39 protein-coding genes, 1 tRNA gene and 1 pseudogene (2 of these 41 cut by a window edge) are annotated in these 57671 nt (G+C 32.6%); 24 read left to right on the forward strand and 17 right to left on the reverse strand.

Annotated elements, in window-relative coordinates; genetic code table 11:
• From OIU80_RS09690 to OIU80_RS09720, 7 genes and pseudogenes are all read left to right on the forward strand, one after another.
• A protein-coding gene (locus OIU80_RS09690) for a polyribonucleotide nucleotidyltransferase (RefSeq protein ID WP_264286816.1) crosses the window boundary here: on the forward strand, positions 1–595 show its final stretch. The gene continues 1541 nt to the left of window position 1, outside the view; the window shows 595 of its 2136 coding nt (coding positions 1542–2136); the start codon falls outside the window, past its left edge; its stop codon occupies positions 593–595.
• A 693-nt stretch (positions 596–1288) separates the two neighbouring features.
• Positions 1289–1473, forward strand: a pseudogene (locus OIU80_RS09695) (NAD(P)/FAD-dependent oxidoreductase); the annotation flags it as partial.
• A 195-nt stretch (positions 1474–1668) separates the two neighbouring features.
• Complete coding sequence (locus OIU80_RS09700; RefSeq protein ID WP_264286818.1) at positions 1669–2532, forward strand: sigma-70 family RNA polymerase sigma factor; 864 nt, start codon at positions 1669–1671, stop codon at positions 2530–2532.
• Positions 2533–2831: 299 nt separating this feature from the next.
• Entirely contained in the window at positions 2832–3695 is an 864-nt protein-coding gene (locus OIU80_RS09705; RefSeq protein WP_026707723.1) for a sigma-70 family RNA polymerase sigma factor, read from the forward strand.
• 438 nt (positions 3696–4133) lie between these two features.
• Entirely contained in the window at positions 4134–4796 is a 663-nt protein-coding gene (rpe, locus tag OIU80_RS09710; protein WP_195736782.1) for a ribulose-phosphate 3-epimerase, read from the forward strand.
• A gap of 283 nt (positions 4797–5079) precedes the next feature.
• Positions 5080–5481: a helix-turn-helix domain-containing protein gene (locus tag OIU80_RS09715; RefSeq protein WP_264286819.1), complete on the forward strand. Its 402-nt coding sequence runs from the start codon at positions 5080–5082 to the stop codon at positions 5479–5481.
• Between the two features lie 465 nt (positions 5482–5946).
• Positions 5947–7272 (forward strand): serine hydrolase domain-containing protein, encoded by a 1326-nt coding sequence (locus tag OIU80_RS09720; protein ID WP_264286820.1) that lies wholly within the window; start codon positions 5947–5949, stop codon positions 7270–7272.
• A gap of 217 nt (positions 7273–7489) precedes the next feature.
• On the opposite strand, the gene OIU80_RS09725 is transcribed toward OIU80_RS09720, so the two are convergent.
• The gene (locus tag OIU80_RS09725) at positions 7490–8434 is read right to left on the reverse strand and encodes a DUF4421 domain-containing protein (protein ID WP_264286821.1); all 945 of its coding nucleotides are present in this window, start codon (positions 8432–8434) and stop codon (positions 7490–7492) included.
• Between the two features lie 235 nt (positions 8435–8669).
• On the opposite strand from OIU80_RS09725, the gene OIU80_RS09730 reads away from it, so the two are divergent.
• From OIU80_RS09730 to OIU80_RS09745, 4 genes are all read left to right on the forward strand, one after another.
• The gene (locus OIU80_RS09730; RefSeq protein ID WP_264286822.1) at positions 8670–9341 is read left to right on the forward strand and encodes a response regulator transcription factor; all 672 of its coding nucleotides are present in this window, start codon (positions 8670–8672) and stop codon (positions 9339–9341) included.
• On the forward strand, positions 9341–10612 hold the full coding sequence (locus OIU80_RS09735; protein WP_264286823.1) for a sensor histidine kinase: 1272 nt from the start codon (positions 9341–9343) through the stop codon (positions 10610–10612). The genes OIU80_RS09730 and OIU80_RS09735 overlap by 1 nt, the downstream gene beginning before the upstream one ends.
• 72 nt (positions 10613–10684) lie before the next feature.
• Complete coding sequence (locus OIU80_RS09740) at positions 10685–11128, forward strand: PepSY-like domain-containing protein (protein WP_264286824.1); 444 nt, start codon at positions 10685–10687, stop codon at positions 11126–11128.
• Between the two features lie 26 nt (positions 11129–11154).
• Positions 11155–11622: a PepSY-like domain-containing protein gene (locus OIU80_RS09745; RefSeq protein ID WP_264286825.1), complete on the forward strand. Its 468-nt coding sequence runs from the start codon at positions 11155–11157 to the stop codon at positions 11620–11622.
• A 60-nt stretch (positions 11623–11682) separates the two neighbouring features.
• Here the strand turns inward: OIU80_RS09745 and OIU80_RS09750 are convergent, their stop codons facing one another.
• The 9 genes from OIU80_RS09750 to OIU80_RS09790 form a co-directional block, all read right to left on the reverse strand.
• Positions 11683–12825, reverse strand: coding sequence for an exo-beta-N-acetylmuramidase NamZ family protein (locus tag OIU80_RS09750; RefSeq protein ID WP_264286826.1), 1143 nt, complete (start codon positions 12823–12825; stop codon positions 11683–11685).
• Positions 12826–13006: 181 nt separating this feature from the next.
• Positions 13007–14311 carry a serine hydrolase domain-containing protein gene (locus OIU80_RS09755; RefSeq protein ID WP_264286827.1) on the reverse strand — a complete coding sequence of 435 codons (1305 nt, stop codon included), beginning with the start codon at positions 14309–14311 and terminating at the stop codon, positions 13007–13009.
• 4 nt (positions 14312–14315) lie between these two features.
• Positions 14316–16820: a beta-N-acetylhexosaminidase gene (locus tag OIU80_RS09760; protein WP_264286828.1), complete on the reverse strand. Its 2505-nt coding sequence runs from the start codon at positions 16818–16820 to the stop codon at positions 14316–14318.
• Positions 16821–16841: 21 nt separating this feature from the next.
• Positions 16842–18314: a glycoside hydrolase family 10 protein gene (locus tag OIU80_RS09765; RefSeq protein WP_264286829.1), complete on the reverse strand. Its 1473-nt coding sequence runs from the start codon at positions 18312–18314 to the stop codon at positions 16842–16844.
• Positions 18315–18604: 290 nt separating this feature from the next.
• Positions 18605–20443 (reverse strand): outer membrane protein assembly factor BamB family protein, encoded by a 1839-nt coding sequence (locus OIU80_RS09770; protein ID WP_264286830.1) that lies wholly within the window; start codon positions 20441–20443, stop codon positions 18605–18607.
• A 261-nt stretch (positions 20444–20704) separates the two neighbouring features.
• A complete protein-coding gene (locus OIU80_RS09775; RefSeq protein ID WP_264286831.1) occupies positions 20705–21526 on the reverse strand; it encodes an alpha/beta hydrolase in 822 nt (273 codons plus the stop codon).
• A 113-nt stretch (positions 21527–21639) separates the two neighbouring features.
• Positions 21640–24555: an FAD-binding and (Fe-S)-binding domain-containing protein gene (locus OIU80_RS09780; RefSeq protein WP_264286832.1), complete on the reverse strand. Its 2916-nt coding sequence runs from the start codon at positions 24553–24555 to the stop codon at positions 21640–21642.
• Positions 24556–24751: 196 nt separating this feature from the next.
• Positions 24752–26677 carry a glucosamine-6-phosphate deaminase gene (gene nagB, locus OIU80_RS09785; protein WP_264286833.1) on the reverse strand — a complete coding sequence of 642 codons (1926 nt, stop codon included), beginning with the start codon at positions 26675–26677 and terminating at the stop codon, positions 24752–24754.
• Between the two features lie 135 nt (positions 26678–26812).
• Positions 26813–27562 carry a DeoR/GlpR family DNA-binding transcription regulator gene (locus OIU80_RS09790; protein ID WP_264286834.1) on the reverse strand — a complete coding sequence of 250 codons (750 nt, stop codon included), beginning with the start codon at positions 27560–27562 and terminating at the stop codon, positions 26813–26815.
• Between the two features lie 244 nt (positions 27563–27806).
• Here OIU80_RS09790 and OIU80_RS09795 point away from each other — a divergent pair, with 244 nt between their 5' ends.
• The 10 genes from OIU80_RS09795 (at position 27807) to OIU80_RS09840 (ending at position 45604) form a co-directional block, all read left to right on the forward strand.
• Positions 27807–31070, forward strand: a complete 3264-nt coding sequence (locus OIU80_RS09795; protein WP_264286835.1) for a SusC/RagA family TonB-linked outer membrane protein — start codon at positions 27807–27809, stop codon at positions 31068–31070.
• Between the two features lie 23 nt (positions 31071–31093).
• On the forward strand, positions 31094–32827 hold the full coding sequence (locus OIU80_RS09800; RefSeq protein ID WP_264286836.1) for a RagB/SusD family nutrient uptake outer membrane protein: 1734 nt from the start codon (positions 31094–31096) through the stop codon (positions 32825–32827).
• Between the two features lie 274 nt (positions 32828–33101).
• The gene (locus tag OIU80_RS09805; RefSeq protein WP_264286837.1) at positions 33102–34301 is read left to right on the forward strand and encodes an exo-beta-N-acetylmuramidase NamZ family protein; all 1200 of its coding nucleotides are present in this window, start codon (positions 33102–33104) and stop codon (positions 34299–34301) included.
• A 117-nt stretch (positions 34302–34418) separates the two neighbouring features.
• Positions 34419–35246 (forward strand): N-acetylmuramic acid 6-phosphate etherase, encoded by an 828-nt coding sequence (murQ, locus tag OIU80_RS09810; protein ID WP_264286838.1) that lies wholly within the window; start codon positions 34419–34421, stop codon positions 35244–35246.
• A gap of 259 nt (positions 35247–35505) precedes the next feature.
• Positions 35506–37014 (forward strand): sodium:solute symporter, encoded by a 1509-nt coding sequence (locus OIU80_RS09815; RefSeq protein ID WP_264286839.1) that lies wholly within the window; start codon positions 35506–35508, stop codon positions 37012–37014.
• Between the two features lie 83 nt (positions 37015–37097).
• Entirely contained in the window at positions 37098–40094 is a 2997-nt protein-coding gene (locus OIU80_RS09820) for a glycoside hydrolase family 3 N-terminal domain-containing protein (RefSeq protein WP_264286840.1), read from the forward strand.
• Between the two features lie 227 nt (positions 40095–40321).
• Positions 40322–41530: an anhydro-N-acetylmuramic acid kinase gene (locus OIU80_RS09825; RefSeq protein ID WP_264286841.1), complete on the forward strand. Its 1209-nt coding sequence runs from the start codon at positions 40322–40324 to the stop codon at positions 41528–41530.
• Between the two features lie 58 nt (positions 41531–41588).
• On the forward strand, positions 41589–42860 hold the full coding sequence (locus OIU80_RS09830) for an acyltransferase family protein (protein WP_264286842.1): 1272 nt from the start codon (positions 41589–41591) through the stop codon (positions 42858–42860).
• A 435-nt stretch (positions 42861–43295) separates the two neighbouring features.
• Positions 43296–44168, forward strand: a complete 873-nt coding sequence (locus tag OIU80_RS09835; RefSeq protein WP_264286843.1) for a penicillin-binding transpeptidase domain-containing protein — start codon at positions 43296–43298, stop codon at positions 44166–44168.
• A 575-nt stretch (positions 44169–44743) separates the two neighbouring features.
• Positions 44744–45604 carry a WG repeat-containing protein gene (locus OIU80_RS09840; RefSeq protein ID WP_264286844.1) on the forward strand — a complete coding sequence of 287 codons (861 nt, stop codon included), beginning with the start codon at positions 44744–44746 and terminating at the stop codon, positions 45602–45604.
• A 140-nt stretch (positions 45605–45744) separates the two neighbouring features.
• On the opposite strand, the gene OIU80_RS09845 is transcribed toward OIU80_RS09840, so the two are convergent.
• From OIU80_RS09845 to OIU80_RS09860, 4 genes are all read right to left on the reverse strand, one after another.
• Positions 45745–46272 (reverse strand): hypothetical protein, encoded by a 528-nt coding sequence (locus OIU80_RS09845; protein ID WP_264286845.1) that lies wholly within the window; start codon positions 46270–46272, stop codon positions 45745–45747.
• A 339-nt stretch (positions 46273–46611) separates the two neighbouring features.
• Positions 46612–48123: a glycoside hydrolase family protein gene (locus OIU80_RS09850; RefSeq protein WP_264286846.1), complete on the reverse strand. Its 1512-nt coding sequence runs from the start codon at positions 48121–48123 to the stop codon at positions 46612–46614.
• 1 nt (position 48124) lies between these two features.
• Positions 48125–50302, reverse strand: coding sequence for an HAD-IIB family hydrolase (locus OIU80_RS09855; RefSeq protein ID WP_264286847.1), 2178 nt, complete (start codon positions 50300–50302; stop codon positions 48125–48127).
• Positions 50303–50784: 482 nt separating this feature from the next.
• The gene (locus OIU80_RS09860) at positions 50785–52203 is read right to left on the reverse strand and encodes an aminotransferase-like domain-containing protein (RefSeq protein ID WP_264286848.1); all 1419 of its coding nucleotides are present in this window, start codon (positions 52201–52203) and stop codon (positions 50785–50787) included.
• Between the two features lie 123 nt (positions 52204–52326).
• Here OIU80_RS09860 and OIU80_RS09865 point away from each other — a divergent pair, with 123 nt between their 5' ends.
• From OIU80_RS09865 to OIU80_RS09875, 3 genes are all read left to right on the forward strand, one after another.
• Positions 52327–53358 (forward strand): zinc-dependent alcohol dehydrogenase family protein, encoded by a 1032-nt coding sequence (locus tag OIU80_RS09865; protein ID WP_264286849.1) that lies wholly within the window; start codon positions 52327–52329, stop codon positions 53356–53358.
• 524 nt (positions 53359–53882) lie between these two features.
• Entirely contained in the window at positions 53883–54812 is a 930-nt protein-coding gene (locus OIU80_RS09870; protein WP_264286850.1) for a hypothetical protein, read from the forward strand.
• A 229-nt stretch (positions 54813–55041) separates the two neighbouring features.
• Positions 55042–55551, forward strand: coding sequence for a hypothetical protein (locus tag OIU80_RS09875; protein WP_264286851.1), 510 nt, complete (start codon positions 55042–55044; stop codon positions 55549–55551).
• A 235-nt stretch (positions 55552–55786) separates the two neighbouring features.
• On the opposite strand, the gene OIU80_RS09880 is transcribed toward OIU80_RS09875, so the two are convergent.
• From OIU80_RS09880 to ftsZ, 3 genes are all read right to left on the reverse strand, one after another.
• Positions 55787–55860, reverse strand: a tRNA-Arg gene (locus OIU80_RS09880).
• A 70-nt stretch (positions 55861–55930) separates the two neighbouring features.
• On the reverse strand, positions 55931–56380 hold the full coding sequence (locus OIU80_RS09885; protein ID WP_195736754.1) for a GatB/YqeY domain-containing protein: 450 nt from the start codon (positions 56378–56380) through the stop codon (positions 55931–55933).
• A 177-nt stretch (positions 56381–56557) separates the two neighbouring features.
• On the reverse strand, positions 56558–57671 hold the 3' portion of the coding sequence (gene ftsZ, locus OIU80_RS09890; RefSeq protein WP_264286852.1) for a cell division protein FtsZ. Its footprint extends 845 nt past the window's final position; 1114 of the gene's 1959 nt are visible here — the last part of the coding sequence; the start codon falls outside the window, past its right edge; its stop codon occupies positions 56558–56560.

Raw genomic sequence — 57671 nt, forward strand, 5'->3', positions numbered from 1 at the left:
TGGTTTACGTTACGATATCATGGAGCAAGCTTTAGGGCAAGCACGTGAAGGACGTTTACACATTTTAGGAAAATTAACTGAGACTATTGCTGCTCCAAGAGCAGACGTTAAAGCGCATTCTCCAAAAATCATCACTAGAACTATTCCTGGAAACTTTATTGGAGCATTAATTGGACCTGGAGGAAAAGTAATTCAAGAATTACAAAAAGCTACTGGAACAACTATTGTAATCAACGAAGTTGATGAACAAGGTGTTATCGAAATCTTAGGTACAGATCCTGCAGGAATTGAAGCTGTTTTAGCTAAAATTCAATCTATTACTTTCAAACCTCAAATGGGCGAAGCTTATGAAGTTAAAGTAATTAAAATGCTTGATTTTGGAGCTGTAGTAGAATATACTGCTGCACCAGGAAATGAAGTTTTACTTCACGTATCTGAGCTAGCTTGGGAACGTACTGAAAACGTTACTGACGTAGTAAACATGGGAGATGTTTTCCAAGTTAAATATCTTGGACTTGATCCTAAAACTAGAAAAGAAAAAGTGTCAAGAAAAGCACTTCTTCCAAGACCTCCACGTGAGGAGAAAAAAGAGTAATCAGATCTTAGTTTACTAAAGGTTTATTTATAGAAAAAACCCCAATTCATTTATTTGAATTGGGGTTTTTCGCATTATATCTAGCCCTGAAATAGCAATACATAAAAGCATCGTTATAGAAACACTTCAAGAAACACGCTATATAAAGTGTACAGAAAAAACTATTCTATATCTTTTAAATTATATATTACCCTAAAACAAAAGACACAACAACTAGAAATAAATAATCAAACATGACATTCTCATGATCTTTTACATTATAGAGTCTTTTATCAAAAACACAATTATAAATGTAATTTCTAAGCTTTCTGAATTATTTAGGCAGCTATCTTGTGTTTTCCTAAATGACTCTTGCACTTCATTGTATTAACCGTTTTTCACATATCTGATTTTCACGTATTTACAATGTTTGTTTCCGGAATTTATTAGGAATAAGCCTCTTTTATTCGTATATTTGAATTTATACGACATATAGAAAATGTTTCTATAACGGATATTTTTTTATTAAAAATTCTTTGGTCTTTTTTATCGGAATTAATTTTAATTCCACAACAATTGTTTTTGTCACTTTAGAGGAAATCCCCACCTGCTTATTAGACAAAAAACCGCAAGACATAAGACTTTTATCCTATCGTTTAACGATACAATTATATTTAATTACTGTGATTTTCATCTCGGTAGAAACTTTTTTGCATTATGAATTTTAAAGTAGGAATTATTAGAGCTGGTCCTAGTGGTCTTGCTATGTTACGCGCATTTAAACCGGAACAGAAAAAAGGTAATAAAACACCAGAAATCAAGTGTTATGAAAACAAGATAACTGGTATGGAATGTGGAACTACACCAGAAGGACTGGAGTAGGAAAACACCATACCCCATGAATAAAAGAATTAGACGACAGTATTGAACGTTATCTTGAAGAAGAAGCGCCAGATGAAAAGCAATTGGAACGCACAAATTATTACTAAGTATTCTAAAAAAACTGCTGGCTAAAAACACAATCTGAATTGTTGTGATTTTACAAATTCATACACATAACTCTATGTACACTTAAAAATTGAGGAGATAAAAACATGAGACAACTTAAAATTACCAAGCAGGTAACTAATCGTGAGACTGCTTCATTAGATAAATATTTACAAGAAATCGGAAAAGTTAACCTAATTACCGCTGAGGAAGAAGTAGAGTTAGCACAAAAGATTAGAGTGGGTGACCATCTTGCATTAGAAAAATTAACAACAGCCAACTTACGTTTTGTAGTATCAGTAGCAAAACAGTATCAAAATCAAGGGTTAACACTTCCTGACTTAATAAACGAAGGAAATTTAGGCTTGATTAAAGCTGGACAACGTTTTGATGAAACACGTGGTTTCAAATTTATATCATACGCCGTTTGGTGGATTCGTCAAGCGATTCTTCAAGCACTGGCAGAGCAATCTCGTATCGTTCGTTTGCCTTTAAACAAAATTGGCTCAATCAATAAAATCAATAAAGCATATGCTATATTAGAGCAAAGTAATGAGCGCCCACCATCTGCTGAAGAAATTGCAAAAGAATTAGATATGACAATAAACGACGTAAAAGAGTCTATGAAAAACTCTGGTCGTCATTTATCGATGGATGCTCCTCTTGTAGATGGAGAAGATTCAAACCTTTACGATGTATTGCGTTCTGATGAATCTCCAAATCCAGACAAAAAATTAATTCATGAATCATTGAGTACAGAAATACAACGCTCTCTAGAAACATTAACTCCAAGAGAAGCAGATGTGATTCGGTTGTATTTTGGTCTTGGAAGCCAACATCCAATGACATTAGAAGAAATTGGTGGAACTTTTGACTTAACTCGTGAGCGTGTGCGTCAGATCAGAGAAAAAGCAATCCGTAGATTAAAACATACTTCAAGAAGTAAAATTCTTAAAACTTATTTAGGATAATACTATTGGATTTCAAGTTTCAGGTTTCAGGTTACTCAAAATAACTTGAAACTTGAAATGTTTTTAACGCAAACAACAGTTTGATTGACTGTTCGTTTTTTGGTTGATGATTGAAACTCCGGCTGATTACCGGAGTTTTGTTTTACAATCATACAATTCAAAAAATAAATTACTACATTAAAAGTCAAATACTCAATTAGATGAATTATTATTTTAAAATATTTTTAATTTAATTGTAACTTTTTTGTAACTCCATACGTATAACCATATGTACACTTAAAAATTGAGGAGACAAAAACATGAGACAACTTAAAATCACCAAGCAGGTAACCAATCGTGAGACTGCTTCATTAGACAAATATTTACAAGAAATTGGAAAAGTTGACCTAATTACCGCTGACGAAGAAGTAGAGTTAGCACAGAAGATTAAAGCCGGTGATCAAAGAGCATTAGAAAAATTAACAAAAGCCAACTTACGTTTTGTGGTATCGGTGGCAAAACAATATCAAAATCAAGGGTTAACACTTCCCGATTTAATAAACGAAGGAAATTTAGGTTTGATCAAAGCTGCACAGCGTTTTGATGAAACACGTGGTTTCAAATTTATATCATACGCAGTTTGGTGGATTCGTCAATCGATCCTTCAAGCATTAGCTGAACAATCACGTATCGTTCGTTTACCTTTAAATAAAATTGGTTCTATCAATAAAATCAACAAGATGTATGCATTATTAGAGCAATCTAATGAGCGCCCACCATCTGCTGAAGAAATTGCTAAGGAACTAGACATGACAGTAAATGACGTAAAAGAGTCTATGAAAAACTCTGGTCGTCACCTATCAATGGATGCTCCTCTTGTAGAGGGAGAAGATTCAAACCTTTACGATGTATTACGTTCAGGCGAATCTCCAAACCCAGACAGAGAATTAATTCACGAATCATTACGTACAGAAATAGAACGTTCACTAGAAACATTAACTCCAAGAGAGGCAGATGTAGTTCGTTTATATTTTGGACTTGGAGACCAACACCCAATGACACTAGAAGAAATTGGAGAAACTTTCGATTTAACTCGTGAGCGTGTACGTCAGATTAAAGAAAAAGCAATCCGTAGATTAAAACATACTTCAAGAAGTAAAATTCTTAAAACCTATTTAGGATAATAATATTTGGTTTCAAGTTTCAGGTTTCAGGTTACTCAAAATAACTTGAAACTTGAAACATGAAATGTTTTTAACGCAAACAACAGTTTGATTGACTGTTCGTTTTTTGATTGATGATTGAAACTCCGGCTGATTACCGGAGTTTTATTTTTTTAGTACCTGAATGATTTTCATAACTTATATTGAGATTTAACCTATTGCTATTTAACCGCAAGGGCGCGAAGATCTCATAAATAAGATGTAACAAAACACAACGTTCGAAAAGCTTTGCGATTAAATATTTCATGACTAATATTGAAGTTTTACCACATCCAGAGAAAACCTTTGAACCTTCCTTTTAGCCACAGAATAAAGGATTAAATAGATTAAAAGCTTTTGTGAACTTTGCAGTTAAAAAAATTATCTTTGCAAAAAAATAATACAACACACAACTACACAATGAAAAATACACTAATTGCACCCTCAGTTCTTGCAGCCGATTTTGCTAACCTACAACGTGATATCGAGATGATTAACAACAGTCAAGCCGACTGGTTTCATATCGATATAATGGATGGCGTTTTTGTTCCGAACATTTCTTTTGGAATGCCAGTTTTGGAAGCGATAAACAAACATGCTAAAAAAACCATCGATGTTCACTTGATGATTATTGATCCTGATCGATATATTAAAACTTTTGCTGACTTAGGTGCCAATATATTAAGTGTACATTATGAAGCTTGTACACATCTTCATAGAACTTTACAAGCTATAAAAGCAGAAGGCATGAAAGCAGGAGTAGCAATAAATCCACATACAAACATTGATTTGTTAGAAGATGTTATTAATGACATTGATTTAGTTTGTATCATGAGTGTAAATCCTGGTTTTGGTGGACAATCATTTATTGAAAATACCTATGCCAAAGTAAAAAAGCTAAAAGATTTAATTACTAGAAAAAATGCATCAACTATTATAGAAATTGATGGTGGTGTAACCAATAAAAATGCAAAACAATTAGTAGAAGCCGGAGCAGATGTTCTAGTAGCTGGAAGTTATGTTTTTAAAGCAGAAAACCCAACAGCAACTATTGCCGATTTAAAAGCGCTGACTTCTTTTTAATTTTTCAGAAGCAAATAAAAATACAATAGCCGAAGATAAATCTTCGGCTTTTTTTATGTCCATTCTAAAACTTGAAACGTTTTACAATTTAGATTAACGTGTTGGGCAAATTCATAAATTTTTATTTAAATATTAAACAATCATTTATGACACTTTTTTATTTAATACACACAAGGAATGGTTTTTAGTATCACATCGAACTATTAAGTATTTTATCTTACCACGTAATATTTGTTTTTTACCAAAACTTATTTTTTAAAAGAATTTTAAATATCTTTGAACTATGGACACAGCAACAAAACCAAAACATATAGGCAGAAACATTAGCCGAATTAGAGAACTACGTGGCATGAAACAAGAAGCATTGGCTATAGCAATTGGAGTAAGCCAACAATCTGTATCTAATATTGAAGCAAGTGAAACTATTGATGAAGAAAAACTACAAGCTATTGCAGTAGTTTTAGGGGTTTCTACAGAAGCAATTAGAAATTATAGTGATGAAGCTGTATTTAATATAATTTCTAATACTTATCATAATACAAGTAGTGATAACTCTACATTGATTGCAAGTTCTGTGAATTATCAGCCAACTTTTAATACAGTAGATAAAATAATTGAATTGTACGAACGTTTAGTTCAGGCTGAAAAAGATAAAGTTGAGTATTTGGAAAAATTATTAAAATAAAAATAACCTATAACTGGCACAGAAAGAATTTCCGCGCTATCATTCGCTAAAATTCGTATAATTACTTCGTCAGTTAGCTAAGGCTCCGAGGTACTAAGACACAAAGGTTTTCTCTGGATGCGCTAAAAACTCCTTTTATCCCGACAGCTATCTAGAATGGCTAAAATTTTTCTCTCGCAGATTTTAAAAAAATTTGAGCTGACGAGTACAGATTTATTTATGACTACTTTTTAAATTCAATCTGCGTAAAAAAAAGACTTTTAATCTATTATACCAAAAGATCTTTCGAATAATAACTACAATTTTGTTTCATGTTGTATGAATTATATTCTGACAAAATTTAACATTTTAAAATTAAGTTCTTAACTTAGCGTAAATTCCTATTTTTTTTTCAGAAATTATTAGATAATAATTTCCTCTGAATTCAATTTTCGATTCCTCATTAGCTAAATAAATTAAGACAACATGAAACAAACTTATTTTAATTCGAGTATTTTATTTACCTGTTTAGCATTTATAGTAGGCGACATTGCTAACGCTCAAGAAAAAACTAAATATCTAAATGCCGAACAAAGTGACCCAATCAAGATGGGCTGGATGGTTGGCTCTCCACCACCCGCAGACCGTATTCCTCGTTTTGATGATGGAAGTTTCTTTCAATTCCCTGCATTAAGATGGAGTGTAGCCCATATGCGTCAATTCATGCCAACAATAAATGTTTCTCGTGGTCTAGGTTCTTCAAGCCCATTAGAAACAAATATCAAGAGTGATATTGATAAAATTAAATTCACCCCTTTAGGCGAAAAAAAATCAATTACTTGGGAAGAATCACTGCAAAAAGTTTACGCCGATGGGGTAATCATTATGCATCACGGGAAAATTGTATATGAAAAATATTTAGGCGCATTAACCGTTGATGGTCAACATGCAGCTATGTCGGTTACAAAATCTTTTACTGGTACTCTTGGGATTTCATTAGTACAGGAAGGACTTATAGACCCTACCAAGCTTGTTTCTGAATACATACCTGAGCTTCAAAACTCAGCATTTGGAGACGCAACAGTTAGACAAGTTATGGATATGACCACTGCTTTACAGTTCAGCGAGGACTATGCCGACCCTAATGCCGAAATATGGAAATTTTCAGCAGCTGGTAATCCGCTACCAAAACCTAAGAATTATGATGGACCGAAAACGTATTATGAATACCTTCCGACGGTAAAGAAAAAAGGAACTCATGGAGAGGCCTTCGGTTACAAGACAGTCAACTCTGATGTTTTAGGTTGGATTATTGCCAGAGTTACAGGAAAAACTATAGCCGAAGTCTTATCTGAAAAAATATGGAAAAAACTAGGTACTGATCAAGATGCTTATTATTCAGTAGATGCCATTGGAACTCCTTTTGCTGGTGGTGGTTATAATTTAGGATTAAGAGATATGGCACGTTTTGGTCAGTTAATTTTAAATAACGGAAAAGCGGGTGATGAACAAATTATTCCAAAATCAGCAATTGATGATATAAAAAAGGGGGGGGATAAAAAAGCATTTGCTAAAGCAAATTACACTCTTTTAAAAGGATGGAGCTATCGAAATATGTGGTGGATTACCAATAATGCCAATGGTGCTTTTTGCGCTCGTGGAGTACATGGACAGGTTATTTACATAGATCCAAAAGCAGATATGGTTATTGTACGTTTTGCATCAAATCCAGTAGCAAGTAATGCTGCAAATGATCCCTATTCGCTACCTGCCTATGAAGCTGTAGCAAAATATCTTATTAAAGCCAAATAAGTACTAAAGCCTATTGCTTAAACGAAAACATTTAATACTTGATTTGCTGAAAATTTAACACATAGAAACATAGATTTAAAAACATAATTCAAGCTGTTTCTGGAAAACTATAATTTTTTCGCATAGCTTATGCGATTTATTTTAAGTGAAACGTCTTTTTTAGACTTTGTAGACTATGCCTCTATGTGTTAAAAATCATACTCAATAAAGTTAATATTTACTTTGTTTCTCTCTTACCCCAAAAAGGATTAGAATTAAGCCGCCATATATAAGCAATCTGGAAATTTCCAGAGGACAATCCTATGCTACTATTGTTATTATCTGAAAATGAAGAAAAAATAAGATTATTAACATAGGATAACCCAAGTGACCATTTTTCTTTATTATATCCTATTGCCACTCTTGGAAAGAATGTGGGGTATATTTCGATCTTTTTCTTACCAAAATAATTTATTCTTTCAGTACCAAAGTTGGCTCCCATTGTTGCTGAACCACTGGCAAACCATTTTTCATTAATCGCCCAAGTATAAGCATAACCTCCGCTTACTCCAAACTGAAAATTGTGTAAAGAATTCTTAGTCTTGTGTACAAAAGAACTATCTGAATCTATTTTTGTGAAATAAACACCTCCTCCAAGTAAAAAACTTCCCGCGGATTTTAATTGTCTTTCATTTTGATTAAAAGCTGCCTTATAAGAGAATTTTTTATTATTAAAAACATACTGTCCAAATGCCCCATATTGCTGAATTTTTAAATCTGGGTACAACTGTATATTTTTATCATTATCATCAGCAGTATAAAATCCGCGATACTTTTGGACAAAAAGGTCAATTATAAACTTTCGTCCATAATTATGGATTTGAAAATCCAATGCTTTAGTCTTTCCCTTTTCTTTATCTTTCATAAAATTCAAACCATATCCATAACTCAAATTAATTATAGTGTTATTTATAGACACTCCAAAACCTAAATTCATAGGTGTATTTGGCATGAATTTTTTAATATCTCCGTCTATTTCCTGTTCCATCGAAATAAACTTCATAGATAGATATGTTCTTAGCGAAAGCTTATTCTCAAAAGGTTTAACATAAGTAGTATCAATTTGCGCATTGCAAAGATATGGAAGAGTAAAAATGAGTAAAAAATAAAAATATGCTTTCATTATGCTATAAAACGGAAATTATTGGTCCTTATTATTCAAAAAAAAACAATAACAAGATTTCATCAAGTATCTAAAAAACCTAATACTTCTACAAAAGTATAAATCAATATTATTTAGGACTTACATTATCTCAAAAAAGAAAGTTAACAAATCTATTTATTCCTAAATGTTTCCAGAAATCGAGTTTTATTTTGATTGGTATTCATACTTTTGAATTACATAAAACTGACAGGACATGAAAATTTTAATAATAGAAGATGAGGCCGGTTTACGTGAAGTGGTCCAACAATCACTTGAAAAAGAAAAATATATTGTAGAAACTGCACATGATTACATTTCTGGGCTAGACAAACTAGGCGCATATGATTATGATTGCATATTAATAGATATTATGCTTCCTAATGGAAATGGCTTAGACTTACTGAGAGAAATAAAAAATCAGAAAAAGCAAAGTGCCGTTATCATTATTTCGGCAAAAGACGCTGTAGATGATAAAGTAAAAGGATTGGATTTAGGCGCTGATGATTATTTAAGCAAGCCTTTTCATTTATCAGAACTACATGCCCGAATTAAATCGGCACTACGTAGAAACAATCATAATGGAGACAATTTAATTGTTTGGAAAAACGTAACTCTTTGCCCTGAACAACGTACCGTAGTTATAGATAATAAAGAACTAATCTTAAACAGAAAAGAGTTTGATTTACTTTACTATTTTATAATAAACCCAAATCGATTGATTAATAAAACTGCAATAGCCGAATATGTTTGGGGCGACCATACGGATCAGGCAGACAATTTAGACTTTGTGTATTCTCAAATTAAAAATTTACGAAAGAAACTAAAAGATAGTGATGCCGAAATTGATATTCAGGCAGTTTACGGAATTGGATATAAAATGAATTAATGAAATTACAAAACTACACCATTCGCTATCTCGCACTTACGCTTCTTATTGTAATCCCTATTTGGGCTGGGATTTTTTATATGCTAATTTTAGATGAGGTACATGATAATATCGATGATGATTTAAAGAATTCTAAAATCATTATTATCCGTCATGCTTTTGCCGACAAAAAACTATTAAATTCTCCAGAATTTGGAATCAATAAGTTTACGATAAAACCACTTCCAAAAGGTAATTATTCTCGAAAAGATAAATTTTCTACTTCTAAGGAATTCATGGAATATGATAATGATAACGAACCTATCAGAACATTAAAAACTATTTTTAATGATGATAAGGGTAATCCTCATGAACTAATTATAAAAGCATCGATTGTTGAAGAAGATGAATTATTAGAAGATTTACTGCTTGCTTTAATTGGTTTATATGTTATGCTCGTAATTAGTATATTGGCAGTTAATCATTTACTCTTAAAAAAAATATGGAAATCGTTTCATATCATTTTAGAGAATCTTAAAGAAATTAAATTAGGAACTGGCAGCCGGTTAAAACCTGTAAATTCTTCTATTACGGAATTCAATATTCTAGCCAAAGAAGTGGAGAAAATGATTAATCGTAACGAAACAATTTATTCTAGTCAGAAACAATTTATAGAGAATGCTTCTCATGAACTACAAACACCACTTGCAATTAGTATAAACAAACTCGAATTGTTTGCAGAGAATAGTACTCTTTCTGATGAACAAATGATGGAAATAGGAAAGATAACTGATACATTAAATCGATTGACAAGATTAAATAAATCTTTATTGATGTTATCCAAAATAGAGAATCAACAATTCTCGGAAGGAGAAAATGTTAACTTTAATGAGCTCATTTTATTACTAATAGACGACTACACTGATTTAGCTGATTTCAAAAAAGTAAAAATAACAGTAGTCGAAAATGATTCATTGTATTTTATGATGAACAAAGGTTTGGCAATTGCGTTAATTAGCAATTTATTAAAAAATGCATTAATTCATAATCATCCAGATGGTTTTGTTAATTTCATAATAAACAAGAATGACATCATAATTTCAAACAGCGGAAACAATTCTCCTTTAAATTCTGAATTAATTTTCGGAAGATTCTATCGTCATACAACAACAAATGAATCTACTGGTTTAGGTTTATCTATTGTAAAATCGATTATAAATAATTACTCGATTACTATCGAATATTTATTCACTGGAAATCATCAATTCAAAATTAATTTTCCAAAAAAGTAGTCTTTTATCTATTTTCCTAATTGTTTCCAAATTCTGGTTATACACTTGTATTAGAATTAAAAATAAATAATTATGAAAACTAAATTAAACTTGGCTATGTGCCTAATAGCAGGATTAGCGTTTGGACTTTCTGCAAATGCTCAAAAAACTGTAATTACTAAAGCCGCATTACCTGTAAATGCTCAAACTTTTTTAAAAACCCATTTTGCAGGACAAGAACCTACTTATATAGTTGAGGATAAAGAAATGTTCTCTAAAGATTACAAAGTTCAGTTTGCTACTAATCTAGAAGTTGAATTTGATGGAAAAGGAAATTGGGAAGAAGTAGATGGTAATCATCAGGCTATTCCTATAACTATAATTCCAAAAAAAATCGTATCTTACATAAATACCCATTTTGCTAATACAGCAATAACCAAAATTGACAAAGGTGCTTGGGGTTACGAAGTAAACTTAAGCAACGGTTTAGAGTTAGAATTTAACTCTAAAGGCAATTTTATAAGAATCGATAATTAAGAATCAATAATTTAATACTTTTAATCATGAAAAAAATAATCTTATCCGGCTTTATTGCCTTAACGCTTTTATTTTCGGCAACATCTTGTAGTAGTGATGATGATAATAATGATTATGAATCTATAATTAGCGCTAAGGATTTACCTCAACCGGCAACAACATTTGTTACCTCATATTTCCCTACTGCTACATATAAACTAATAAAAAAACAAAACATTCCCGATTCTGATGGTTCTGTATATGATGTTTCACTGAGTAATAATTTCGAAATTGATTTTGATGTAAATGGAAATTGGGTTGACATCGATGGAAATAACCAAGCAATTCCTGTTGAATTAATTCCTGAAAAAATCAATACTTATGTAAAGGAAAATTATCCTAGTCAATCAGTAACATCGATAGATAATGAAAAAACGCATATCGAAATAGAACTTTCTAATAATCTGGAACTTGTATTTGATCTTGAAGGAAATTTTATTCGAATAGATAAATAAGAATTTGATTAAAAGTAAAATACCGTCTCTAATTATGAGGCGGTATTTTTTTTATTGTTTCTATTTATAAATCAAGTATTGCTTTCTCATTTTTTTGAAGGCTTGTAAACCTTCTTTCCAGCTATTTCTTATCTCTTTTTCTGAGATTCCTGCTTCAATTTGTTGCTGTAATTTTTCATTTCCTGCTCGTATTGAAAACTTTCTTTTGTCAAAAAACTTAGATTTATCCGATGTTGTTTGGTATGCCTTAATCAACCATTTGATTTCTAGTTTATCTATTTTAGGAATTGCCGATAAATCCTCTCCATTACACTCTACTCCATTATATAGAGGGTCTTTATCCCCAAAATTAGGCTTGGGAGTAAATGCAAAATCGCTTTTTGGTAAATAGGGAGATCCATAAATCTGAAATTGTTTTTCGGTTCCACGTCCCATGCTCACGTTAGTTCCTTCAAAAAGACATAAGCTAACATATAAATTAATAGATTGGTCATTAGGCAAGTTTGGAGAAGGTCGTACAGGCAAACTATAACTCATACTTCTGTCATAATTCAAACACGGGATAACAGTCAACTCACATTGAATTCCATCTTTTAGCCATTTTTCTCCATTAATCATCTTGGCTTCTTCACCTAGAGTCATTCCGTGAAGCAAAGGAGTTCTGTGCATTCCTATTCCGCTTTGAAAAGCAATATCCAAAACAGGTCCATCTACAATACCTATATTTGGATTTGGGCGATCCATAACTATCAACGGAACATTATTCTCTGCACATGCTTCCATTATTCTGTGCATTGTAGAAACATATGTATATAACCTTGTCCCTACATCTTGTAAATCAAATATCATGACATCAATTCCTTTCAATTGTTCAGAACTAGGTTTGTTATTTTTTCCATAAAGAGAAACAATAGAGAGGCCTGTTTTTGTATCTACTTCATCTGACACATGCTCACCTGCATCGGCAGTACCTCTAAAACCATGTTCTGGTGCAAAAATGGTTTTTATCTTTACCTTCTTTTCAACCAAAAAATCAACAAGATGGGTTTTCTTGTCAATAATACCTGTTTGATTGGTTACAATACCAACGGTCTTCCCTTTCAATAAAGGTAAATATTCCGTATAATTTTCTGCGCCTGTTTTTATTTTTTGCGCAAAAGAAACTGTTGTAATTAAAATACAAATCAATATTAGTTTTTTCATAATTTTTATTTTTTCGCCATGGATTAAAAGTTTTTTTTCACGCAGATTCTGCAAATGTTGTCTGTTTTTTTCTCGCAGATTCTGCAGATTCTGCAGATAATCACAGATTATAAAATTTAAATTAAATCTGTGTGAAACAAAAATCTTTTTTAATCCTTTAATCTGTGGTAACTCTACTTACTTACTCATTTATTTGTTTCCAGATTTTCGGGCAAAAATCATCTTTATACATTAATCTATTGGTTCTGGTTGGGTTTACACGATTAGTAAGAATAATCAAAAACCTATTATTATTGGGATTTAAAAAGAAAAACGTTCCTGTAAATCCTGTATGTCCAAAATCATTTTTCTTATAAAATTCATCTGGTTTTCGTTTATCAAAACCAAGCCCGCGATAAATTCCTTTTTTGGTAAGAGGTGAATTTGTAAACTCTCTAACCACCTTTGCTTTTAGAATTTGTTTTCCATGATACTTTCCTTTATTAAGTAACATTTGGCATATTACCGAGATAGATTGTGCATTTGCAAATAGCCCTGCGTTTCCCGAAACTCCTCCTAAAATGGCTGCTGCTTCATCATGTACATATCCTTTAATAGTATCCTTTCTAAAAAAGTTATCAATTTCAGTTGGTATCACTTTTTGCTCTGAAGTCCATTTCAGCGGATTATATCCGATTTTTGAAATAACTAATTCACTATAAATTTCATTCGCTAGTTGATCCAACTTTTTTCCTGTTTTTGTCTCCATCATTTGTTGCACAAGAATCAAGTTTAAATCGCTATACAAATACTTACCACGAGGATTGGTATTGGCTACAGCTATTTTCTCATATCCCGTTTTATAAAATTCAGGATTCAACCACATATTTTTATAAACTTGCACATAATTGTCTTTTGGTTCGAAAGAAAGGTAGTTGGAATCATAAACTATATTCTTGTTTACATACATATTATCAAATAAATCAGGATAATTTTCTGATTTTTGGCTGCTTAACAACGGTAATCCATCTGATGTAGAAAGTAGGCTTTGATAAAAAACAATGCCTGATTTTAGTCCCGTAGTATGTGTTAATAATTCAAAAAGAGTTAAATCGGCAATGGCTGTATTTTTGTAAATGCTAACTACATCTCCCAGTTTATCTTCTAAGTTTATTTTATCTTCTCCAACCAAATGCATTGCCACTAGAGTTGCTCCCAAAACTTTAGACATAGAAGCCAGATCGTACACATCGTCTGTTTTAACTAATTCTTTTTTTGAGTAATCATGGTAACCATAATTTTTCAAAATAAAAACAGAGTCTTTACTCCCCACAACAATTTGTGCTCCCGGAAAAAATTCTTTTTCGAGTGCATTATTTACCATCGAATCGATATAAATTTCATTTTGCTTTGTATCAAAAGACTTTTTTGAGTTCTTTAGGGAATGGCAACTAATCCCTAAAAGGATCAAAAAAACAAGTACGATTCTGACTCCTATTTTTTTCATTCTTTTAAGGGTTAATTCTTAAATCCTGCCCAGCCATAATTGGCTCGTTATTTGTTCCTGTAATCATAATTTTAACTGCTTTTACAGGTTGTTTCGGATAGATTGAGGCATTTCCATAATCAAAAATATCTCCTTTTTCAAAATCAACTCCGTTATACGAGTATTCAACATAACCATCATTTACAATAAATCTTGGGTGATGCGGAATTCCTGTTAACACATCGATTTTTGAAGAAACAACAGGATTAGTGAAAGTGTATAAAATCCAGTCTCCACTTACACACGGAACATCTGTACGCAAATAGGTTTCTATATTATAATCTTCTAATCTTGATAATGGAAATTTCGGATTCTCGACCATTGATGAGGTTACTTTTACCTCTGGTTCCATATAAGGTGAACAATTGAAGTTTACTTTCGCTGCAGATTCTTTTGCTTCTTTATTTTCAACAGTAAAATCCAAACGATAATTATTTTTATCGTTGTAATTTTCAATCACAAATCGCAAACGAGGTTTTGACTTCAGTGTTTTTTCTTCTGAATAGGTTTGTATTAATTTATCATTTTCAAAAAGTGAAACTGATTTTACTATTCCACTTGCTGTTCCGTCGGCTGTTGGATTAAAAGTTAGGTACCAAATCCCACTTTTATCGACATGCTCCGAAATATTCTCCGAAACAATTAAAGTTTCAACTTTTGATGTATTCCAACTTGCTACTGGCAGCTTCTCTACTTTTACTGCTGGGCTTGCTGCATCTTCATTAAAAAATGTACGGAATTGATATTGCTCATACTCTTTTGTCTGAATTGGATTTGTATATAAAGGCGATTGTCTTGTTGGTTCATTTCCTTGCGCATCATAACGTACAACAGCTCCTTCATAAGGTGGTGTTACTGTAATGATTCCACTTTTATAAATTGCTGTTGGAGGAAAATCTCTAAAAGCGATTCCCATATTAGCCAAACGCTGTAAATGACTATTGGTTAATCTTCCGTAAAAATTATCCCAATTTTTATCTTCTTTTTTAGACCATCCAATTTCTGACAAAGCACTAATTCTTGGATAACTTTGGTATTCTACAAATCGTGTTGGGCGATCCAAATATTCGCTCCACAAAGCGCCTTGAACTCCTCTTATCAGTTTTTGTTGCTCGGGTGTTAAATCATTATCTGGAATTGGCTCAAACGAATAAGCTCTTTTTGTATCTGTAATTGCTGCCCAGCGATGACCGCGCTCATTTTCGGACTGTGCCATATCAAAATATAAATATTGACCCGGAATCATTATTGTTGAATATCCTTTTTTAGCCGATTCTATTCCGTAGTTTATTCCCTGCCAAGCTAAGATTTCTGTGTTTGGACTCATTTCTCCTCCTTTCAATATTTCATTCCAACCTGCCGCTTTTTTATGGTATTTTTCTACGATTTTCTCCACACGTTTAAAGAAATAATTCTGAAGCTGGAACGTATCTGTATAGCCTTCTTTTTCCATCAACGCTTTACATTTTGGGCAATGTTCCCAATTGGCTCTGTTTACCTCATCGCCTGCTACATGTATATAATCAAAAGGAAACATTTCTGAAACTTCTCTAATTATAGAATCTAAAATTTGATAGTTTTCTTCACGCCCCACACACCATACATTTTTTACTTCTCCCTGTACACTTTTTGTTTCTTGTGTCGTAACACAACCTATTTCTGGGTACGCTGCTGTTACTGCGCGAGAATGTCCCGGAATTTCGATTTCTGGCATGATTGAAATTCCACGTGCTGCTGCATACGCTACAACTTCTTTCATATCAGCTTGGGTATAATACCCTCCGTAGCGTTTGTTTCCTGAACCGTATGATGGCAACAATACTTCTCCTGGACCTCTCCAAGCTCCTTTTAAGGTTAAGTCTGGCATCGATTTGATTTCGGCTCTCCAACCGTTATCATCGGTAAGATGCCAATGAAAAATATTCATCTTATGTGCTGCTAACCAGTCGATATAATTCTTAACTGTTTGCTTGTCAAAAAACTGTCTTGATACATCAAGCATCATTCCGCGCCATTCAAAACGAGGATAATCTTCTATTTTTACAAATGGTATTGTTCCTTTTTTTACCTCTTTGGCAGTACAAATCTGCAATAAGGTTTGAAGTCCATTTAAGACTCCATTTGAAGATTTTCCTTTTATTACAACTCCTTTTTTAGTTACGCTCAATTCATAACCATCATTTGGAAGATTTATTTTTTCATCTACTAAAAATGATATTCCCTCTTTTTTATGCCCTTTCCCAATAGTAACAATCGGTTTAATTCCTGTATTTCTAAAAAAATCACTTCCTATATAATCTGCACTATTTTGTATTTTTTTGTCTACAAAAATTTGTACTGATGAAGGAATTACAAATGTTCCTTCTTTCTGTTCTATCTTTACTGGCTGCGGAATTATATCGAGTTTCTGAGCTTGTAATATATTCAGGGAACTCAGGAAAACTGCGATTAGTAGCATACTTTTTTTCATCTTTTCTGGTTTTTTGTTTTGTTAAAATTGTATTGGAATACTTTCCGTTTGTGTGGTACTCAAAGCGGTAATAGCATATATATAGTTTTCAAAATTAGCATTTGGTACTTCTAATTTTGTTGCTGTGGTTACGTAGTAAATATTCTCTGGATTAGAGAAATCGGTTATTTTTCCTTTAGGAAATCTATAGATCACATATTTTTTATTGTTTAATCCTGCCTTCCAAGTAAGTACCCCTTTATCTCCTTTTTGAGTAATGGACGTACTTATTGGTGGTTCTGGTTTTATCCTTGTAATTCTATTTGCTTCTGGTGTTAATGCAATATATTTATATTGTTTTTCGATAATAGGTTTTCTAAGTGTATCTCCCATTCTTTTAAAAACATTTGCCGTAAAATGCATAGAACCGTCTATCAATGGTAAGTTTCTAATCATTTCTATTTGCTTCACAATTTGATCTGGACTTCTCCATTCTATGTCTTTAGATGTTTTCGAAATCTTATACTCCCCATGACCGATATAAACATTTGCTCCATATTTATGTTCTGCCCACCATTTTGCCAAAACTTCAAAATTTGCTCTATCAAAACCAATATGCCAATACAGTTGAGGTGCTACATAGTCTATCCAGTTTTCTTTCTGCCATTTTAAAATATTAGCATACAAATCATCATAATTTGTAGCTCCTGCCACAGTATTTGATCCTTCTGAATCTCTAGCTATATTTCGCCATACTCCAAAAGGTGAAATTCCGAATTCGACCTCTGGTTTATTTGCAATTATAGTATCTCTTATTTGCTTGATTATTAAATCAACATTGTCTCTTCTCCAATCGTCTTTGTCTTTAAATTGTCGAGGTTCTTTGGCAAATGCAACCTGATCCGGAAATTCTTGCCCTACAATTTTATATGGATAAAAATAATCATCCATGTGTATTGCCTGAATATCATAATTTCGAACTATTTCGCCCACTACTGAGGCTACAAAATCTCTGGTTTCTTTGTAACCTGGATTAAAATATCTGGTTTTTCCGTAAGTAAGGAATAACTCTGGTTTCTTAAAATACAAATGTGTTTTTGCTAGTACATCCTTGGTTGTGTCTTTTTGTACACGATACGGATTTAGCCAAACATGCACACTCATTCCTCTTTTTCCTGCTTCATCTATCATTAACTGCAAGGGATCAAAACCTGGAGCAACTCCCTGAGTCCCGGTTATCCAATGTGATGCTGGTTCTTTTGTCGATTTATAATAGGCATCTGCTGTAGGGCGAATTTGAAAAATTACAGTGTTCAAATTATAAGATCGTAAATTATCCAAAAGCGTTATCATTTCTGCTTTCATTTCTTTATCAGAAAGTCCTGGTTTTGATGGCCAATCTATATTATCAACGGTAGATATCCAAGCGGCCCGCATTTCTCTTTTTGCTGGTTGTTGTCCAAAAAGATTGGCTTGAAACAGCAACACTAGAATTAAAATTTTTAAGTTTTTCATAAATTCTATTTTTGGTTTGTTAATATATTTTAATCTTTAGCGGAGGATTTAACCGCAAAATTCGCAAGGGTTTTACGCTAAGCTCGCAAAGGTATTAATCTGTTTAATCCTTTAATCTGTGGCGGAAAATAACCCAAAACTCTTAACATAATTTGGAACGTGTAATTTTTTTTTCACGCAGATTTGGCAGATTAAGCAGATTTAATTTGTGCAATTGTTTCGCGAAAAGCTCCATAATATTTGTCTATAATAGATCCCTAACAGGTTTAAAAAAAACTGTTAGGATAAACTTACTCCAGCAAATAAATTCCTCCTTCTATTAGCGATGTCCAAACTTTTCCTTTATCATCAACTGAAAATCCATTTACACTTGAACTTCCTAAATTAATTTGTTTCATAATTTCAAATTTTTTAGCATCTACAATTACAACTTCTCCTTTTCGGCTTCCTATATATATCTTATTGTTATTTTCAAATATTGCTGCAGGATTGTGTTCGTATCCAAGTTTTAAATCCAAAACCTTACTTTGATTAATCAAATTTTCTTCGGTTAATTCCAAATTATCATTAAGTGGTAATCTCAAAAGTTCCCCATTCATTGTTTTCGCATAAAACCATTTTCCGTCTTGACTTTCTCCCATAGATTCTCTAACTTTCCATTTGGAGGTTCTTAAAAGTGTTTTGCCTGTTTGCAGTTCTAAAATTGTTAAGAATCGTTCGGGGGTAACAAAATAAAGTCTATTTTTTGACGACACTACATTTACGTTTCCTGCTGAATACAAAACTTGCTTTTCATTTCCGTTATTCCATTTCCAAATAAGTTCTCCTGTATTTTTATTTAGACAATAAAGATTGGTATCCCATGCTCCAAAAATAATTTTATCATCTTTTATTAAAGGAGTTCCTTGCGAATACGATTGTGGTAAATTATTCTTCCAGATTACCTGACCACTAACGGCATCTATGCAAATAAAAGCAGTTGAACTTGCTGTATAAATTTTATCATTTTCAGCAATTGGTGAACCTACCAATACTCCGCCAACTGGAATACTCCATTTTTGTTTACCCGATCCTTTTTCAAATCCTAACAGGTTTCCTTCTATTGTACCGATTACAAGATTGTTTTTTACAACTATTGGGGAAAAATAAATTGAATTTCCTGTCTCTATTTTCCAATTCTGTTTTTTATTTTTCAAATTAATCGATTGTATCTCACCAATAGAATTAGTAAAATAAAGGCTCTTTTTATCAAAGCATGGAACACTATAAATAGATGCAATGTCTTTTATGAATGGCGGAAAATTAGTTTCTAAATTATCTTTTGGAATTTCAATTTTTGAAGGTTTAGTGGGAACTGAGAAATTAAAAACACCTGGTTTATCTATCATTTTCTGATAAACACTAATACTATCGTTACTGATGATTACCTCGTTATAACTTCTTGTTTTTCCATCGCGCGAGGTAATAGATGCTCCCATAATTCCACTCAATCCTGAGAAATCATATTTTTTTAAGGTATGTCCATGACCACAAAAACTAGCTACAGTGGGATACTTTTCTAAAACAGATAGGACTTCTTTATAATTACTAACACTATTATCTAGTGGGTAATGTGCAAAGTTCAAGACTTTTTTATTGCTGTTTTTAAGACTGTCCTTTAATGTTTTATCTAACCAAAGAACATCTTCATGTTTTACAAAACCATCTCCCATTTTCATATATGGCCCACACGGAAATCCTATAAAAAGATAATCTCCTTTTGAGAAGACAAACCGATCATTGCCCCATATTTTTTTATATGTCAAACCAGCACTTTCGCTCCAATTTGTTTCGTGATTTCCTGAGATTACGTAATACGGAATTTTCAATTTAGCCAGAATAGAATGTACTTGTTTTAGTTCATCATCTGCTCCTCGATTCGTAAGATCTCCTGTTACGACAACAAATTCATTATCCGAATTATTGATTTCTTTTATAATGTTTTGCAGTAAAAAATCATTTTCGTTTCCTACAGAGACATGTAAATCGGTAAGCTGTACAAACTTAATATTTCCTGATTTTTCTATCTTTTGAGAAAACCCTGATGCGATTATAAAAAGCAATAATATTATGGAGAATGAATGTTTCATTGGTTTATTTTTTACTTTATTTTGAAGCAAATTATATTGTGGTTACGTTGTGTTAGACGCACTGCGGTGCGTCTCTACGATACATCTTTGTGTTTTTCCTCTCGCAGATTTAGCAGATTCGGCAGATTTAATTTGTGTAATTGCTTCGACCGTTTACTGTTAAAAATCTTTTAATCCTTTATGTTAGACGCACTGCGGTGCGTCTCTACACTGTACGTCTACAGAAAACCTTTGTCTCTCTGTCCCTTTGAACCTTTGTCCCTATCCTAAAACCCTATTGAAAAAATTATCAAAAAACAGCAATTGAAATTTTAAAGAGTTTTCCCAATATTCGATATTATGTTTTCCCGGACGCTCTATATAATCATGATTTATTTTTAGACCTAGCATCTTTGTATGAAGTTCTCTGTTTACATCAATAAAAAAATCATCTACGCCACAATCGATAATAAGTTTGAGATTATTATTTTCTACTAATCCTAGCATATTTACAACGGTATTTTTATCCCAATTCTCAGGAAATTCTGTTATTGAGCCTAAACGTTTTTTGATATCCCACTTTTCAGGAAACGGACGAAAATCTACTCCTCCACTCATGCTTCCTGCTGCTCCAAACACTTCTTGATGCTTAAACGAAAGATACAATGCTCCATGTCCGCCCATACTAAGTCCCGATATTGCTCTACCTTCACGACTTGCAATCGTTTTGTACTTTTTGTCTATAAAAGGAATTAATTCATCTATTATATAAGTTTCATATTTATAAGTGGGATCAATTGGACTATCAAAATACCAACTTGAAAAATTACCATCAACTCCTATTACTATAAAACCATATTTATCAACCTGTTGCCCAACTTCTTTAAAGCTTTTTACCCAAGTTGCATAATTTCCGCTATACCCATGAAGCAGATAAACCACTGGTAAATTTTTCTTTCTTTTTTTATAATTATCAGGAACTATTACACATGTTTTTATGTTTTTATTCATCGAAGTACTAAACACCTGTATAGTGTCAATCTTAGCTGCTTTTGCCGAAAAAAATATGAAAACTAAGAGGAATATATAGATTGTTTTTTTCATAGAATTATGGTTTCTTTTGGTTAAAAAGAGGCAATAACTTTTCTTCAAAATGTATGAGAATTTTTATTTCTGATACATTTTGACAAAAAAATATAAAATTAGATTCAAGAAATTTATCTCAAACAATCTCTCAAAATCGTCACTGGATGCATTGCTTTTCTATTGGTTCCGTCAAAAATCTGATGACGGCAACTTGTTCCTGCAGCCGCAATTGCTGTTGTTGATTCTGTAGCACGAATTTTCGGAAACAAAGTATCCTCTCCCATTTGCATACTAATTTCGTAATGCTCTTTTTCATAGCCAAATGAACCTGCCATACCACAACAACCTGAATTATAAATGGTAACCGAACTATTTTTAGGCACATTTAGCATTGCAAAAGAAGCTTCGACAGTACTCAATGATTTTTGATGACAGTGTCCGTGAATTTTTATTGTTTTCTCTACATCCGAAAATTGTCCGGAATGAATTTTTCCTTTTGTTATTTCTCTTTTAAAGAACTCTTCGATAGTAAATGTATCTTTCGATAATTTTTCGGCACTTTCTTTGTCTTTTGCCAATCGAATGTATTCGTCTCTAAAAGTCAATATTGCAGATGGTTCGATTCCTATCAACGGTGTGTTTTCTGAAATTAAATCCTTGAAGATACTCACGTTTTTATTGGCTATATCTTGTGCTTCTTCCAAGAATCCTTTGGATATAAAAGCCCTTCCACTTTCTTCATGATCTACTACAATCACTTCGTAACCTAATCCTGTTAACAATTCGTAAGCATCTATACCAACTGGAACATCATAATAATTGGTAAACTCATCACAAAAAAGATAGACTTTCCCGTTTTCTAAAGAATTACTTCTTGTTGCTTTTTTATTTTTTTCGTACCATTTTCTAAAAGTCGTTGGTGCTAATAATGGAACTTGTCTTTGAGATGCTATTCCCATACCTTTTTTAACCAAAGCTAGATTGGCTATAAAATTTGTCATGGAAGGCGCGATACTTCCTAACTTATTCAGTTTGGAATTGAACGCAAATATTTTATTACGAACAGAAAATCCGTTTGCTTTTTGGTATTGGTATAAAAACTCCGATTTTAAAGTCGCTACATCTACATTACTTGGACATTCGCTTGCACAAGCTTTACAGCTCACACACAATTCAAATACCTTATATAATTCTTCGTGGTCGAATTTATTGTCTTTCTCTGAATGGGTCAAATATTCTCTCAGTGCATTGGCTCTGGCACGAGTCGTGTCTTTCTCATTTCTGGTAGCGCGGTAACTTGGGCATAAAGTTCCTCCTGCCGAAGGTAATTTTCGGCAATCACCCGAACCGTTGCATTTCTCGGCAGCACGCAAAATCCCCATGCTATCCGAAAAATCCTGAATTGTTTTAATATCTGGCTCAACTCTCCCCGCTTCTACACGAAGGTTTTCATCCATCTTAAAAGCGTTCACAATTTTTCCAACATTTAAAATTGTATCTGGATCAAAAGCTTTTTTAATTCGTTTTAATAATTCATAATTTTTATCTCCTATCATAAAAGGTAAAAACTCTCCACGAACTATTCCGTCACCGTGTTCTCCACTTAGTGATCCTCTGTATTTTTTTACCAAAATAGCCACTTCGGTAGCTATGTTTCTAAATTGGTGTAATCCTTCTTTTGTTTTTAAATTTAAAACAGGACGCAAGTGTATTTCTCCTGCTCCTGCATGTGCATAATAAATAGCACTTTGCCCATGACTTTCCATCATGGCAGAGAAATCGGCGATATAATTAGGTAAATCACTTAGTTCTACTGCTGTATCTTCAATAGAATCGGCAGCTTTATCATCGCCTACAATACTCCCTAAAAGCCCCAATCCTGCTTTTCGTAATTCATTTATTTTATCAATATCGGATCCATAAATTTTAGGCAATGCATACCCGAAATTATTTTCCTTCAGCTCTTTTATCAAAGCATCCGCCTGTAATTCGGCATCTTCTATACTGTGATGTGAACCCACTTCCATCATAATAACGGCCTTAGGTTCTCCTACAATAAAAAACCTGTTTTTGGCCTGTTCTCTATTGGTTTTGGTACAATCTAATATCGTATCATCCATCATTTCACAAGTGTACAAATGATGTTTCATAGCTGTAACCACAGCCTCTAAACTTTCTTGAATAGTATGAAAATGTGCCACAACCATAACATTATTTGTTGGTGGCAAATCATCTACTTTCAGTGTAATTTCTGTAGTAAACGCCAAAGTCCCTTCACTTCCGCAAAGTAACTTCCCTAAATTTATTGTGTTTTCTGTGCCTGAGAACAGTTCTGATTTTAATAATAAATCGATCGCATATCCTGTATTTCTTCGGTGAATTTCTGGCTTTGGAAATTCTTTTACAATCTCTTCCTGATTTTCTTTATTCGAAAGTTCCTCGTAAATTGCTTTGTAGATTTTACTCTCTAGCGAATCTCCTTTTGTCTTTTCTATAAATTCTGCTGAAGACATTTCTTTAAATACAACAGTGCTGCCGTCACTTAAAATAGCTTTTATTTCGACTATTTTATCTCGGGTAACTCCGTATCGTATAGATGTTGTTCCTGATGAATTATTTCCTACCATTCCTCCAATCATGCATCGATTTGTTGTCGATGTATTGGGGCCAAAAAATAAACCATGAGGTTTTAAATACAAATTCAGTTCATCTCGAATTACTCCGGGTTGAACTGTTATCGTTTTTTTTATAGGATCAAATGCTACAATTTTGGTAAAATGCTTAGAAACATCTACAATTATCCCGTTACCCACCGTTTGTCCTGCCAAAGAAGTTCCTGCTGTTCTTGGTGTTATTGAAATTTTATTTTTTGCTGCAAAGCGAATAATTTTAACAATATCTTCTTCTGTCTTTGGAACTGCCACTGCGACTGGCATTATTCTATAAGCAGAAGCATCAGTAGCATATAATTTTTTATGAAGCTCGTCATAAAAAAGAGTTCCTTCTAATGAATCGGATAGTTGTTGTAATTGAAGTGAGTCGGACATTTAATTGGTACTATTGTTTTTTTAAAAATACGAAATAATTAATCTCCATTATTGTGTTACAAGTTTTTTTTTGGCTCTACAGCTTTGCAAGATTAAACCTAACAGATTTTAAAAATTTGTTAGGTCTGTGGCACAAAATCTTGCAGGATTATAATCCTACTTGGAAATTAATATTTTATTAATCGAAATCTGGTTGTTAGTAAGAAAAACGCTTAAAAGCTTCAATCGCTTCATATTCGGCAAGACCTAAATCATCATATAGTTTTGCTGTATTCTTATTGCGTTCTTCGGCTCGTACCCAAAATTCTCTAGAATCGTTTCCTTGAAACATTACTCTATCTTTTTGAGATTGATGGTACAAAATGGCATGTCTCTTAATAGTTACTTCGTCTGGACTCAATGGCACTGCCATATCTATTTCATGTATATCCCATTCGTGCCAAGCTCCTCTGTACAACCATAGCCAACAATCGTACATGTATGCTTCTGCTTTTAATTCCTTCATTGCTGCAAATATAGCATTCAGACATACTTCATGTGTACCATGTGGATCTGCCAAATCTCCTGCTGCAAATACTTGATGCGGTTTTATTTTTTCAATAATATCTTTAACGATTGCAATATCCTCTAATCCTAAAGGGTTTTTCTTTATTTGACCTGTTTCATAAAAAGGAAGATCTAGAAAATGAGTATTCTCATCTTTTAAACCAATATATCTTGTGGCTGCATACGACTCACGTCTTCTTATCAACCCTTTTAACTTTCTAACTTCTAATGAATCTACTTGATTCTCTGTCTTATTATTTAAAAAATCAATAACTGTTGAGAAATTAACTCCATCGATCTCTTTTCCTATAAAATCGTTACATACTTCTGCAAATTTTAATGCTTCATCATCTGTAACTGCTATATTTCCTGAAGTTTGATATACCACATGCACATCATGCCCTTGTTTTATTAATTTAGAAAATGTTCCTCCCATAGAAATCACATCATCATCTGGATGCGGACTAAAAAGAATTACTCTTTTCTTTGCTGGATTAGCTCTTTCTGGTCTATGTGAATCCGAAGTATTAGGCTTCCCTCCTGGCCAACCTGTAATGGTGTGTTGCAAAACATTGAACATATTAATATTCAAATCATATGCTGAACCTTCTTGGGCTAAAAGGTCTGACATCCCATTATTGTTATAATCTCTATCGGTAAGTTTTAATATCGATTGTTTGGTTTCTTTACATAGCCAAACGATTGCTTTGCTTTTTAATTCTTGTGTCCAAGTGCATCCACCAACTAGCCATGGTGTTTCAAAACGTGTTAATTCAGATGCTGAAGACTGATCTAATACAAAAGTAGCGTTAGAATGGTTTTGTAAAAATGTGGCAGGAACTTCTGAACTTATATCTCCTTGAATCGTTCTCTTGATAATTGCAGCTTTATTTTGCCCCCAAGCCATCAAAACAATTCTTTTTGATCTAAGAATCGTAGAAACCCCCATTGTAATTGCTCTTTTTGGAACGTTATCAATACCATTAAAATCTGATGATGCATCGACTCTGGTGATATGGTCTAATGTTATAATTCTGGTTCCTGAATTAATATGAGATCCTGGTTCATTAAAACCTACGTGCCCTGTACGTCCAATTCCTAACAACTGAAAATCGAGCCCTCCGGCTTCTTTTATTTTCATTTCATAATCAACACAATACTGATTAAGCTCTTCTAAGACAACTGTTCCATCTGGGATATTTACATTTTCAGGCTTAATATCTATATGGTTAAACAAATACTGATGCATGAAATAATGGTAACTCTGACGGTTCTCTTTGGTCATTGGATAATATTCATCCAAATTAAAAGAGATTACATTGTAAAAACTAAGACCATCTTCTTTATGCATTCGAACCAACTCTTCGTATACTTTTATTGGTGATGAGCCTGTTGCCAGACCAAGTACACAAGTTTCATTCTTAGTTTGTTTTGAACGTATTAATTCGGCTATTTCCTGAGCAACTGCTTTTGAACCTACAATTGAGTTATCAAAAATCACATTATGATTTTTCTCAAATCGGGTTTCTTCAAATTTACCAGGTATGTCGTAAGCCAAAGAAGTATCGGTTTTCATAATATATGTCTTAGTTAAAAAATTAGTTTAACAAATATATACAAAAAACAAAACGAATACATTATTTTGCATTATTTAACAAAAATAAATTCAAATACCGTAAAATAACGCAGAAAATATTGATTGAATTTCAAATTACAATACAAAAACCCCAGATTTTCTATATTCTTCCAGCCTTAAATCTTCTGGATCTAAATTAGTAACGATAGTATCTAGCTGACTAAGTTCGCAAACCACGTGCGGCATTTTTGTATTCAATTTATTTGAAGAAAACATAGAAACTACTCTATCAGAGGATTCTATCATCGCTTTTTTAACAATAGAAACTTCGTAACCTATCTCTGTCAGCCCTTGTTTTACATTAATGCTACTAGCTCCTATAAAACAAATATCAGCTTTGATCTTAGACAAAACTTGTATCACATCCATACCTATAGTAACCATTGCATTTTTCTGCATTTTCCCACCTATAAATATCAAATCAATATTTGGGTGCTGGGATAGCTGCATTGCTATTGGCAAACTATACGTATATATAGTAGCCTTCAAATCTGAAGGGATTAGCTTTGCAAAAACCAAATTAGTACTTCCTCCACTCATTATAATAACTTGTCCATCATGCAATAATGATAATGCTTTTGTGACAATTTTTTCTTTTTCCTCCTCGGCTGTTATAACAATATCAAAAACATTCGCAGACTTTTCTGTAACTTGTATTGCACCACCATAAACTTTCTCAAGAAGATTCTTGTTATCTAATTCATTCAAATCTCTCCTTATCGTATCTTCTGATAAATCTAGCGCCAAAGCCAGATCTGTCGTAACGACTTTTTGATCTTCAAAGAGTCTAGTCATTATGTATTTATGTCTTTCAGCTTTTAGCATTTTTTACAAATTAAAATTTTAGCACAAATATATCAAATATTTCAATTCAAAAGCAGACGATACCTCAACAACTGCAATAGTTTGCATATTTTAATATAAAAAACAAAAACAGAAGTCATAACGAATCAAACATGCATTATTTTGCGTTATTTTAGTTAATTTTTGAAAATAATTACAAAATACTGCATTTATATGCAATAAATAAATATATTTGCTCAACAACCATTAAAAAAACCAAATTATCATGAAAAAATTATTCCTTATTTCATTGTTGGTTTTGTTCATTCAAGTAACATTTGGGCAAACGAAAACAATTACTGGAACTGTAAAAAACAAAGCGGATGGGATTCCTATACCGGGAGTTAGTGTCCTTATTCAGGGAACTGCAAATGGTAGCTCAACTGATTTTGATGGAAACTACAGTATTGCTGTATCACCAGGACAAAGCCTTAGCTTTAGCTATATGGGATTTGAAACCAGAGTGATCAAATTTGAAGGACAGCAAAAGCTCAATGTTGACCTTTCAGAAAGTACTTCTAAATTAGACGAAGTAGTAGTCGTAGGATTTTCTTCTCAGAAAAAAGCCAATCTAACAGGTGCTGTCGCCTCTATTGATGTTAGCAAAACACTAGGAAGCAGACCTGTAACCGACGTAAGCAAAGCATTACAGGGTACTACTCCAGGAGTAAATATTAGTTTTAACTCAGGAAATATCAACCGTGCAGCTAACATAAACATTCGTGGTGCTGGAACTATTAATGGTTCTGACGCTCCTCTTATATTAGTAGATGGTGTTCCAACTGACTTATCGCTTATTAATCCGAATGATGTAGCAACGATGTCTGTACTTAAGGATGCTGCTTCGGCTTCTATCTATGGAGCTCGTGCTGCTTTTGGTGTAATCCTTATTACCACAAAGGGAGGTAAAACTGGAGAAGGAAAAGTTAGATTTTCTTATAGCGGAAACACTGCCTTAAACAACCCAATTTCTACACTAAAATTCCTAGACCCTACAGAAGAAATTCCAGGGTTAATTGCAGCAGCAACTCGTACTGGTAGTGTACCAGAATTTTTTGGTGCAAATTACAGCACAATGCTTCCAAAAATTAAAGAATGGAAAGAAAAATACGCAAATAACCGTACTAGCAATGAAATGGTTTATGGCGAAGATTGGGAAATTATAAATGGAGCTCCTTATTTTTACAGAGTTTGGGATGCTAATAAAGAATTGTATGCTAGCAATGCCGTTCAAACTTACCACAATTTCTCGGCACAAGGTAATCTCGGAAATAATAGCTCTTTCTTTGCTTCATTTGCCCTTACTGACCAAAAAGGAATGTTAAGAGTTAATCAAGAAACTAGAAAGAGAACAAACATCAATTTAGGATTCACAACAAAATTAGCCGATTGGCTTACTGGTGATTTCAAAGTAATGACTATCCGCAATACTTATGAAAGTCCTTTTAATTATTATGCAGGTGCTGGTACAGATGATACAGGATTTACTGGTTATCTTGGTTATGCACTTCGCTGGGGACAATACACACCTAATTTTGGTACTTACAGAGGATATAATTTCCGTACTGCCGGAGGATATTTATCTAATGCTTCTATGAATGAAAATGACCAATACAACAACAGATTAAGTGCTAAATTTACTGCTGAAATTGTAAAAGATTTTAATTTAATAGCCGAAGTAAGCAGTGTAACTGATTATTATTCAAGAAAACAAAACGGAGGTAAATTTCAAGCTTGGGATAGCTGGTCATCTATGCCTTATGACGCTACAACTATACAAACTGCAGTACCTACTACTCTTGAAGCAGGGAATGATTTTGTAGCGCAATCAAAAGCGGAAACAAAAACAAATGTGGTTAACATCTATGCTAACTATAAAAAACAATTCAACAATCACAATCTTAAATTCTTAGGTGGTTTTAACTCGGAGTGGCAAAATTTCTCACGTACTTATGCCCGAAGAAATACTCTTTTAGACAAATCTAAACCAGAATTTAACCTTGCAGTAGGAGAACAATTTGTTTCTGGAGCTGCAAATAGTACTTTGAATCCAGCTGAGACAACTTATTCTATTGCAGGTTTCTTTGCTCGTGTTAATTATGATTACAACGGAATTTATTTATTAGAATTAAATGCTCGTTATGATGGTTCTTCTAAATTCCCAACAGACCAACAATGGGGATTCTTCCCTTCGGCTTCTGTAGGATATAGAATCAGTAATGAAAAATTTATGGAAAGCACACGTGGTTGGTTAAATGACCTTAAGTTGCGCGCTTCTATGGGGGCAATTGGAAATCAAAACATTGGAAACAATGCCTTCTTATCTGTATTAAATGCCACAAACCCTTCATGGATAAATAGCGGAGCTGTATTACCTCCTTCTACTGGCTTACCAACTAATGTTGACCCATCATTAACTTGGGAAAAAGTATATACAAAAGATGTAGGTATCGATGTTAGAATATTTGACATGCTTGGCGCTTCATTTGACTGGTACCAACGCGATACAAAAGGAATGCTTGCTCCAGGTATAACACTTCCTGGTTCATTTGGTCAAGCTGCAGCTCAAACCAACTCAGGAAATATGAGAACTAGAGGTTGGGAATTGGCTTTGAATTTCAACAAACAAATAAACGAAAACGCTTCTGTATTTGTTGACCTTGCTTTATCTGATTATAAATCGGTGGTAACTAAGTGGAATAATAGTACAAAATTATTATCTACTTATTATGATGGATATGAAATTGGCCAGATTTGGGGGCTTACAAGTGATAGATTACTACAATCTAACGATGTAATAACTGATAATGGTAAAACTGTAAACGGAATCGACTATTCTAAAACAATGGGTGGTAATTTCAGATACGGAGCTGGAGATGTACATTATGTAGATACAAATGGCGATGGTGTTATCTCTCGTGGAGCTGGAACTGCAGACGATCATGGAGATTTAAAGAAAATTGGTAATACTACTCCTCGTTATAAATACGGAATAACATTAGGTGGTAAATTCCATGGATTTGACATTTCTGCTTTCTTCCAAGGAGTTGGGAAACGTGATTATTGGGCTGCTTCGGATGTTGTATTACCTTTTTATCGTTCACCTCAACAAATGTATGCAAACCAAGCTGACTATTGGACACCTGAGAATACTGGTGCCTACTGGCCTAACCCTTATTCTGGGGATGAAACAGGTGGTTTTGGTGGAAGTACTACTGGTAGAAATAACTTCATTACTCAAACGAGGTATTTACTTGATATGTCTTACCTACGTCTTAAAAACTTTAGTCTTGGCTATTCTTTACCAAAAGAATTCATTAAAAAAGCTGGCTTAGAGAAGGTAAGAATATACACTTCGGGTGAAAACTTATTGACTTGGGCAGATAGCCGTCTTCCTATAGATCCAGAAATTAATGAATCTGAAATTTTCTGGGGAAGAAGTTACCCTTTTACAAAAACATGGTCTTTTGGTCTTGAGCTATCTTTTTAATACTAACTATTCAAAATTTTAAAATGAAAAAATCAATTATAAAATCTAAATTACTACTGATGTTTGCTACTGCCTTTGTAGCAACTGCCTCAGTTAGTTGTGACGACTATCTATCAGACGACCCTGCAGATAAATTTACAAATGAGAACTTTTGGCAATCAGAAGACAATGTGAAGACATTTTCATGGATTAATTATGATACTTTTTATGGTTACGGAAATGGTGTAACAATCGGACTATCCTCTTTTTACTATCACGGAAGTGATTCTAAAATAGATGATAACCTATCCGCTTTTACTTTTCAGCAAATGCCAATTACAGCATCGCCTACCAATATTTATTCCTGGAATGATTATTACATACTTATTCGTCGTTGCAACTTAATGCTGGAAAAAATACCCACTGTTCCTATGCCTGAGGCAAAAAAGAATCATTATATAGGAGTAGCTAAATTTTTTAGAGCCTATACCTATTTCCGTTTGGTGCAAAAACTGGGAAATGTACCTTATACTGATAGATATTTATCTCAAAATGATCCTGCAGTTTATGCTCCAGCAAAACAAAGAGCAGAGATTATCGATAAAGTTATTGCAGACTTAGAAGAAGCAGCTGACCTGTTGCTTCCTGTAGATGATAAAAATGTTACTGTTAATAAATATACTGCTTATGCAGCTTTAAGCAACGTTTGTATCTATGAAGGAACGTATAGAAAATACCATTTAGGTCAAGACGGAAGTGCTTATCTTAACAAAGCCAAAACTGCTTCACTTGCTGTAATTAATAATGGGGGGTATAAATTAAACACTGATTGGAAATCTCTTTACAACTCTGTTGAATTGGCTGGTAATACAGAAGTGATACTTGCAAAACGTTATTTAACAAACGTATTAATGCACTCCCTTCAAAACTATACAAATTCATCAACCATGCAATATGGTTTAACAAAATGGGCTGCTGATAGTTATGTAACAACAAATGGATTACCGATACAACAAGCAGGAAACACTCAATATACAGGTGATGACAACGTTACAAAAACTTTTGCCAATAGAGATCCTCGTTTTGGTAAAACTGTAAATCCTGCCAATTATGGATATAAAGGAAAACCTTTTAGTGCTGCTGCATTGACTTCTATGTCAGGATATGTGCTTGAATTATACAACAACCCTGCAACAACAGGACCTGATGTTACAACTGGCGGACGTAATTATACTGATGCTCCAATATTTACATTAAGCGAAGTATATTTAAATTATGCTGAGGCTTGTGCTGAACTTGGTACTGCTACAAATACCGATCTTGATATGTCTATCAATAAAGTACGTGCTCGTGCTGGTATAGCTGCTTTAACTACAGATGGAACTAATGCATCTGCAGGAGGAATACAAATTAATGACCCAAGAAGAACTTCAACTTTAGAGCAAATCTCTGGCTCTGTAAGTCCTCTAATCTGGGAAGTACGCCGTGAGCGCCAAATTGAATTTATGAGTTGGACAACAATTAGACAAATGGATATTTACCGTTGGAAAAAAGGAGATTACCTTGATACTTCAAAAAATCCAGATGTAAATCTTGGAGCAAGAATAGGTACTCCAGTTGGATCACAAACTATCGTAGATGCTAACGGATATATAAAAATATACCCAACAAGTACAAGAAGCTTTGAAGCAAAACATTACTTAATGAATATCCCTACTAATGATATTGATTTATATAAAGCTCAAGGTGTTGAATTAAAACAAAACCCAGGTTGGTAATTCGTAATTACTAAATCTGATAAAATAACAAACTACCTCTGGACTTAGATATCCCAGAGGTAGTATTTTAAAAATTATATATTCGTACCTCGGAAATATAAATGAAATGATCTGACGAGAATAAAATTCCTAGTCTGAAATCTCAGATAAACATTACCTTTAATTAACTACAACCAACAACATCAATCAAGAAATACAGAATACCAATCAAACAATAATAAAAAAACTTTATTTAGTTAATTTCGGCCTTCTAACTTTTAAAAAGCAAAATAAAATGATAAAATTCATAGCAAAAAGTGCTCTTTTTATAGCAACTGTATTTTATATTCCATCCTATTCAAATACATTTCAGCCAGTTGCAAAAAACAACACTATAGAAATCAATAACCCGATTATTAAAACCGGAGCTGATAATTATGAAAAATACCTGCCTTTATTAAAAGATAAAAAAATAGGAATCGTTACGAATCAAACAGGAATTTTATCTAACAAAATGCACTTGGTAGATTTCTTATTAGAGAAAAAAATTGCTGTTCAAACTATTTTTGCTCCTGAGCACGGTTTTAGAGGAACGGCTGATGCTGGCGAACATGTAGTAGATGCAAAAGATTCTAAAACAGGGTTATCTATTATCTCTCTTTATGGAGACAATAAAAAGCCAAAAGCAGCACAATTAGCAGGAATCGATCTTATGATATTTGATTTGCAAGATGTTGGAGCACGTTTTTACACTTACATCTCTTCTTTACATTATGTTATGGAGGCTTGCGCAGAAAATGGAATTCCACTTATGATACTTGACAGACCCAATCCTAATGGCGCTATTGTAGATGGACCGCTTTTAGAAAAAGAATTCACAAGTTTTGTAGGCATGCACCCTATTCCGTTACTTCACGGAATGACTATTGGAGAATATGCTCAAATGATAAATGGAGAAAAATGGCTTAAAAATGGAATTCAATGCAAATTAACCGTTATTCCTTGTGTAGATTATAACCGAAATATGGAATATAGCTTACTTGCTAAACCATCTCCAAATTTACCAAATGACCAATCCATAAACCTATATGCAAGCTTGTGTCTTTTTGAAGGAACAAATGTGAGTATGGGACGTGGAACCGAAAAACAATTCCAAATTTATGGTTCTCCTTTTTTAACAAAAACAAATTTTAGCTTTACACCTAAACCAAATTTCGGAGCTAAAGATCCACTATATAATGGAAAAGAATGTTTTGGAGAAGATTTAACAACTTACCCTAAACTAACTCAATTAGAACTAAAATGGTTAATTAAAGCCTATCAAAATACCAGTGATAAAACGAAATTCTTCAATCCTTTTTTCACAAAACTAGCTGGAACAAAAAAATTACAACAACAAATTGAAAGCGGAATTTCTGAAAATAAAATTAGAAAGACTTGGCAAAAAGATTTAGAAGCATTTAAAAAAATGCGCATGAAATACCTAGTTTATTAAATCAATCAATGCCCTTATTTATTCCCGAAAAATCAGACTGGAATTCAATGAAATAAAGACATTGAAGGCGTCTTCAAAAAATAAAAATTAAAAAAAAATCAGTTAAAAAAATAAAAAATGGCAAAAATAAATCCAGATACAGAAAGAGAATCTCTTTATTCGAACTTAGATAAAATGAGTACTAATGAATTACTCTCAAGTATAAATAATGAAGATAAAAAAGTAGCCGATATAATTGAAAAACAAATTCCTAATATTGAAAAATTAGTAGATACTATTGTTTCTAAAATGAAACTTGGAGGAAGACTATTTTATATCGGAGCTGGAACATCTGGAAGAATTGGTATTCTTGATGCTTCTGAATGCCCTCCTACCTTTGGAGTACCAGACAATTGGATTATTGGTATCATAGCAGGTGGTGACTCAGCTATCAGAAAAGCAGTAGAAAATGCTGAAGACGATATTAATCAGGCTTGGAGAGATTTATCTGCTTACGACATTTCGAGTCTGGACGTAGTGCTAGGAATTGCAGCTTCTGGGAACACTCCTTATGTTATTGGTGGATTAAAAAAAGCAAGAGAAAACAATATCATTACAGCTAGCATTTCGTGCAATAGTGCCAGTCTGATATCAAAACAAGCAGATCATCCTATTGAGTTGATTGTAGGTCCAGAATTCCTTACCGGAAGTACAAGAATGAAAGCTGGAACATCTCAAAAATTAGTCTTAAACATGATTTCAACATCAGTTATGATTAAACTAGGAAGAATTTACGGCAACAAAATGATTGACATGCAATTGTCTAACAAAAAACTAGTACAAAGAGGTGTTGAAATGATTGTAGAAGAACTTCAGATTGATGAAAAACTAGCCTCTGAATTATTAAAAAAACACAAAAGTGTTAGAGCAGTTTTATTAGCTGAGAATAAAAATCTAGAAATTTAAAAAGCAAACTAATCAAAATCTTTTATAAATTTATGCACGTTGGATATAACTCATGAAAATTTCATTTAACACATAGAAACATAGGTTTTATATGTGAAAAAACACAAAGAGAAATAAACTTCTCTCACATAGTAAACTCTGTGTATTTTAAACAAGTGAAACGCCTTTTTTAAGATTAAAAAATCTATGTTTCTATGTGTTAAAATTAATTACGCCCAACAAGTAAATTTATAAAATACCAAACCTCTAAAGATATAAAATGACACCAAGCACAATCCTCATCCTAATCATCATTTACTTCGGAACACTATTCTATATCTCACATAGAGTCAGCAGAAAAGACGATGGAAATGAAGCTTTTTTTACAGCTAATAAAAACTCAAAATGGTATTTAGTAGCCTTTGGGATGATCGGAACTGCTCTCTCTGGAGTAACTTTTATATCTGTTCCGGGAGAAGTTGGCGCAGCAAGTGGAGAACAATTCAAATACTTTCAGTTTGTATTAGGTAACGCTATCGGATTTATAATAATTACAAAGTTATTATTACCCTTGTATTACCGAATGAATTTGACCTCTATTTATGGATACATAGAACAACGAATGGGGTTTTACAGCTACAAAACTGCAGCCTCTATTTTCTTAATTAGCCGAACTGTAAGTTCTGCATTCCGACTATACTTAGTAGTAATAGTATTGCAGCGTTTTGTATTTGATTTTTATGGTATTCCTTTTGCATTTACAGTATTGATGTCTTTAGTTCTAATCTTTTCTTACACGTATAGAGGCGGACTAAAAACTATTATTATTACAGATACTTTGCAAACATTTTTCTTAGTTACTTCAGTTTTCCTTACCATTTATTTTATTTGTGACCGTATGGATTTAAGTGCTATTGGCGCTTTCGAAGAAGTAAAAAACAGTAATTATTCAAAAATATTTTTCTTTGATGATTTTCTAGGAAGCAAATTCCATTTTATAAAGCAAATATTAGGAGGAATGTTTGTAACTATAGCAATGACAGGGCTAGATCAGGATTTAATGCAAAAAAACCTAAGTTGCAAAAACATTGGAGAGGCACAAAAAAACATGTTTACCTTTACAGGAATCTTCGTTGTTATAAATATCTTCTTTTTAAGTGTTGGAGCTTTACTATATATTTATGCAAACAAAAACGGAATTGCAATTCCTACTGACTTAATTACAGGTAAACCAAGAACTGATTTACTTTTCCCTGAAATCGCATTAAATCATTTAGCTACAATTCCTGCAATCGTATTCTTATTAGGAATTATTGCAGCAACTTTTGCCACGACAGATTCAGCATTAACCGCATTAACAACATCGTTTTGTGTTGATTTCCTAGGCATGGATAAAGCCGAAAATAGTAAAAAGAAAAATACTGTACGCATAAGACATTTAGTTCATATCAGTTTTTCAGCATTAATTTTCTTTGTGATACTCATCTTTAATTCCATCAATGATAGTTCTGTTGTTGGAATGATATTCAAGGTGGCATCCTATACTTATGGTCCATTGTTAGGATTATATGCTTTTGGGCTGTTCCAAAAAACAAGAAATGTAAATGATAAACTAGTTCCATTAATCTGTTTATTATCTCCTTTCTTTACCTATTTAATAAATGAAAATTCAAAAGTATTGTTTTCAGGATATGTATTTGATAATGAATTAATAGTGCTAAACGGACTAATAACCTATTTAGGATTGTTCCTGACAAGTTCACGCAGTAGCGAAAAAATAAGTTTTTAAAACCATGTTAAAAACATAACTAATCGACTAATCAATTAGGATCTATAAACAAGTAGTTTCTAATTGATTCAAAAAATAATTATATGAAAAATTCCTTCATAAAAATTAGCCTATACGCCACATTTTTATTTTTGATTACCAATTGTGCTACCAAAAACAACAATACAATTATAAATTCAGATAAAGACTCCTTTACAAAAGATACAGTCGTTTATATTGCTCCTAATAAATCAGATAAAAAAACTTTCTTCAAAGATTCGGACAAAGAGACTAATTGGGTTGACAGCATTTACAACAAAATGCCGCTTCGTGAAAAAATAGGTCAGTTGTTTATGATTTCGGCCTACTCTAATAAAGATTCCGTTCATACCAATCAAATCAATGCATTAGTTCAAGACTATAAAGTTGGCGGAGTAATATTTTTTCAAGGCGGTCCAGTTCGTCAGGCTAAATTAACCAACCTGTACCAATCTAAAGCAAAAGTTCCTTTATTTGTAGGAATTGATGCCGAATGGGGATTGGGTATGCGATTGGACTCTACATACCGTTATCCTTGGAATATGACTTTGGGTGCAATTAAAGATTTGAGCTTAATTGAGAATGTAGGAAGAAATATGGCCAATGAAAACAAGCGAATCGGAATTCATTTTAATTTTGCCCCCGTACTTGATATCAATACCAATCCTAAAAACCCTATTATAGGAAACCGCTCATTTGGCGAAGACAAAGTCAATGTAAGTGACAAAGCCATTGCCTTAATGAAAGGGGTACAAAGTCAAGGTGTTTTTAGCACTGGAAAACATTTTCCTGGACATGGAGACACATCAACCGATTCACACTATGCATTGCCTTTGGTTAATTTTTCAAAAGACAGACTTGAGTTAGTCGAATTATATCCATACAAACGAATATTCAATGAAGGCTTAGCATCAGTTATGGTTGCTCATCTTAATATTCCAAGTTTAGAACCAATACCAAATATTCCTTCCTCAGCATCTTATAATGTCGTAACCAACCTGCTTCAAAAAGAATTAGGTTTCGAAGGTTTGATATTTACAGATGGTTTAGCAATGAAAGGTGCTAGTAATTTTAAAGGTCCTGGGGATCTGGAAATAGCTGTACTTCTTGCTGGAAATGACATTTTACTTTGTCCGGAAAATGTACCTGTAGCAGTTCAGAAACTTGAAGTAGCCTATAATGACGGTATTATTACTGAGGAGCGCTTGGCACATTCGGTAAAAAAAATATTGCATTATAAATTTAAAATTGGGCTAAATAATTACAAACCAATAAATATGGCAAACATTTATGATGATCTTAATCCATCACAAAATGATGCTTTGCACTATAAATTATACGAAAACGCTATTACAGTTTTAAAAAATGAAAAGGAAATACTTCCTATCAAAAACTTAGATCAAAAGATTGCGTATGTAAAATTAGGAGAAGATGTAAACAGTGATTTTGTTACTACATTAAAAAAATACACCGAAGTAACTGAAGTAGCCAATACTAATATAGATAGCCTAAACAACGAATTAAATAAATACGACCTTGTTATCATTGGTTTTCACAAAGTAAATAAAACTTGGGAAAAACAGAATTTCACCGATACTGAATTGGTAAGGTTACAAGAAATTGCAAAGCACAACAAAGTGATTTTGGATATCTTCACAAAACCATATTCCCTATTGCCAATAACTAACTTTGATGATATCGAAGGATTAGTCGTTTCTTATCAAAACTCAGATATTAGTCAGATTGTTTCGGCAGAATTACTCTTTGGAGCAATCTCAGCCAAAGGAAAACTACCTGTATCTATTAATACGTCTTTTAATGTAAATGATGGTTTAACGACCGAAAAAATAAATCGTTTAGGTTTTACAAAACCAGAAAATGTAGGTATGAATCCGCTAATTTTATCTAAGATCGATGCAATAGCACAAAAAGCAATTGATGGCAAAATGACTCCCGGAATGCAAGTTCTTGTAGCACGAAAAGGAAGTGTTATTTTCCAAAAATCATACGGTAGTCAAACCTATGACAATACTCGAAAAGTTACCAATTCAGATTTATATGATGTAGCATCGATTTCAAAAATGATTTCGACATTGCCCAACGTGATGCAATTGTATGATAATGAAAAAGTAAATCTCGATACCAAATTAAAAGATATGGTGCCGCTTTTTGCAAAAACAAACAAAGAAAACATCACTTTCAAAGATTTACTTACTCATTATGCAGGACTACAAGCTTGGATTCCGTTTTACAAAGCGACATTAGATAGTGAAGGTAAGCCTTCGGCAAAGTATTATCGTAGAGTAGCCGAATCTGACTTTTCGACTAAAGTGGCAGATGGTCTTTTTATTAGAAATGACTATCATGACACCATCATGAAAATCATTGCAGATAGTCCACTATCCTTAAAAAAAGAATACAGATATAGTGATTTTACCTTTATCATCCTGAAAGAATATTTAGAGAGAAAAACGCATAAAAAATTAGAAGAGCTGAGCCAACAAAATTTTTACAGCACACTCGGAATGAATAATACGCTTTACAATCCTTTAGACAAATTTGACAGAAGTAACATTGCTCCTACCGAAATAGATAATTATTTTAGACATCAGGTAATTCAAGGATATGTTCACGACATGGCCGCAGCAATGGAAGGCGGAGTAGCTGGTCATGCAGGAATTTTTTCGAATGCAATGGATGTTGCCAAAATGATGCAGCTATTTTTACAAAAAGGAAATTATGGGAATAAGCAATATTTTTCAGAACAAACATTTGACGCTTTTAATACTTGTTATTACGCTGACAAAGGAGTTCAAAGAGGTTTAGGTTTTGATAAAAGAATAGCCGAAAAAGGCCCTACGTGTGCTTGTGTATCTCCATCTAGTTTTGGACATACCGGATTTACAGGAGACATCGCTTGGGTTGATCCGGAAACAGAAATTGTTTATGTATTTTTATCCAATAGAACCTATCCCGAAGTTATTAATGATGAAAATAAATTAGCAAAAGGAAAAATCCGAGAAGATATTCAGCAAATTATTCAGGATGCAATTATAAAATAAAGAATATATGTTAGTAATACATAATTCGTGATTTTTTATTTAACACATAGATTTAATTTCTAAGTCTTAGAATACAAATAAGATAATTCATTATCATCACATAGCTATGTGAATCTATGCAAAGTGAAACGCTTTTTCTGATTTCTAAAAGCTATGTTTCTATGCGTTAAAAAGAATTATATCCAACGAATTTAAAAAAAAATACTATTCATAAAAAAACCAAAACCATGAACACAAATCTGGAATTACTCTATAAAATTGCCCAAAAACCTTCCCGAACTATTATCGGATTAATGTCAGGTACTTCATTAGATGGTCTAGATGTCGCTTTATGCAAAATCTCAGGTTCTGGTGAAAACACAGAAGTTCAATTAGTACAATTTGATACTGTAGATTATTCAGAAGAAATAAAATCCGAAATCCGAACCGTATTTGCTAAACAAACAATTGATTTTCAGAAACTGGTTTTATTAAATGAATGGATTGGAGTGCTTCATGCCAATATGATTTTAGAATGTTTAGAACGCTGGGGAATCCCAAGTAACAAAGTAGATTTGGTAGCTTCACATGGGCAAACCGTTTTTCATGCACCGAAAATTTTACACCAACAAGATAAATTCCCGAACGCTACTTTACAAATTGGCGACGGAGATCATATTGCTGTAAAAACCGGAATTATAACGCTGTCAGATTTTCGACAAAAACACTTAGCTGCAGGTGGCGAAGGAGCACCACTAGCTGTTTATGGAGATTATTTCTTGTTTGGAAAAAAAGGCGAAAATCGTATTATGCTCAATATGGGTGGTATTGCAAATTTTACTTACTTGCCATCAAGTTGTAATCCTGAGGAAGTTTTTGTTACTGATACAGGAACAGGAAATACCCTAATCGATGCTTTTACCAGACTTTCGTTTCCGGATAAAGCCTATGATAAAGATGCTGAAATCGCAAAAAAAGGCACCGTAAATAATGCTCTTTTAAAAGCATTAAAAGAAGATGAATTCTTTCTTGCACCTTTTCCAAAAACAACAGGGCCAGAACTTTTTAATATCGAATATGTCAGAAAAGCACAAACCCAAAGCAACACCACAACCATTACTATTGAAGATTTATTAGCAACTCTAACCCGATTTAGTGCCGAAACCATAGCCAGTGCCATACACACAGCCATAAACAATACAACATATTCAGTTAAAAGTTTTACCATTTATATGTCAGGAGGAGGCGCGCACAATCCATTATTAGTAGGTTGGCTGAAAGAACTATTGCCTTGTACATTTTCAAGCACCGATACTTTAGGAATTTCAGGAGATGCAAAAGAAGCTATACTATTTGCCATTTTAGCAAACGAAACTGTTTCTGGCGGAACTTCAGATTTTGGAACACGCAAAGGAATTCCATCTGTATCAATGGGTAAAATTTCTTTTCCTAGCTAAAGAAAAACATTTAAAAATTCCTTATTTAAATAAATAACGAAACCAAAAAACCAAACTAATGACAAAAGAACGTTTAATATCGCTAGATGTATTTAGAGGATTTACTATTTTATTAATGACAATAGTCAACAACCCAGGAAGCTGGGCTTCTATATATCCTCCATTAGAGCACGCCGAATGGCATGGCTGTACACCTACCGATTTAGTATTCCCTTTTTTTGTTTTTATAATGGGAACAGCAATACCATTTGCAATGCCAACGAAACATTTTGACTTGGGTATTTTTAATAAAATCCTAGTTCGTTCCTTACGAATATTCTGTTTAGGATTGTATTTAGCATATTTTAGCAGAATCCAATTATTTGGTTTAGAAGGAATCCCATTATTACTACTTAGACTAGCGATAACCTTTGGAGTAGCTTATGCCCTTCTAGGAAATTTTACTTTAAAAATTAAAACCTACCTTGTTTTAGGAATATTTGCAATACTATTATTTTTAGCATATAGTAAGATCGAAGCTTATCAAGATGTAAGAATCCCAGGTGTTTTACAACGAATAGGAATTGTATATTTCTTTGCATCCCTTTTATATTTGAAAACAAATTTAAAAACGCAACTACTAATTGTAGCTTCAATTTTATTGGGATATTGGATTCTGATGGCTTTTGTTCCAGTTCCAGGATTTGGTGCTCCAAATTTTGAAAAAGGAACAAATCTAGCGGCTTGGTTAGATAATTTACTTTTAAACGGACATTTATGGAGCTACTCTAAAACTTGGGATCCTGAAGGGGTTTTGAGTACTTTACCAGCAATAGGCACAGGAATTCTGGGAATGTTTATAGGACAGATACTGAACTTACAAATTCCTAAAATTGAAATTGTAAAAAAATTAGCAATCACAGGAATTATTCTAATAATTACAGGTTTGCTTTGGGATATCATATTCCCAATAAACAAATCGCTGTGGTCTAGCTCATACGTTTTGTACACAGCTGGTATAGCAACAATATGCTTGACTCTATTATACTACATAATAGATGTAGCAAACTATAAAAAATGGACTAAGCTGTTTTTAATTTGGGGGGTAAATCCTATGATTGTATTTTTCTTTTCGGGCATTATCCCAAGAGTTTTAAGCTCAATTAAAGTACAAAATCCAGAAATAGCTACAGAAGAAATCAATCTTCAAACTTTAATTTACAAATTTGAAATTGTACCTTGTTTTGAAAATCCGTTAAATTCGTCATTAGCTTATGCAATATCATACGCCATTTTCTGGTCACTTATACTTTGGGTTTTCTATAAAAAGAAAATGATTTTTAAAGTATAAAATATACGGAAAGTTTTTTTTAGTTTTTTTGGGGGCGCCACGATCCGACCGAAGGGAACAGATGAAGTAATTACACAGATTTTCACGAATCAGAATATTCCAAATGAATATTCACTATGTTCAATTGACATAAAAAATCAGTGTAAATCGGTGTAATTCGTGGCAAACCTTTTTTATAAAAAAATCTATAAAATCATTTTAATTCATTCTAACTCTTTGCGAAAGGAACGCGAATGATACAGATTTACAAAAGTAAAAACGGAGATTAAAAACGGATTTTTAAAAATAAGAAATGGAAAATCCGTTTAATCCGCGTTCCTCTATAGACAATTTATTTTCCCCAAAAAGAAACCCCATCGGGTGGCATTACAGTAATCAGAAAAAATGACACATATCGCGCTGGAGCTTTTGATTATAATATACAACAGCTACAAAATGAAATTAAGACAATTATTCTTTGGATTGCTATTTATCGGACTTCTTTTCTCCTGTTCCTCAATCAAGAAAAAAGACAATTCCTTAGTTACATCAATTAGTGATAAGATTGTGGTGCGTCAAGATTTTAAAAAATATTTTGATAACTGTAATACCGAAGGCTCAATTGCTATCTATGACAATAACAACCATACATGGATACTATCCGATACTATCGATACAAAAAAGGAGACTTTACCAGCATCTACATTTAAAATCATCAACCTGCTTATTGCATTAGAAACAAAAACCATTGCTAGCGAGAATGAAATAGTCAAATGGCCTGGAACTACCGATACCATAAAATACGATTACCGCCCTACTATTTACCATGATATAACCGTAAAAGAAGCTTTTGAGGTTTCTGCAGGTTGGGCATTTATAGAATTGGCAAAGAAAATCGGCAAGGAGAATTACAAAAAATACTTAACGCTTTGTAATTATGGCAATCTTGACCTTTCGCAAACTGATCCTGATTTTTGGAATTTTGGTGCTTTTGGAATTTCTCCAATCAATCAAGTTGAATTTCTAAAAAGGCTTTACGAAGAAAATCTTCCCTTCTCAAAACGAAACATCGAAATCGTAAAAAAGGTAATGATAACCGAACAAAACGATGAATACAGTATCCGTTCAAAAACAGGCTGGACAAGAGAAAATAGAATTAATACTGGTTGGTGGACTGGCTACATTGTAAATAAAAGTGGAACTTATTTTTTTGCAACACGTCTTATACAAGACAGAAAATTTAATACTTCTAATTTTGGCAACTGTCGAAAAGATATTACGAAATCTGTGTTTATTGATTTAAATATTATCCAGCATTCAACTCATTAAATCATTCTTCATCAAACTATCTGACTTATAAAATTCGGAAAATTATAAACGAAAACACAAATCCTAAACCAAACCAAAGAAGTCTGGCTACTCTATTATCTCTAATAATTTCTTCTCTCTCTTCTCCCTCGCTATTATTCATTTTCACAATAATTGGTATTTTAATTTGAATGCGCAAAATACATTTAACTTATAAAACCAAAATAAATAATACGCCATTTAAATACCATAATAAGCCCAAATTTTAATTTCCAATTTCATAGTAAAACTTCTTATGCACCACAATTTCCTATAATAAAAGAAGAAAATTATACTTTGTCTCCGACCACCTCCCTTTTTATGGTTAAATTTTTAAGATCAAAAACTAAAGTAATCTAACCCCATTTCGAAAAAAAAACAATTAAAATATCACATTTTAGTATTAATTTAGTAAGCTCTATAATCAAGGCTGCAAATAACCAAAAATACATAAACATCAAAATATCAATAAATTGCAATTCATTCACTCCGCTTAAAGGAACACAAAACTGGACAAGCGCTTTTTTAAGATAGAACAATTTTAAAAATAAGGAAATATGAAAAAACTATTTACAATTTGCTTTCTCATTGCAATTTTGCTTAACGGAAAAGCACAAGATTTAGTAGCATTTAGATCAGACGAAAAATATGGTTTTAAAAATAGTGCAAATGAAGTTGTTTTGCCTGCTTTGTATCAATACGCAGAAGACTTTCAAAATGGACTAGCTGTAGCTCTGAAAGATAATAAATACGGCTTTATTGATAATACAGGAAAGTTTATTATTCCGAATATTTATGATCAAGCAGTTAGTTTTATTGATGATATGTCATTTGTAAGCTTAAATAATAGCGTTTTTGGAATTGATAGAAACGGTAAAAAAATAGCTGTTTTAAAGTATGATGAACTAGAAGGTAGCATCAGACGTTTAAGAAATCAAATTGGTGTAAAATTAAATGGCAAATTAGGGATGATAGATTATAAAGGGAATGAAGTAATTCCGCCAATTTATGATCTTATTTGGCCTAGAATTCCATCTAAGAAATTAGCCTTTGTATGTTTAGATGATAAAATGGGAATTATTGATAATAATGGTAAATTGATTCTACCAATTATATATGATTATGTCACCCCTTTTTTCTCATCAGTCAACAACTTGAGAGCATATAAAATTGAATTAAAAGGAAAATCTGGTGTCGTAGATGAACTAGGAAATATAATATTACCCACAATTTATGATAGAATAAATCATAAAAAAACTAAAAGGATAGAAGTTCAATTAGATGGGAAAATTGGATATTATGATTTTGAAACAAAAAAAATACTTTATATTTCCTTAGATAAAAAAGATGAACTAGATTGGATTAATAGTGTTGATGATGCAGAATACCGTTTGAGTAAAATCCCAACAGTCAGATAGGATATGAAAAACAAAAAACTGCTACTTAAAAAAGCTTTAAACATTTAAGTTATGGATAAATCATTTTTTAAATAAGACTTTCGGATGCTAGTCTATGTCAGAATTGTAGTTTATAAAACAGCGCATTTAAAAGGATTTATTTAATCAAAAATAGGTTTAATAGGATTATCAAATATATCCGTAACAAAGGAAGTATCCAGATAAATGTTACATTCGGGCATACGTTCTTTCATAATAAAACCTTTTTCAACTATGTTCTCTTCTGTATCTTCTGAACTTAAAAAGATTTCTCTAAGATTTTGATTATTCAAATTTTCACATAAATCAGATAGGGTAATTTTTGTTTTAGTAATGTTTAAACTTTTCAAACTCATCATTTGATTAAAATAAGGGATACTTGCCTTAGTAACTTCATCATGTTTTCTTAAATAAAGAGTCATTAGCCCTTTAAAAGTACTCATATATTTCACTCCTTCATCCGTAATCTGAGATTCTTTGAGATGAATTTCTGTTATAGATGTAATTCTTAAACTTAAAAAATAAAAAAACTCATCATCACAATCAGAATCGACTTCTTTAAAGACACCCCATTCTGAAGGGATATTTTCTGCTTTGTCAATACGAAAATGGCGTTGCCAAAATTTTTTTTCTTCTTTAGATAATTTCATTATAATTGCTAATTAAGAGCTAGAAATTTAATACAATTTTATCGATTTCATTCATTTTTATAATTACACTTTCTAATCTTTTTTTCTTTTTCAGTAAAAACACTTTTTTAGCATCTATTAGATTATAGAAAAAAAGGACTTCCATATATAAAGAGAAAGAAATTAAGTATGTACGAAAGCAGTATTCACCTTTAATTTCTGAACTTGATACTATTAAATTCAAGATAATTTTGAAATAAAAAGAAACAAAAAATTCCCCTTCATATTTTCATACTAACAACCTCTTAAATCGAACAATTAGTATTTCAAAAAATATCACATTTATTAAATGAAACCCAGCTAAACTTGAGTTATTTTATTGTATTCGTCTAAAGCTTTACTAGGATCAGAAGTAGCGTATTCATTCTCTGGTTCTGGAATTACATGGATTTTTGAATCACTTAATGATACAATAGCAGAACAAACATAAATCCCTATTTTTCCATCGCTATATTTAAAATCCAACAATGTTAATTTTACAATTTCATTGATAGAAAGCTCATAGTAATTTCCGTAACGAATGATCTTAAAATAAATTTCTTTTTTATCTACTATTTCAAATTGATTGGTTTGAATGTTTTCAAAAACAAAATTATTCTTTACATCCTTTTCATTAAATCCCCATGCTCTAAATTGAACAAACCCATTTACAAAATCAATTGATATATAATAGGCTGTTCCTTCTTTATCGCACTCAATAACAAAACCTGTTTTTCCCATTCCTTCAACTGCCAATGTACCCTCCCAAACAAAGTTATTTGCAGGTTTATCAAAACAAAAAACCTCGTACCCACTTCTGCAACCAAATCGCCATTTACTGTCACTTTCCAAATCAAAATTTGCCGAAGGATTCCCTAAAATCGGTACTGGAGTTGGTAAGTTTTTTTGAAGAATTGTTCTTTGATAAAGTGTCTTCCAATGATGATAGGTCTTTAATAAAAGCCTGCCATTAGAATCTACATCTAATTGTTTTGGAGGAGGAATTACACGAAGTGTATTGACATTTCCTCCAACAAAATAAAAATTATAAATTAAAAAATAATCGCCATCTTTTACAATTCTTGCCGCATAATTACCTTGTGGCATCAGAACATTATTATGAAAAGCATGGTATTCTCCTTTAAAATCCGGAGAAAACCAATAACGAACTTTAATATCTTCACGAATTGAACCTAATAAATAATGCATCCCTTTTATCTCTACTACACAAGGACATTCGATATCATCATATACATAAGCAACATGTAGTGGTTTTTGAAGAACAAAACCATTTGAACCCCTTTTAGCTACACCAATACAACCTCTTCTATAAGTAGGCCCTACTGCACTTCGAGCGCAAATCAGTAAATAGTCCTCTCCTTCAAATTGGTATTTATATGGATCTCTAAAACTAAGCCATTGACGAGGATTATTGTCTGAGCTTTCATAATAAGGTGCTTTACTTTTTAAAGGCAAACCATATAGATTTTCTTTTGTCCAATGGATTAAATCAGGAGAAACTGCTCTTCCAACTTTTTGCATAACTCCTTTATCTTTCCGTTTAAGACCTGTATAATACATCTCATAGCCTTCGCCATCAGAATTTTTACTAACATGCATAGTCCATAACATATCATCATCCCACTCTCCTGGATCACCTACAAACAAAGCATTTTTTACTCTTTTCCAAGAAAGTCCATCTTTTGATACTGCATGTGCAATATAATCGTGATTTGGAATTATCAAATGAAATAAATGATGCATTCCGTTTTCATCTATAAATACATCTACGTCGCCTATTTCCCAACTACTAAACCCTGAACCTGAATACATATTACTTAATTATTTTATAGTGTTTTAATCCCTCTAAAATTCCTAAAGAAGCTGAGCCTTTCGCTACATAAATACTTTTGGTTGTTTCATATTTGGCAAGTTCAGAACTTCGATTTCCTACGATAATCCCTTTAACAGAGCCTCTAAACATATCAATATCATTTCCTGAATCGCCCGCTGCAATTACATTCGATAAAGGAATCGCCCATTTACGACATAAAAATTTAACCGCATTCCCTTTTGATGCTCTTTTAGGAATAAAATCAATAAACTCTCCGTGACTTGGAATAATATTTACTTTATACCACCCTGTTCCCAAGACAGTGATTAATTGCTCATAATCGTATTTTTCTTTATCATAATAATAGGAGATTTTATATGGATTTTGAGCTTCTTCTTCCTGCAATCTCAGCCATGCAATCCCTTTCAAACGATTTACAATATCTTCCCTTTTCCAACGACCTGCCAAAAAGGTAGCCCAACCTTTGTCTAGAATATAATTTTTCCCATTTGTATAATAAATTTCAGTTCCTACAGAACAAATAACAAAGTCAGGCAAAGGAAATTGTTCTTCATCTATGACTTTTTTAACAAGTGCCAAATTTCTTCCTGATGCCAAAGCAAAAGCCATTTTTTCAGTACGATTTATCAAATGCTCTTTCAATTCTTTTAGTCCTGGATTATTCAACTTTGGTTCAATTAGGGTCCCATCAATGTCAGAAACAAATAAATGCTCTACCTTTCTTTTTAAACGCTCAATATTAATATTGGGGTAATGTTGCTTTTTTAAGCCAGAACCAGATGATAATGATAAATTTTCATTAATCAATTCAACATATTGATTAACATGGCTTAACCAACTATAATGTTTTTGAATATTAATTGCTCCATTATTTGAGTAATATTTCCATTGGCTTTCATTAGTCAAAATAGTACGTAATGCTTTTTTGATTTCATTTTCATTCAGAGGATCTACTAATTCTCCGTTCTGACAGGTAGGAATAATTTCAGATGGGCCACCATTTTTAGTAACTACAACAGGCAACCCAGAACTAGCAGACTCAATGACTGTTAATCCAAAATTTTCATGTAAGGCCAAATTTACAAAGACACCTCTTTTTTCGGCAGCATAACGATAAATAATCGAAACCTCATTTTCTACATCATGCTTTTTAGGAATTGCCATTTTTCCATATAAATCATACTTGTCCATTAATAACAATAAATCTGTTAGAACATTTTTTTCAGATTCAGGCATTTTCGAAATATCCTTTCGAATCCCAGCAAAAATGACCAGATTGGCTATGCTTTGCAGCTCTTTATCTTTACCATAAACATCTATAAGAGTATGCAAATTTTTATGACGATCGGGTCTAGAAAGGGCTAAAATAAAAGGTTTGTGTGGATTTATTAAAAACTTAGAGATAGCTTCAGCCACCCAATATTTCCTTTGCTCCTCTTCCATTTGTTTATTAGCATCTTGCTCTTGATGATAATAAGGAACAAATTTACTAGTATCAATTCCAGGAGAAATTGCATGATACTTCCCTAGTTCAAAATTTTTATAGACTCTATAAGTTTCAATTTCTTGCTCTGTAGAGGTAACGATAAATTCCGATAATTCTAAAGTCTTATCCTCTGCAGCAATCCTTTGCTCAAACTTAAATTTCTTTTCAATTTCTTCTTCACTCAAGCCACTTTCCAGCAACTTTTTCTTTTTATGAAAACCCAAAGAATGTCCTGTATGAGCAAAAGGAATATTCAGTATTGTAGATAATTCACTAGCTACATATCCTGCATCTCCATAATGAGAATGAATCCAATTGGGGAAAATATCATGAAGTTTGATATGCTGTACAACTCCATCCACAAAAGTGTCTAAACCCTCCCATAATTGCTCCTTCGACTTATATTTTTTTCCTAAAAAAGAAATTCGTCTAATATCTAATTTATCATTAATGATTTCAATTGGCACTGCATATTCCGGAGAAAGATTCTTATCATCAATTAACCTTGTAAATAGATGAACATGCTCAACAGCTTCATGCTGTGATAAAAACTCGGCAAGTTCATAAACATACTTCGTTTGTCCCCCATTATCAGCATCTCTACCAATTTCTAGTCCTGATCCTTTTAAAAGCCCATGGATATTTATTAATGAAATTCGTAATTTAGCCATCTTCCTTTTTATTGGTTAGATTTTTAAGGTACGAAAATTAGAGCAGTTCACCCCTAATTTTAAGCAAAACAACCAGATTATTAACACTTTAAGATTAAATTAGTAAGACTTATAGCCAATACTAAGCCTCAATTACACAGAAATAATAGCGTAAATATGCTTGAATTCGGAGCTTAAAATTCTGGCTGTTTTTATCTAAAGTAAAATCTTTAGCCATTTATAATTATAATTTCCAATCCTATTGTAATGACATTTATTATTTGTTTCCTCTCAAAGATGAGTTTGTGACCGCAGTAGGGTTTGAACCTTTTACTAGAAGACTTTCAGCTTTTAAGCGATTTGACAGAGGTTTGAAAAGAAAAGGATTTGATTACTTAAGCTTATGAAATAAAATTTCACTTTAATAAAATTATAGAAAGGTTTTGCTTTATTAATAATTTAATGTTAGGATCTTATTATTAATACACAATACTACAGATGCTCTATACCCTAATTATATTACCCAGATTTCTAATAGCATTTTCAATTTTATTCGTCCATAAAGGACAATAGTTTAATCGAATATAGTTTTGATAGTATTCTAAAGAAGAAAAGATATGTCCAGGACAAATACCTATTCCCTGACTTAATGCCTTCTTCTGAAATTCAAATGCATCAATATCGCTACGGAGTTCAATCCAAATACTTAGCCCTCCTTTGGGTACTGCAAGTTTTGTTCCCTCTGGGAAATACTGATTAATTGCACCGATATATTTAATCATCTGACCCTGAAGGTCATTACGCATTTTTCTAATATGTTTGCTATAAAGACCACTTTCTAAATACTTACCGATAGCGTCCTGTAAAATCCCATTGGTAGATATATTAGAACCAAATTTTAATTTCTCAATATTTAGATGATGTCTGCCTGCGGAGACCCAGCCTATTCTGAAGCCCGGTGCGAGTGTTTTTGAGAAAGAGCTGCAGTAAAGAACATTATCATAATTGTCGTAGGCTTTTGCAGGATAACCATTAGCAGTACCAAAAGACAATTCTCCAAGACAATCATCTTCTATCATCGGAATATTTAGCTTACCTAATAATTCAACTAGCCTGATTTTATTTTCTTCGGGCATGGAACTTCCTGTGGGATTGTGACAGCGCGGCATAAAAATACAGGCAGCTACTTCATTATTTGATAAAGCCAGTTCAAGATCATCGATACATAAACCAGTTTCGGGATCCACTTTAATTTCAAGCGCCTTTAATCCACGACGTTCCAAACTTTGCAAAATCCCATGATAAGTAGGCGATTCAACGGCTATAATATCTCCCATATTAGTGATAGAATCAAGACAAAGATTGATAGCTTCCATTCCGCCATTTGTAACTAATATATTTTTCGGATTTAATGGCTTTTTCCACTCTAGGGAAAGCCTCGATATCTGTTTGAGAAGGTTCGGATGACCCTCTATCAACGGATATTGGAAGTTGTCGTTACCTGATTCGCTTAGCGACGCCTTTACTGCTTTGTTAAGACTTGTTATTGGAATAAATTCATTGACTGGTGCAAGAATTGAAAAATTTATAATGCCGTTTTCCTTAGCATTTTTCATCATCGCAGCGGCCATTGCAGTAATCTCAACTCTTGCTGGCAGCATTGGTCGGGATTTTGTTGCAGGTATTTTTAAAGAAGAGCCAAAGGAATTTAAGATATATCCTGAACGAGGACGAGAGATGATTAAGCCTTTTGCTTCAAGCAAGGAATAGGCCTGAAATACCGTATTTAAACTTACTTTCAAATCTTTTCCTGTTTGACGTACCGATGGTATTTTGTCACCTGCCTTAAGCTGTAAAATATTTATATTCTCTTCTACTTTTTCTGCTACCTGTTCATATCGAAAACCAATACCTGTTATCATATCTTCTTAATTAAATATTGATAAAGGCAAAGATACGAAATCTGATCTCATTTTTTTTACGAAATCTGAATCTGTTCTTGTGTTTGTATTAGTTGGATATTTGCACTATAAAATGATAAAGATATGACACTAGAAAAAAACACTATGAAAGCCTGGCAATTAAAAGGTTTTGGTTTGGATAATTTGAAATTAGAAAATATTGCTGTACCAACGCCTGGCAAAAACGAAGTTTTAATCAAGGTTGGAGCTGTTTCGTTAAATTTCCGTGATAAAGCAATTGTTGATGGAATCTATGAGCCAGATATGGTACCAAATCCATTAACGCCTGTATCAGATGCTTCCGGAACAATTGTACAGGTTGGTGTTGATGTAACTAGGTTTAAAGTAGGACAGAGAGTAACCTCTCATTTATACTCAAAATGGATAGAAGGTGCGCCCGCTCATAATGAACCGGATTTCTGTTTTGGTTCTCCGTTACCTGGCGGTCTTGCAGAGTATATGATTATTCATGAAGAATCAGCTGTTTTGGCACCATCAACATTAACTGATGAAGAAGCATCTACTTTGCCAATTGCAGCACTTACAGCTTGGTATTCTCTGGTTACCTATGGTAATTTACAAAAAGGAGATTCTGTATTAATACAAGGAACTGGTGGTGTTTCAATCTTCGGTATTCAACTTGCAAATGCTTTGGGAGCAAAGGTTATTGTTACGACTAGCAGTAATAAAAAAGGAGAATGGGCTCGTAAATTAGGTGCTCAGGAAATAATCAATTATGTAGAAACTCCCGACTGGGCTGCCGAAGTAGTTAGATTAACCGATGGGAAAGGTGTAGATCAGCTATTGGAAGTAGTGGGGGGAGATGGATTAAACGATTCTGTTAAAGCAACGAAAGTTACTGGGCAAATATCGGTTATAGGATTCTTAGCGGGTCAAACTACAGATCTTAACTTAATGCAGGTGATTTTCAGACAGACTAAAATTCAGGGTATCGCAGTTGGTAACCGTTCTGCATTTGAAGAAATGAATAAAGCTTTTGACCTGTATAATATTAAACCGGTTATTGAGAAAGTATATCAATTTGAAGATGCCATTGAAGCTTATCATCATTTAGCAAAAGGCGCATTTGGAAAAATTGTAATTAAAGTTAGTTAAGTATCGCACATATTATAATTCATATACTTTAATAACTTAACATATTAGTTAAAAACATTAAAGGGTTCGAACCAGAAAACTCAGTAGCCACTAAGGTTAATCAATCAAAAATATAGATGGTTTAGTCCGAATCATAAAAAAGCCTGTAAAATATTGATTTTACAGGCTTTTTGTTTTTTAAAGTGACCTTGACGGTACAGAATTCGAACCATTCATTGGAAGATCTGAGGATTTTAAATGATGCCTAATTTTAGGATTTGAAATTAGTATTACTATTGGTTATCTGTGTTTACGTTGATTCAATAAAGCAGCAGGTTCACCGAAATTTATACCCATGTCAGCATTAAAAGCGTTCGGTAAATTAAAAGTCCTTTTGATGATTTATAAGTTTATTATTATATATTTGATAATAAATAACCTGCCACTTATCAGACTTATCTACCCAATTTGGAGGTTATATGACGTCAGTAGTATATACTAGTTGGTGGCAATAATCCAGAAAATCATAACTAAAAAGAAAAAATATGTTTTCACTTTTTAACAAGAAAAACAACAAGACAGAAATACCAAATTGGGCTTCGTTTTTTGAAAATTCCGAATATTCTACATTCATATATGAAATTGAAAATTATTTTAGAAAGTTAAATATTGAAATTGAAATTTCCGATGGAATTATACTTGTAACTGAAAACGAATTAGGATTTAGTAATTTAGGATTAAGCAATGTTGCGCAAAATTGCAAACAAGACAAACCAAAAAATTATAAGAATATAATTAAGGATCACTTCAATTCATTGATAGAAGCAAACAAATTCGAAATAGAATTTGAAAAAATTGTGGATAACTTTGAGGAAGTTAAAAAATATATCGGAGTAAGATTATACAACGATGAATATATTGATTATGTTGGAAAAGAGTTTGCAATTGGAAAAGAATTTGAAGGAGATATTTATTCTATGCTTGTATTTGATTTTCCGCACAGCATAGCAAATATAAAACCAGAACAAATAAAAAAATGGGAGAAATCTATTGATGAACTTTTTGAAATTGGACTGCAAAATATTAAAGACAAATATCCACCAACAATAACAAAAGAAAATTTTAATGTTTTTGACATTTGGTTTGCAAATTCCGACCATTTCTTTACGCCAAATATAGTTTATGATTTAGAAAATCAAAAAGAACTAACAGGAAGTAAAGGTTTGTTAATTGGAATTCCACATAGACATTCAGCAATAATTTATCCAATTGAAAATTTAGAAGTTGTAAAAGCAATAAATGGAATTTTTCCTGCAATTTACAATATGAATTTAGAAGGTCCAGGTTCACTTAGCAATAAAGTTTTTTGGTATAATGACAGAGTTTTTACTGAAATTCCATATAAAATGGAAGATGGAAAATTGCAATTATTTCCACCAGATAATTTTCTGAAATTATTAAATGAACTAACTTGATAAATAAAATTACTGCCACCAACAGCTACAACGGGTTTGGGTAATTGACTTAATGGAAAAATGGCTTTGTATTTGGATGATTTATTTGACAAACATAAAGAATGAACTTAGTTTAGTCTCAAACCATTTGTAGCACGAGAACGTTATGTACAGGAAAACCCAAAAAACAATGCGGAAATTTATAACAATAGCAATAGTCTTTATTAATTTTAGTTTTATAAATCTTGGAATGGATTATTCAATTGAAGCTAATGTGAAAACAAAATGCAAAGATGATTTTCCTCCAAGATTATCATTTTTCTTTGAACAAATTGGAGGTTTTGGAGATAAAAGCATGGTTGCTCAAGTAGAAAAAATTCTAAAGATTGATCTCTCAACATTTCAAGAATATGATTATATGGATAATGAAGAATCATCAGATAAGTATTGGAAAAACACAACCACATTCGAAGCTGTAATAGATAAATTAATTTTAAAAATTAATACAAATCCAAAATATTACGAAAAGGTAAAATACAATCCTATAAAATCAGAATATGCATTTTCTTCTGATACAAATGAAATGAAGAAGATTAAAGCTAAAGAACAAGAATATGAAAATCATCCAATGTATGGCTATCCATACGATAATAAATATTTAAGTAGTGGAGCTATAGTTGAAGATTTAGAAATACTGAAAAACATATTGAAGTGTTATAAAAAAAATGGAGCAACAAAAATCAAATTGAGTTACGACTAAATTAACTACACTTGACGGCTACTACAACTGATTGGTCAATTTGCATAATTGATGTGCTAACTCATCATTGAGTTAAGCTGAAAACTACATTAGCTTTTAAAGTTGAGAAAGAAAATCGTAAATCTTTACAGATCCATGATGGGCTTCGAACCAAAATTCCCTGTAAATGAAGGCATTTAGAAAACTAGAAAAAATCCTGCAAAATAAATACTTTGCAGGTTTTCCTTTTTTCTAGTGACCACGGTAGGGTTCGAACCTACAACCCTCAGAGTCGAAATCTGATATTCTATCCAGTTGAACTACGCAGTCATTTTAATTATAGCATTCCTATTTAGATTGTTAATTGGAAACCTAAAATGGAATACTATAATCTATTTTTTTAAACTAATAATTTCTTTACAATTGCTGAGATCGTTTTCCCTTCAGCAGTTCCACCTAATTGAGCAGAAGCTAATCCCATAACCTTACCCATTGATGCAATTCCTGAAGCCCCAGTTTCAGCAATAATTTTAGCGATTACAGCTTCAATTTCTTCTTCACTTAATTGTGCAGGTAAGAATTTTTCAATTACAGCTACTTGCGCTAATTCTGGCTCAGCCAAATCAGGACGGTTTTGTTCTGTAAAAATTCTAGCACTTTCTTTACGGGTTTTAACTAATCTTTGAAGTAATTTAATTTCATCATCTTCAGTTAATTCTTCTTTTGTTCCAGAAGCAGTAGCTGCCAATAACATTTCTGATTTGATAGCTCTTAAAGCTTCTAATGCTACTGTATCTTTAGCTCTCATGGCGTTTTTAATTTCGTCCATGATTATTGTTTGTAAACTCATCTTAAGTTTTATTTTTAAATAAGCGATGCTTATCTGATTTGAAAATTTGATTTTGACTTCGAAATTGAGTTGAATTTGACAATGAAATTCAACTAATTTTAATTCTGTGCGAAGATAAAAAAAATAACCCGAAAATTAAATTCAATTTTCGGGTTACCTCATTTTGATTTTATCGTATTAATCTACGTTGTCGTGCAAAAATGAATTATTAGAACGCAACTGTAAATCATTATTACTATCTGTTCCTACAGAGATTCTAGAATTTGTATTATTTTGCGAATTATTTGAAAGATCAATACCTAATCTTTTATAGGCTGGTTCTTTCTCTAGTTCTTCAACTCTAGAAACGTTATTATGGAACTTATAATTAAATTCTTTTAATTTTTTTCTTCTTTCGTCAGCTCTCAATCGTAATGTTTCTTCGATTGTTAACTCCATAGGAGATACCTCTTCAGAAAAATTAGTTTCTGGTACTGCTGCTCTTTGGTGAACTGTAATATTTAACTCTTCTGGAATAACTTCTTCAATTACTTTTTCAGCAGGTTTTGATGAAGTTAAATCATTTTCAAGTTCCATATACTCTTCTAGAGAATACTTGATAATTCCGTTATCAGAAAGTTCCGTAACTGGTACGAATTGAACTGGCTGATTTACTTTAATATCACGTGCTTCATTTGTTAATTCAAACAATACTCTAGTATCTTCTTTTACAGGCTCAGCTTTTACTTCTGGCTCAGCTCTAAAAATAGGCAAATCAAAAGAGAAAGTAGTTTGTTCTTCCTTTTCTACGATTTTATGTTGAACAGCTCTTACAGGGGCAACTTCTGGAGCTGAAATTGTAAAATCAATATCTGTAATTGGAGAAACGATTTCAAAAGTTACATCTAAATTTTTAATAAATTCAGACATTACAACTAATTCATCTTCGTTAATCACTGGTGATTGAACTATTGGCGCCACCGCTGTAGGTTCTGGTCTATCGTCAAGTAATTCAAAAACTATTTTTTCTTCTGCTTTTGGTGTTGATGGTGTTTCAGCATTTAAATCAAAAGAGGTAAGTGTTTTATTTGTTAAATTATGAACACTTCTTTGTTCATCTTCTAACGTATGTATAATCTTTTTAGGCTCAGTATTTACGATTTCGTTTTGTTGTTCAACATCAAAACCTGTCGCAATAATTGTAACAGCAATAGCATCACCTAGAGTTTCGTCTTCACCAACCCCCATAATGATATTAGCATTAAAACCCGCTTCTACCTGAATATGATCATTGATTTCACCTATTTCATCT

Origin of the sequence: Flavobacterium frigoritolerans (genome assembly GCF_025847275.1) — a bacterium.
In the GTDB taxonomy this organism is placed as follows: domain Bacteria; phylum Bacteroidota; class Bacteroidia; order Flavobacteriales; family Flavobacteriaceae; genus Flavobacterium; species Flavobacterium frigoritolerans.

Coding starts and splice junctions, on each gene's coding strand:
- OIU80_RS09725 (WP_264286821.1), bottom strand. CDS start 8,434: ATGAAAGCATATTTTTATTTTTTACTCATTTTTACTCTTCCATATCTT.
- OIU80_RS09875 (WP_264286851.1), top strand. CDS start 55,042: ATGGATTATTCAATTGAAGCTAATGTGAAAACAAAATGCAAAGATGAT.
- OIU80_RS09835 (WP_264286843.1), top strand. CDS start 43,296: ATGAAATTAAGACAATTATTCTTTGGATTGCTATTTATCGGACTTCTT.
- OIU80_RS09765 (WP_264286829.1), bottom strand. CDS start 18,314: ATGAAAAACTTAAAAATTTTAATTCTAGTGTTGCTGTTTCAAGCCAAT.
- OIU80_RS09855 (WP_264286847.1), bottom strand. CDS start 50,302: ATGGCTAAATTACGAATTTCATTAATAAATATCCATGGGCTTTTAAAA.
- OIU80_RS09870 (WP_264286850.1), top strand. CDS start 53,883: ATGTTTTCACTTTTTAACAAGAAAAACAACAAGACAGAAATACCAAAT.
- murQ (WP_264286838.1), top strand. CDS start 34,419: ATGGCAAAAATAAATCCAGATACAGAAAGAGAATCTCTTTATTCGAAC.
- OIU80_RS09860 (WP_264286848.1), bottom strand. CDS start 52,203: ATGATAACAGGTATTGGTTTTCGATATGAACAGGTAGCAGAAAAAGTA.
- OIU80_RS09865 (WP_264286849.1), top strand. CDS start 52,327: ATGACACTAGAAAAAAACACTATGAAAGCCTGGCAATTAAAAGGTTTT.
- OIU80_RS09755 (WP_264286827.1), bottom strand. CDS start 14,311: ATGAAAAAAATAGGAGTCAGAATCGTACTTGTTTTTTTGATCCTTTTA.
- OIU80_RS09850 (WP_264286846.1), bottom strand. CDS start 48,123: ATGTATTCAGGTTCAGGGTTTAGTAGTTGGGAAATAGGCGACGTAGAT.
- OIU80_RS09885 (WP_195736754.1), bottom strand. CDS start 56,380: ATGAGTTTACAAACAATAATCATGGACGAAATTAAAAACGCCATGAGA.
- OIU80_RS09720 (WP_264286820.1), top strand. CDS start 5,947: ATGAAACAAACTTATTTTAATTCGAGTATTTTATTTACCTGTTTAGCA.
- OIU80_RS09730 (WP_264286822.1), top strand. CDS start 8,670: ATGAAAATTTTAATAATAGAAGATGAGGCCGGTTTACGTGAAGTGGTC.
- OIU80_RS09805 (WP_264286837.1), top strand. CDS start 33,102: ATGATAAAATTCATAGCAAAAAGTGCTCTTTTTATAGCAACTGTATTT.
- OIU80_RS09740 (WP_264286824.1), top strand. CDS start 10,685: ATGAAAACTAAATTAAACTTGGCTATGTGCCTAATAGCAGGATTAGCG.
- OIU80_RS09830 (WP_264286842.1), top strand. CDS start 41,589: ATGACAAAAGAACGTTTAATATCGCTAGATGTATTTAGAGGATTTACT.
- OIU80_RS09800 (WP_264286836.1), top strand. CDS start 31,094: ATGAAAAAATCAATTATAAAATCTAAATTACTACTGATGTTTGCTACT.
- OIU80_RS09770 (WP_264286830.1), bottom strand. CDS start 20,443: ATGAAACATTCATTCTCCATAATATTATTGCTTTTTATAATCGCATCA.
- OIU80_RS09840 (WP_264286844.1), top strand. CDS start 44,744: ATGAAAAAACTATTTACAATTTGCTTTCTCATTGCAATTTTGCTTAAC.
- OIU80_RS09795 (WP_264286835.1), top strand. CDS start 27,807: ATGAAAAAATTATTCCTTATTTCATTGTTGGTTTTGTTCATTCAAGTA.
- OIU80_RS09715 (WP_264286819.1), top strand. CDS start 5,080: ATGGACACAGCAACAAAACCAAAACATATAGGCAGAAACATTAGCCGA.
- OIU80_RS09760 (WP_264286828.1), bottom strand. CDS start 16,820: ATGAAAAAAAGTATGCTACTAATCGCAGTTTTCCTGAGTTCCCTGAAT.
- OIU80_RS09775 (WP_264286831.1), bottom strand. CDS start 21,526: ATGAAAAAAACAATCTATATATTCCTCTTAGTTTTCATATTTTTTTCG.
- OIU80_RS09745 (WP_264286825.1), top strand. CDS start 11,155: ATGAAAAAAATAATCTTATCCGGCTTTATTGCCTTAACGCTTTTATTT.
- nagB (WP_264286833.1), bottom strand. CDS start 26,677: ATGAAAACCGATACTTCTTTGGCTTACGACATACCTGGTAAATTTGAA.
- OIU80_RS09735 (WP_264286823.1), top strand. CDS start 9,341: ATGAAATTACAAAACTACACCATTCGCTATCTCGCACTTACGCTTCTT.
- OIU80_RS09780 (WP_264286832.1), bottom strand. CDS start 24,555: ATGTCCGACTCACTTCAATTACAACAACTATCCGATTCATTAGAAGGA.
- OIU80_RS09705 (WP_026707723.1), top strand. CDS start 2,832: ATGAGACAACTTAAAATCACCAAGCAGGTAACCAATCGTGAGACTGCT.
- OIU80_RS09815 (WP_264286839.1), top strand. CDS start 35,506: ATGACACCAAGCACAATCCTCATCCTAATCATCATTTACTTCGGAACA.
- rpe (WP_195736782.1), top strand. CDS start 4,134: ATGAAAAATACACTAATTGCACCCTCAGTTCTTGCAGCCGATTTTGCT.
- OIU80_RS09700 (WP_264286818.1), top strand. CDS start 1,669: ATGAGACAACTTAAAATTACCAAGCAGGTAACTAATCGTGAGACTGCT.
- OIU80_RS09845 (WP_264286845.1), bottom strand. CDS start 46,272: ATGAAATTATCTAAAGAAGAAAAAAAATTTTGGCAACGCCATTTTCGT.
- OIU80_RS09790 (WP_264286834.1), bottom strand. CDS start 27,562: ATGCTAAAAGCTGAAAGACATAAATACATAATGACTAGACTCTTTGAA.
- OIU80_RS09750 (WP_264286826.1), bottom strand. CDS start 12,825: ATGAAAAAACTAATATTGATTTGTATTTTAATTACAACAGTTTCTTTT.
- OIU80_RS09820 (WP_264286840.1), top strand. CDS start 37,098: ATGAAAAATTCCTTCATAAAAATTAGCCTATACGCCACATTTTTATTT.
- OIU80_RS09825 (WP_264286841.1), top strand. CDS start 40,322: ATGAACACAAATCTGGAATTACTCTATAAAATTGCCCAAAAACCTTCC.